We start from the raw sequence: 57,671 nt of genomic DNA, 5'->3' as shown, positions 1-57,671 counted from the left end.
AGCTGACTTTGTCAGGCCTTTTTGTCACCCGGATCCGAAGGGTGTAATACTCCTGTTCTTCCTGTTCTTCCAGAACTGTTACTTCAATCCTTATTTCCAGAGGGATTCCAAAAGGATTTATAACGTGATCTGGCAGAATTACTGTTCCTTCTACGGTAAAGGTTTGTTCATCCCTGATATTTGGATCATAGGAACTGGAATCCAAATCCCAGATCACATCTGCATAAACGTTTCCGGCATTGGTCCCCAGCATGACTCTGGCTGGAATCCCCAGTGCAGTGACTGTTTTGGCTGTTCCGTTTGCAATCATTTTTACAGGAGACATCGGGGAGATTTTTTCCAGAGTTTTATCCGTCAGTGACTCCGCATCAACGGTTACTTCAACTGTTATATCCAGGGATATTCCGTTGGGGTTAATCACTCCGGACGGAATACTCACGGTTCCTTTTATCTCGAAGGTCTGCTCTGTTTTCTGACCCGGATCATAGGAGCTTCCTGCCACGTCCCAGGTTACATGGGCCGATACGATTCCATGATCAGTCTGAAGACTGACATTTGCAGGCAGTCCCAGTGCCGGGGCTGTTTTCACTGAGCCGTTTAAGATTCCTGTTACAGGGGACAGAGGAGAGATCCTCTCCAGAACCTTGTTCACCAGTTCTTCTGCTTTTACGGTTACATTGATAGTTACGTTCAGAGATATCCCGTCAGGATTATATACCTCCTCAGGGAGATTCACGGTTCCTTCCACTTCAAAGGTCTGCTCTGCCTTCTCATCCGGGTCATAGGAGCTGGCTCCTACGTTCCAGCTTACATCGGCCGTTTTCAACCCCATGTCAGTATTAATATTTACGTTTGCAGGCAGCCCCAGTGAAGAAGCTGTTTTTGCTGAACCGTTTGTAATTCCTGTTACAGGACCCGGTGCTGCAATCGATCTGACAGGAACTTTTGTTGCTGTAACGTATAGCGTATAAGTTTCGGTTGAATCTGCAAATCCGTCATTTGCTTTAAATATCAAGGTATGGGTACCTACTGTAGATACCAGATAGTGAAAGAGTTTATTTACCTCCACTTCAGGCTGGTCGTCTATTTTAACCTTGTAAGTCAGCGGATCACCGTCTGCATCCTCGAAAAAGGACTCTAAGCTTATGGATAATTGTAAATTGACCGGGGCTATGATTGTATCCATATCGATTACACCGTTTTTTCGGACTGGTGCTCGGTTGGGTTCTTTCGCATTCAGGGTTACCGTATAAATATCTGCAGAGTCAGAATGCCCGTCATTTGCCTTGAATACCAGTGTATACGTTCCGGCAGCGGTTGGGGTAAAGGAATAATCCTTTCCAACGGTCTCTTCCGTTCCGCCGTTTACTTTCACTTTATAGGTCAGAGGATCTTTGTTCTCATCTTCAAATATCTGGCTTAAATCAACAGAATATATGGTATTGGATGTCACATTCCCAGATACGGATTCCCCTACTCCGCTTTTTCTTGCCGGGAGGGTGTTAACTGCCATAAGTGTTACCGTAAAAGTATCTGTAGAATCTATATTTCCATCATTAGCCCGGAATACCAGTGTGTCTGTTCCAACAGCAGTTGGAGTATAGGAATAGCTCTCATCAGCAATTACTTCCGCACCTCCGTTTATAGCTACCTTATAGGTTAAAGTATCATGATCGGCATCTTCAAAAATGGTATTCAGGATAATTGGGTATGCCTTTTTAACTGCCACACTGTCTGTCACCGTTTCATTGACACCGGATTTTCTTACAGGAGGCGTATTGGCTGCTTTGACATTCAGTGTTACGGTGTAGGTATCTACCGAATCTACCGTCCCGTCATTGGCTTTATATACCATTTTATACGTTCCAACAACATCTGGAGTAAAAGCAGTGTTCTTACCTATAGAACATTCTGGTTCATCATTTACTCTTACCTTATAAGTTAAGGGATCGTCATCTGCGTCCTGAAAAATTGTACTTAAATCAATGGAATATTCAGTATTGACGGTCATGTTTATTGATGTGGAAGCTTCCACCCCGCTTTTTCTGACTGGAGCTGTATTGACTGCCGTAAGCGTCACCGTATAGGTATCTATGGAGTCCACAGATCCGTCATTGGCGGTAAAAACAATGGTATATGTGCCTGCGGTAGCAGGCGTAAAAGTATAATTCCTTGTTGTTGTCTGTTCATTGCCGTTGTTTACCTTTATCTTGTAGGACAGGGGATCTATGTCTGGGTCTTCAAATATGGTACTTAAGTCCAGGGAATATGAGGTTTTTACTGGTAAGCTGGCTGATACAGATTCTCCCACCCCGCTTTTTCTGACTGGAGCATAGTTCACACTTTGTACATGAACCGTTGTATGGACCGGTTCTGATGCATTGGTGCTGTCTGATGCAGATATCATTACTGTTCTCGGGTTTGTGTTGGGTTTTAATGTGTTGGTGTTTTTGTAGGTGATTGCTTTTATTAATGCTGCGGCACTGGTATCATTGGCATTTGAATTCAATAAAATGGTTAGAGCTGTTCCTGAAGTTCCTCCTGAATACGCGCCGATTGACGTTCCGCTATAGAAAACAGTGCCTCCAGACAGTGTAATTCCCCCTGTTTGAGCAAGTTCCAGCACATCTTCAGCTGCTACACCGTTATTTGTTATGGATGCAGTAATGGAACCGCCGGCATAGGTTCTGCCGAAATCAGTATCCACCTTTGCAGTAACGTTGCTGTCTTTATCAAGTGGTACCGCAAAACTGCCTTCTGTAAATGTTACGGTATCTCCATCAAGATGACTGATAATCGGAGGGGCGGCAACCTGGGTAAATAAAACACTAAGTCCGTCAAAATCAATATAATTGTTTTCATCAATCGGATCCGCTGATGCCTCTAAAACTATCCGAATCATTTTCACCCGTGACGTCATGTGGAAATTTTTAATTGAAACAGTATCCCATTCTCCTGATTTGAATATAGCTGAAGCCGATGAACTGCTATTAACCGGCTCACCAGTCCCTGTGGTATTATCATACGCTTCAATATTCAACTTTCCTATATCATTAGGTGATTGCAGTGATATATCACAAAAGGCTGACAGGCTATAATAGCCTGGGACATCAAGCGGATAATCTTTATATATTTTACCCTTGCTGTTATCTTTAGTTTTATAATATGGGTTATATTCAATTACATCTGTTACTCCATCAACAGAATCTGTTGGCGAACTACATAACACAAATTCAGCATTATTGTTTTGATACCAATCAGATGATGGCACCACTCCATAAAAATCAAAATCACTTCCACGATCAATCTCACCAACCCAACCCGAAACTGACTTTGCGTCCTGGTCCTCTAAACTTAATTTTTGCCCGGTCTCTGCATATACGCTTACAGGAATTGCAGACATTAGCACCGCCGCAATGAGTATGCCGCTAAAAAAACGTTTCTTTCTTTTTTGAAACATAACATCACTCTCTCCATATTGTTTCTTAAGTCCGTTTTTGATACTCTATCATACCGCATACAGCAGTCTGAGAACCCGAAATTAATTTTGACTTTAAAAAAAAGCTGCAATGACCAGGTCAATGGAGCCCTGCGTATACCTATATAATTAAAAACTCAGCACTTCCCCTATTGAAGTAAACATGATGCCGTCCTTAACCGTCTGGTATCCAAGAAATATTCATTTCATTCAAGATGCGGGAGCACCACAGTTTCGAATATCGGTCCATCTATGCTGATTATTTCATCAATGGGGATCACTTTCCCATCAGTCATAACAACAACCCGTTCATATCCGTCTATCTTTTTCGCCGAGCTGACAGCAGTAACATAGGCACCGCCATTCTTCTTCGCATCCGGCAGAAAGTAGGTGATTGCGATCTCGGGATGCTCATTAAGCCTGTCTGCTATGATTTGCAGCTTATAGCTCAAAGCGTCCTTCATGGATTCGTCCAATTCTATCCTTTCTTCCGTCAGTCTTTCTGTTTCTTTAATGGCGGCATCATAGCCGGTCAGTGCAGCAAAAGGGGAAAACTGGGCTGCCCGGTCAATGGATGCCATATGAGGGTGTGCCGTAGAAACATGGTGCGGCAGATAAATAATATCGTCATATGCCTTTGTCATGCCTTGTGCCCTCCTATCTGCTTATTCCGATCTACCGTGGTAGCTCCTTCCTCCAGATTCATACCCTTAAGAATGGCGTTCTTGCCGTATTTCTTTTTTATCTCCAGCATTGCTTTCTGAATACTTTTTTCTCGTGCAAGCTCCGCTTCTTCCGCCTCTTTTTCCGCCTGCACAGCCGCATAGTCAGTAAAGAGATCGAGCTGTTCAAAGCTATCCTCCTTTTGAACGGCTGCCTCATCAACAACATGATTCGCTGTGATATTGACTCTCCTGATCAGAAGATTTTTATCAACAATGCGTTCAAACAGCTCTGTGACAGCATTCAGAATTAATTTTGCAGAAGAAGTCTGTCTGTCAAGATTTGCCGTACCATGGGCAGATTTCGGAACGGCCCGTCCGTAGTGGTCAGTGGTAATTGCCCCATGATATAATTTCTTTATCTTCGGGTTTGTCAGATTTTCAATATCATATCCGACCGTTAAAACAAGCTGGTTGGTCACAAGCTTTTTATCCACCAAATCAAGTACCAGCAGATCCGTCATTTCCCATACGATCAGCTTTGCTTTATCAAAGGTATAGGCACTTTGCAGTACCTGCCCCGATCCAATGCTGTTTGAGCTCGGCTTATACGCTTTAATATGGGCAATCGTGCATGGCTCCCACCCCCACGCATGGTCTATCAACAGCTCCGCATGGATACCAAACAGCTTGTACAGCAGATCTTCGTTGTAATAATCGGTGGGCTTACCGAGAGAGCATCTTGCAATATCTCCCATCGTGAAGAGACCTTGTTCTTCCAGCTTCCTGGCATATCCTTTGCCAACGCGCCAAAAGTCTGTTAGAGGCCGGTGTGACCAAAGCAAGTGACGATAGCTCATTTCGTCCAATTCAGCAATCTGTACGCCGTTTTGATCCGACGGAATACGTTTCGCCTGAATATCCAAAGCGATCTTGCAAAGATACAGGTTTGTGCCAATCCCCGCGGTTGCAGTAACGCCTGTCATTGCCAGAACATCCAGTATTATTCTCGTGGCAAGCTCACGGGCGGAAAGATTATAGGTATTCAGATAATCGGTGGCATCCATGAATACCTCGTCAATGGAGTAGACATGAATATCTTCGGGCGCAATGTACTTCAAATAGATATTGTAAATCCGTGTGCTGTACTCGATATAATACGCCATTCTCGGCGGTGCAATGATATAGTCCAGCGAGATACCCGGTGCGGATTTCAATTCAGTATCGCTGAAAGAGGCACCGGAAAAGGTCCGTCCTGGTGCTTTGCGTAATCGCGCTGCATTTACTTCCCTAACCTTCTGTACAACCTCAAACAGCCTGGCTCTGCCGGGAATGCCGTATGCTTTAAGGGAGGGCGAGACGGCGAGACAAATGGTTTTTTCGGTACGGCTTGCATCAGCGACTACTAGATTGGTGGTAAGCGGATCGAGCCCCCGTTCCACACACTCGACCGAAGCATAGAAGGATTTTAAATCAATAGCGATATAGGTCCTGTTCTTCATTCTTATTCTCCGTTTGCCTCCTTAAAAATATCTGCCCGGCAACTTCCGTTGTTATTAATTATAGCAAATATTTCAATAAAATATAGCATGGAATATTTCATTTATTGATTCAATGCTATATCTAAAAGGTGGCTTTGTCACTGTATACAAGATTTGTACACATAAACTTTCACTGGCCGACTGGAACCCAGTGGAAAAGCAATCCAATTTTATTGTCTTCCAAAAAACTGTTTTCATACTTTCCTTCCTTTCATGCAAAGCACTCAACAAATCATTGATTATGAAATGTAAATATTTATTTTAGAAAACTATAAGAATTGAATATCGTCTTCATTAAGGATATGGATTTAAGATATAGTCCTCTGATATTTTACCCATAGTTTCCGTTGATTTTAAACGGTTTGCCTGGACTGGCTTTGTTACCGGACGGCAGACGATTTTCCATCTTATCAGAAAGGAAAACTCATTTATGAAAATATTAATTACAACAGACTGGTATGAGCCAACCATCAACGGAGTGGTGACTTCCGTGTTAAATTTACGAAAAGAGCTTATGCAGCGCGGACACGATGTCCGTGTGCTTACCTTGTCACAGACCGTTCATTCCTTTGAAGCGGATGGTGTGACATACATTGGCTCCGCAGGGGCAGGAGTTATCTATCCCGGTGCCCGTATAAAGACAGCTTTATTCAGCAGCTTCGTGCAAGATCTTATTAATTGGCAGCCAAATATTATCCACTCTCACTGTGAATTCTCCACCTTCCTTATTGCCCGGCGGATTTCTAAAAGCTTGAATATACCGATTATCCACTCATACCACACCATTTATGAGGACTACACCCATTATTGCCTGCCAAATAAAAAATGGGGACATCTCATGGTTGCCTCGTTGTCGCGCTGGGTCATCCGGCAAACGGCAGGCGTGATTGCTCCCACGGAAAAAGTGCAGTCTTTATTAAACGGATATGGTATTAACCAAAACATCTATGTGGCTCCGACGGGAATTGATATAGCACAATTCTCAAAATCCCCCTCTCCCCAAAGATGCCTGGATATCAAAAAACAACTCGGCATTCCTTGTGAAAACCGGATTTTGCTCTATGTCGGACGCCTTGCAAAAGAAAAGAACCTTGAGGAACTTCTTCAATATTACGCCAAATGCAATATCCCGCAGGTGACCTTTTTAATCGTCGGCGACGGCCCTTATCGTGATAACTTGGAACACTTATCATTGGAACTTGGTATTCGGAATTCTGTTCAGTTTACGGGTATGATTCCCCCGGAGCAGGTCAACGATTACTATCATCTTGGGGATCTGTTTCTCAGCGCTTCTTCCAGCGAGAGCCAAGGGCTTACGTACATTGAAGCCTTGGCTTCCGGTCTGCCGGCGCTTTGCCGGAAAGACAAATGTCTGGACGGTGTCATATTAAATGGATCCAATGGCTGGCAATATGAGAATGAAAATGAATTTTTCGATAAACTGAATTTTTTCTTTGCTGACACCAAAGTACAAAAAAACATGAAAATAAATGCTGCCGGATTGGCTCATCAGATGTTTTCCTCCGTAACATTTGCCGAAAAAGTCGAGCATATCTACTTTGATGTGATACGGGATTATTCCGAAAGTTGGAAAATCACCCGTCAGAAGGCATTGTCATGAAAATGAGATCCGTCAAAAAATCCATGGGCATTATTTCTGCCATCAGCCTTTTGATCTGCATCGTTTTTTCAGTATACGCCATTCATAATAACCTCTTTACTTCCATTGAGGCTCTCCAGGAATACCTTGCCGGCTTTGGCGCCTTAAGCGCATTGGTTTTTATTGCCTTCCAAGCCGTTCAGGTCGTCATTCCCATTCTTCCTGGCGGACTTGGCTGTCTTGCAGGTGTCTTGTTTTTTGGACCTTGGTTTGGCTTTCTGTACAATTACCTCGGCATATGCATTGGTTCTCTTGCGGCGTTCGCCATTGCCCGAACTCTGGGAAAGCCTGTTATACATGCCCTTTTTAATGAGAAGTTAATTACGAAATATGAGTCATGGACAAACAAAGAAAGCCAATTTGCAAAATGGTTTGCCATTGCAATCTTTTTTCCGGTAGCTCCCGATGACTTTTTGTGTTACTTGGCCGGGACCACGACGTTGAGCTGGAACAAATTCACGGCTATTATTCTGCTTGGCAAACCGTTCTCAATTACCCTTTATAGTTTGGGGCTCAATGTAATTTTACAGACTATCGCATCGAGCGTGCTTTAAGAAAGGAGTTCTTAATGCTTATCACCTTATATTCCGGTTGCTTTTCGCTGGTACAAAAAAGCGGTATCGGCCGGGCAATCTTACACCAAAGGGCCATGCTGGAGCGCATCGGCTTTCAGACAACAACTAAACTCACAAAATCCGCTTCGGTTGTGCATATCAATACCGTATTTCCCGATTCTTTCGCTGCGGCATGGCTGGCCCGTAAGCGGCACATGAAAATTATTTATTACGGGCATTCCACCATGGAAGATTTTAGAAATTCATTTAAAGGCTCTAATATTTTCGCCCCCTTGTTTAAACGGTGGATCATCCACTGTTATGAAATGGGGGATGTTATTATAACTCCCACGGCCTACTCAAAAATGCTGCTTAAAAGTTATGGAATCAAAACCCCGATATATAGCCTGTCCAATGGAATTGACACGGACTATTTTGCGTCCAGTCCGGTAAGGCGTACCGCTTTTCGGGCAAAATACCATCTCTTTCCTTCCGATAAAGCGGTTATCTCCGTTGGCCATTATATTGAGCGCAAGGGCCTTCTAGATTTTATAGAGCTTGCCCGAAGCATGCCAAAGGTACGCTTCTTTTGGTTTGGATATACAAACCTGAATCTTGTGCCAGAGCACATCCAATCCGCGATGAAAAACGCTCCTGAAAATTTGAGTTTCCCCGGATATATCGGGCGGGCTGAACTCCGGGATGCCTATTGCGGCTGTGACCTGTTCACCTTTTTCTCCTATGAAGAGACCGAAGGAATTGTTGTGCTGGAAGCTCTCGCCTGCGGCATACCTGTTCTTGTCCGGGATATTCCTGTCTATAAAGGATGGTTGGATGATGGAAAAAACATCTACAAAGCGAAAGATTTCAAGCAATTTGCCGAGAAAGCAGCCGGAATATTAGATGGCACTTTGCCTGACCTTACAGCTTGCGGTCTTCGCATTGCACAGGAACGCAATCTGACTGCGGTGGGTGAAAAGCTTATAAAAATATATCAAAAGGAAAAGATTCTGTAATAGAAAATGGCTGTTGCAAATTTAGATTTCACAACAGCCCTTCCATACATTAAATTTACTCTGCCAAAGCCTTAATCTCCTGATACTTCTTATGATCCGTATACAGTTCCCCGGTATACGGATTTCTCTTTGTCTTATGCATTCTGTGAATCATATAGACAAATACTCCGATATTTGCAAGGAGAGCCAGCAAACTTATAACAAATAAAAAAGTAGTATCCGGTGAAACCCCTGTCACCGGCTGGATTCCTGTTCTGGTCAATACCGTATACCCGTCTGGAGAAAGCATACCTTCCCGTATCGCTGCTACTGCAATCGCCTTACTGGACCGGGAATGCACCAGAAAACGGCTGGCATCCTGAAATACCGGAAACGTCTGGGCAAACATACACCACAGTGCCAGCGTCTGGGCACGATGCTGCAGCCATGCCCCCTTGCCCACTGTAAATGCACATATGGTAGGGGCCAGTAAAAGTGCTAATCCGCAATACCATGCATGAGTCGGAAGGCAGTTATAGGTATAAGCAAAATTCCATAAATCATAAGCGATAATCCAGAACCACATCATATCAGGCCAAAGCATATCCTGGCTTTTATCCTTACTGGTCTTCTTTCGGATACAGATTCCAAACCAGCCTGTAATAGTCACAATATTCAAAAGACCAGCAATCCCGTTCATGACATTCCATGAACCGCCGATATAGTACTGAACCTGATTGTTCCTATACTCCATAACCGGTGCCACATACCGGCTTACTTCAAAATCACGGAAACACGCTTCCAGGATATTGACCGCCAGAATTAACGGCGGGAAACACAACGCTATTTTATTATGCTGCAGCTTTTTCATATGACGGATACACCAAAAACCGATACACCCTGCCGTAGAAGAATAAACCTTTGCCAGATGAAACCAGTCCATATAAGAAGTATCCTTTAATGCCGTCACCCATAAAACGGTTAAAACAACCGGAAGTACAACAAAGCAGCCAAACCCCACCCATTTAAAACGGCGGCTCAATTCATTTGCGGCAAACAACGACAGAAACACCCCAAGCCATACCAGTAACACCAATATTGTCGGAACACTTTCTGAAAACACAAACATACCCATTCCTCCTTGTTTCACACGCTTCCATTCTTTCATATTAAATTCATGAGAACATTCTGACATTTTCCTTTGACTTTTAACTGGCGATTCCTTCTTCCAAAGCCTCCGACGCTTCATTGGCGGAATCCTTTAGTAGCACACGATTTCCTTAATAATCATGTCATCGCCCTCCAGGATTTCCATATCCATACTGCCGCAGTCAGGGCAATTTAAATCACTGTAGACGGCATTAAATACCCTGCCGCAGCCTTTGCATTTCACAATACCGGGAATGACAATAAGTTCCAGCTCTGTTTTTTCCATAAAAGTCTTATAGGAGGCAGCAGGCCAGCTTTGCTCTAAGTATCTGGGCACGATACCGGAAAGCTCGCCGACTTCGATGACAAGCTTATGGACCTCTGTTATATTCTGCTCTTTTACGATACGTTCAATGGTGTGGACCATAGAGTTTAATACACCAAGCTCATGCATGGTTGCCTCTCCTTTTCATCTGCCAACGCTTTCTTTGAGGGTGGTTGCAGCAATCTTTCCGGTTCGAACAATGGCGTTGGCGGCAATCTTGACAGGAAGTTTTTCATAGGTATTGGGAACCGTGTTATAGGTGCGCTCTAAATGAATGGCATCAAATTTGCATTTGGTCGTGCACATGCCGCAGCCAATACACATATAACGGTCGATTTCTACCGCACCGCAGCCAAGGCAGCGTTCCGTCTCTTTCTTTAACTGTTCCTCGGTGAAGGTCAACCGTTCATCATAGAAGCTGCCTTTTTTCTCAGGAGAATGACCTGGTCTCTGGCGGGGAGTTGTATCAAAATCCTGTAATCCGATGGCAACATTATTTTTATCAAACGCATGGTATTCCCGGCGGTCACGGCCAAAGACAAGAGACTGTCCCGGCTGTACATAACGGTGAATCGAGATTGCGCCTTCTTTTCCGGCTGCAATGGCATGGATCGCAAATTGAGGTCCGGTAAAACAGTCACCGCCGACAAAAACGTCCGGTTCCGAAGTCTGTAAGGTCAGACTGTCCGCTTTGGCAGTACCGCCGCGTCCAAGCTCCACCTTACTGTCTGAGAGAAGTCCGCCCCACTCAATGGACTGGCCAATGGAAAGCAGTACGGTATCCGCTTCCACGGTGATCGTATCATTTTCATCGTACTTCGGAGCGAAGCGATGGTCTTCATCGAATACACTGATGCATCGCTTAAATTCCACCCCGGTTACCTTTCCGTCTTCTGTCAGGATGCGCTTAGGGCCCCAGCCATTATGAAAGGAAACGTTATCTTCCTCAGCCTCTGCAATCTCCTCCGGTAATGCCGGCATTTCACCGGGACTTTCCAGACAGTAAAGATTGACAGCAGAAGCCCCCTGTCTGACCCCTGTACGGGCTACATCAATGGCTACATTTCCGCCGCCGATCACAACGACATTACCGGAAAGCTCCGCCTTTCTTCCAAGGTTTACATTGCGAAGGAAATCAACGCCGGAGATAACACCTTCAGCGTCCTCGCCTTCAATGCCAAGACTTCTGCCCCCCTGTGCGCCGATTGCCAGATAGAAGGCTTCGTACCCCTCTTTCCGAAGTTCTTGAAGAGTAATATCTTTTCCGACTTCAATTCCGGTCTGAAAGGCAACACCCATTTCACGCAGAACGTCTATTTCCGCATTAAGAACCTCCTTTTCTAAGCGGAAGGAGGGAATCCCAAGGGTAAGCATACCGCCAAGTTTTCCTTCCTTTTCAAATACGGTTACCTGATAACCATCAATAGCAAGGTAATAGGCACAGGAAAGACCGGAAGGACCGGAGCCGACCACTGCGATTTTATTTCCAAGGTGATAACGCATAGGCGGGATATAGCGGATCGAACCATCCAGCTCTTTATCCGCAATAAACTTTTTGATTTCATCGATGGAAACCGGTTCATCAATATCTCCGCGGGTGCACTCGCTTTCACAGCCATGAGGGCAGATCCGTCCGCAGACAGCAGGGAAAGGATTTTCTTTCTTTATCAGCTCCAATGCTTCGTGGTAACGGCCGGAAGCAGCAAGCTTTATGTAGCCCTGCACGGAAATATGAGCCGGACAGGCAGTCTTGCAGGGAGAGGTACCCTCTTCTGCAACATCTTTACGGTTCTCCCGGTAATCCACATTCCAGTTGCTTTCTCTCCAGATATGGTCACGTGCGGTAGGTTCTGGCTTTATGGCAACCGGTGTTTTGGAGCAGAGCTTTTGGCCAAGCGTTAAAGCATTTACCGGACAATTTTCCACACACTGTCCGCAGGCAACACAGTTTTCCTTTTTTACATTGGCAGTGAAGTTGGAACGTATGGAATCCGGTGTATTAAAAAGGGTTGCAAGACGCAGGGAGAAGCAGGAGCATCCACAGCAGTTGCAGATGGCCGCTGATTCACCAAGTCCGTCGGTATGGGGCATTTCATGCATCAGGCCGTTATTCTCTGCAAATTTAATAATTTCTTTCGCTTCTTCCCGTGAAATCTGGCGTCCTCTGCCTGTTTTTATGTAATATTCGGCACCCTCCCCCATCTGGATACAAATATCTTTTTCCAGATGACCGCAGCCCTCATCCAGTACACGGCGTGACTGGCGGCAGGAACAGTCAGATACCGAAAATGTATCATATTTATCCAGATAGTAAGAAAGACGTTCCCAGGGTTTTGTACCGGGGATATCCTTAATGGCCTCTTCTACCGGAATAACACGCATCATTGCCATGCCTTGCGGAAATTTTGCTGCCATAGGCGCAAGACGCAGTCTGGTATATTCTTCAAAGGCTTTGCCGATTTCCGGATGTTCGTTAAGCTGTTCCCGGTTATTCACCATCATTTCTAACATACCGGGGGCAAAGATATTCACAAAAAACCGTTCTTTATGATCTTCCTTATCCTTCCATACTTTGGCGACACCTGTGTAGGCCAGCTGCTCTAAGAGGGCCTTTGTCTCTTTTTCACTCTTTCCGGAGCGTTTGGCGACATACTCGAAGGTACGGGGCTTACGCAGCCCGATAATCATAGCAATATCAGCCATGTCATCTGTTACAACACCGTTTAGAGCGTAGTATTCGGGAGAATTTTCATTAATTTTGTTCATGGCTCCGGCAATACCGCCTACCATCTTTGCCAGTCTTACAATTTTAGGTCTTAATTCACTCATAATTTCCTTTCCCGCACTTGTTTTGCGCATTTGAAGTAATGAATACCTTTATATGATAATGATACCTATGTTATTCACACCAGGATTTTACTGCATTGCTTAACCAGTCGGTCCATTCCTTAATCCCTTCCTCTTTTAAAGCACTGATGGGAATGATTATTGCGTTGGGATTACGAAGACGAATATTAGCTTTGCATTTTTCCATATCAAAATTAAAGTACGGCATTACATCCATCTTATTGATCAGTATCACATCGCAAATAGAAAACATCAGCGGATATTTAAGAGGTTTGTCGTCTCCTTCCGGTATTGAGAGGATCATGGCATTTTTTACTGCTCCGGTGTCAAATTCAGCAGGACAGACCAGGTTGCCCACATTTTCTAATATTACAAGATCAAGCCCGTCTGTACCAAGACCCTCTAGCCCCTGGCGGGTCATTTCCGCATCCAGATGGCACATACCGCCGGTATGTAGCTGGATCGCCTTTGCACCAGTTTGCTGAATGGTGCGGGCATCTACGTCAGAATCAATATCCGCTTCCATAACGCCGATGTTAAGGTCCTTCTTCAGGGCATGAATCGTACGGGTCAGGGTGGTGGTCTTCCCGGCACCGGGACTGGACATCAGATTAAGAAGGAAGACCTTTTTCTCCTTTAATTCTTCACGAAGCTTACCGGCTTGCATGTTGTTGTCAGCAAAGACACTTGTTTTTATCTCAAGAACTTTAAAATCTTCCATGTGTCGCGCTCCTCTCTTTCCATTCTATTTACTGTCTTCGGTTGTCTTAACCATCATTTTTGGCATTTTCCTTTTCTTCAGAGGTCTTTCATCCATCAAGATGCAGGAATACTTCTCCTAAGAGTCCTGGTTCAGCCAGGTGCATGGCTTAGTTTATTTTTTAACAATATAATTATAAAATATTTGATACAAATTAGCAATAATGCAAAAAATAATTGGCATTATTACATATTTATTTGTTGATTTTTAGTTAGAATGTATGATAAAATAGTATTGATTTCTGGTATGACCAGAGCCAGAACGAGGGGGAAATATGGAATTTCAGAAACTTAGTGCTTTGAGTTTAAAAGAAATGTTTATATGTCAGATTCGTGACATGATTTTATCAGGGCATATCCCGGTTGGAAGCAAATTACCTCCTGAAAGGGAGATTGCAAGGCAGATGCAGGTAAGCCGTGCAGTGGTTAACAGTGGGTTTGCAGAACTTGAAAAACAGGGTTTTTTGGAAGTGCACCCAAGGCAGGGGGTATTTGTAGCGGATTTCGGCAAGAACGGAAATATCAATACCTTAAATGCCATTATGGAATATCACGGAGATACACTTGGGCAAGCAGAAATTTACTCCATACTTGAAGTACGCCGGGCATTGGAGCATCTGGCAACGGATTCGATTATAAAGAATGCATCCAATGAGGATATTCTAGGATTGGAAGGATTATTAGAGGAAGTTGCGGATGCCGCTTCGATAGAAGATACGGTCTCAGCCACCTTTTCTTTTCATCACAGACTTTCCGTTATCAGCGGAAACAGTATTATCCCTTTAATTTATATATCTTTTAAGCCGGTTGTAACACAGCTTTGGAAGCGTTTTTGTCTGCGTTACGGGAAAGAGGCACTGTATGACAGCGTACTTTGTCTCTATAAATGCATCAAAGAGCGTGATGCGGAAGCGGCAAGAAGGTGTACCGATAAACAGCTGGATGAAGCCCTGGAAGGAGGGCATCAGATATATTAAGTGAAGATAAATGAGATATTGTCTATTACTTTCTCCTAAAAATAATCCGAGGATAAACCTCGGATTTTTTATACTTCGTATTGATTTTTCTGTTCTTTCTGTCAGTACAATTTTAGAATTTATCTCCTACTTCGAAACATGTTATTGTTATTCAATTACCTCAAATGACTCTTTTTCAAACTTGATGTATGATAAAACAATACGTATAATTGTAATATGGAGGTGAACAGATGTTAAAAATCGGTGATTTTTCAAAACTTACCCATGTTTCTGTGCGGATGCTCCGTTACTACGATAATCAAGGCTTACTAAAGCCCTCAGTGACAGACCCTGTAACGGGATACCGTATGTATTCGGCGGTACAAGTTCCCGAATTGCAGAAAATCGTTTTACTTCGTGATCTTAATTTCGGAGTAGCTGAAACAAAGGAATTACTGCAGAATTGGAATGACCAGTTCTTAATTCAATGCCTGCAAGATAAAATTCAAGAACTAGAAGAACACATTACGGTGGAGAAAAAACGCATCGGTCAGATTCGTTCCTCAATCTCACACATTGAAGCAGATAAATTTGATCAATATTATAATGTAACGATTAAATCCATACCTTCCTATCCCGTGATATCCCTCCGCAGAAAAATGGATAACCACTTTGAGGAAGGAAAGCTCTGGGCTGAGCTTATGGAGTTTGTAGGACAGGAGCATATAGACTATGACCGGAGCAGCCAGAACAATGTGGCAGTCTATCATGATGAGGAACACTTGGATTCCAGCGTGGATATTGAGGTCTGTCTGTTCGTGAAGCGTTTGGGTAATAACAAAGATGCTTTTACTTACCGTACCCTAGACCCGGTTGACAAAATGGCCTGCATGATGGTTTACGGCCCCTATGAGAACATTGCAGCTGCTTACCGTTCCTTTGCGGACTGGCTTGATAAAAACCAGCCCTATGCAATGGACACTACCTCCCGTCAGGTTACTATCATTGATCATCTGGATACGGACAACCCGGAAGAATATTTAACAGAAATTCAAATTCCTTTGATTGAACTATAACTATATTTTTATAAAGCAGCTCCTCTGGACTGTATTACCGGAATTTTTTTCCGGTCAAAAACCCCAGAAGGATCAGGCCAACACCTGGAATGACAAAAGGCAGCAGAATACTGACATTGGCCATAGGGCCAAATACTACCATGCCAATAGGAGCAGCCAGCGTAGAAAACAAGTCTGCATATGAAAACGTCCGCCCCATATAGCGATCCTCCGTATTCTCCTGTATGAGAGTAATCAGCGGCGTGTAGTATAACGGACTTCCTGCACCCATAATCATCATTAACACTGCAAATACCACAATGCCGTGAGCTGGCAGCAATAAAATCATGGTTGCTCCAAAAATAACAGCCGAAATGCCAATAAGCTTAACGTGAGGAATCGGAAGTTCTTTGTACGACATAAACACACTGACTGCCAAAGCCCCGATGGAAAATGCCGTTTCGGTTACACTTAATATCCAGACCTCCTTCCCTATATTTTGGGATGCCAGCAACGGCGTAAGCTGAGAGGCCGGAACAACCAGAAAGGAGAATATGGTATATAGCAAGATGCTGTTTCGCAGTGCTATGGAATTCATAATGTAATGAAATCCATCTACCAGCCCCTCATTTTTATTTTCAGCACTTTGCCGCATCTCACGTACTGGAATTGCTACAGTCGCAAGAAGTAAAACACCCGTGATTGCGGTTCCTATATCAATTAGAAAAACAAATGGAATCGACATCAGGCTCATAACAAGGCCGCCAAGTCCGGGAGATACCAACTGGATGGTACTCCAGATACCGGTATAGATACTGTTTGCTTTCATTAATTGCTCTCCGGGTACGATCTGCGGCAGAATACTTTTGGAAGCGGGAAGCTGGATTCCTGTACCAAAGGATCGCAGTGCATTGAAAAAAAGAACCCAGCGGATACTGTCCTTACCGGTGATAAACAAAATCACAAGAACAAAAGTAGATAGCGCTATCATTGAATCACTTATCATCACAATACGTTTGGGTGAATAGCGGTCAGCCAAAACGCCGCCGTACAGCAGGATGAGTGCCTGAGGCAAAAAGGTGGTAACCGTAACTCCGGCAACCATGATGCCGGAGCCTGTTCCCAATGTAACATACCAGATAATTGCCAAAGATACGATGGATGAGCCCAGCAAAGAGATTCCCTGACTGACCATATATGCCGTCAGTTTATACTGCCATGTGTCTTTTTTTGATGGTTTCATCGGTACTCTCCTTACAAATATCTGCCTGTAATGCTGGCAGTATTTTTTTTGATTTCATCCGGGGGCCCTGATGCAACGATTTTTCCTCCTCCGGTTCCTCCCTCCGGGCCTATATCTATCATCCAGTCCGAAGCACGGATAATGTCCGTATTATGTTCGATGATGTATAAGGTATGCCCCGCATCTGTGAGCTTTCTGAATATCAGCAAAAGCTTCTCAATATCCTGAAAGTGCAGTCCGGTAGTGGGTTCATCCAAAATGTAAACCATGTGTTTTTTCTGCTTTCCTCCAAGCTCTTTCGCTAATTTCAGTCTCTGCGCTTCCCCTCCGCTCAGAGTCGCAATGCTCTGACCCAGCTTCAGATAAGAGAGCCCTACTTCCTCCATCAACTGCAGTTTTGTCCGGACTTCCGGTACATCAGCAAAAAAAGAAACTGCTTGGGCAATATCCATTTGCAGAACCTCTGCAATGTTTTTTCCTTTGTAAAGTACCTCCAGTACGGATTCCTGATAACGGCTGCCTTTGCACTCCGTACAGGTCACATAATGATCCGCCATATATTGAAATACAATCTTAATCTGACCCTGTCCCTCACATGCAGGGCACTGCCCATCTTTGGAATGAAAGCTGAAATGGCTCTCTGACATTCCACATTCCAGAGCCTTGGGCTGCTTTGCATACCGCGCACGGATCATATCAAATATACCGATGTAGGTGGCAGGCGTTGATCGGGAGGATTTTCCGATCGGGCTTTGATCCATCTGGACAAAGGCATTGATTGTTTCATATCCCTCAAATGTTTGGTAGCTTTTCTTGTAATTTCTTTGGTTCTTAATCGCTTCTTCCAATGCTGGAATCAGTGTTCCAAAAACCAATGAGCTTTTCCCGGAACCGCTTACACCAGTAATACAGCACATCACATGAAGCGGAAAATAGGCATCAATATGTTTCAGATTGTTTCCTGTACAGCCCTTTAATATCAACCATTCATGGGGAACCCGATTGTTTGATAAGTTCCATTCATACTCACCTTTCAGATAACGGCCGGTAGCGGAAAGAGAATTCTCTTTTACTTCCTCTACTGTTCCGGCTGATACAACTTCCCCGCCGTGAACGCCTGCTCCGGGGCCGATATCGATGATATAATCCGCTTCCAGCATAGTGTCACGGTCATGCTCCACAACAATCACTGTATTCCCTTTATCCCTTAAATGTTTCATGGTATCAATCATCCGATGATGATCTCTCGGATGTAACCCGATAGACGGTTCATCCAGAATATAGGTCAGCCCGATTAAATCACTGCCGAGGTGACTGGACAGGCGGACACGCTGAAGCTCACCCCCGGAAAGCGTGGGAGCTGTACGGTTTAAAGTTACATAAGGCAGACCAACCTGCAGCAAATTATCGATCCGGATCTGGACCTCCTGCAATACTTCTCCCGCCTTGTTTCTTTGATTATCTGAGAGTAAACCTTGTAAGCTGTATATCCACTCCCTAAGCCGTACAATGGGCATTTTGGCTAGTTCAGGCAGCCGATAGCCCATCATCGTGGTATACCGGGCTTCCGGGCATAACAGCTCTCCGTGACAGACCGGGCATGGGATCTCATACATATACTGTTTCCACGGATTATCCTCCGATTTCGATTCCCTGAACAATCTTTGTATATGGGCAACCGCTCCGGCCGCCGGACGGTTGATTTCCGTATCCCTGCCGCCGGAATTGTATTGAAACCTATAAACCTTATCCCCAGTACCATAAAGCAGCGCATTCTTAAAATCTTCCGGCAACTCTTTCCAAGGAGTATCTAAGTCAATGTTCCTATCCGCTGCTATGGCATATAATTCTCCAACCATCCAGTTTCCGGTGGGCTTTTTACCACGCAGCTTTCCAAAATAAGAAGTTGCTCCCTCCAGTACAGAAAGATTTTCATTGACTACAATCGAAGCAGGATTGACCTTATATTGGAAACCAAGACCGCTGCAGACGTGACATGCTCCCGTATGGGTATTGGCATTAAAGACGGACACGGTAAGGGCTTGAAACAAATTCCCGCATACCGGACACCGGTTTTTGTTTTTACTGTCTTTCTTCACAGGTACACCGCAGTAAGGGCAATAAGGCTTTCCGATAGACACAAAAAGCATTCGCAGCTGATCCATAATCCCCGTCAAAGTTCCTACGGTGGAGCGAGGGTTCTGACTTCCTTTTTTCTGTTCGATGGCAATGGTGGGAGTAAGCCCCTGTATCCCATCAAAATCCGGCTTTTCAATGAATTCCTGCATCTTGGCCGCATTGGACATATGATCAAGATACCGGCGCTTTCCCTCTGCATAAATCGTATCGAACGCTAAGGAGGATTTGCCGCTTCCGCTCACACCGGTGATGACTGTCAGCTTATTTTTCGGAATGGATACATCGATATTTTTTAAATTGTTCTGCCGGCAGCCCGTTAGCATCAATACGTCATTTGGCTGCTTTGCCGGTAAAACAGCATTGCCGGTTTTGGGGACAGACTGTATAAAAAACTTCGGTTCCAGCGTATCCGGATCCGTGATCTCGGTCTGCTCTTGAACACCCAGCATTCTGAGTTTTGATTGGATGGACTCCATATACGCTGCCGGTAACTGGCTTAGAACATTTAAAAGCTCTTTTTCTGACACATCAGGGTTCACGGTAATTTCCGCCATCTCATCCAGCAGGTTTTTTTCACTTTTGTTTAAATCGCTGTATTTTTTTGTGCTAAGCTCTGTCCACAAATCCCATGGAAGAAGCTCCAATCCCAGCAGGCTGTTAAAATCGTGAAGCAGGTTTCCTTTGACGGAATGCCAGCCTTTCCAATTTTTGTTGTAACCAAAATCCTCCGGATGCTGTTCCCCCGACCTGCACAGCATCCACGCCTGACCGCCGAGAAGATAACCTGCATCGGCTGGCATATCTTCTGTATTAAATGCAATTCGGTAATGTGTTTTCTGAATTTCATCCAACTGTGCGTCCATTCGTATCCACCGTTTTTCCTCCATGCTGTAATATTCAATCAGCCAGTGATCTTCATACATCAGCTCGCTCTTGAAGTAATTTGCAAAGCCAACCCGAAGACGGGCAGGTATCCCCTGGTGACGTAAAAAGGATACCAGAAGCAATGCGTAATCCCGGCACATTCCAATCAATCGTAAGTTCGGCAGCCTTATGGTATTTAACGGGCTTTCGTCAATTTGAAATAACCGATCCAGCATTTGCGGCACATTTCGCAGCAGTTCTTCTTCTAATTGGCGTTTACTGAAGGAAACGCCGTACAGTTTGCCCTGATCGCCGTGTATCACCAGACCTTGCACGGTACGCAATAGTTCTGTTGGGGATGACGGCAAGGGTTCATACCGGCTCTTATATTGGTGTGGATTTGTCATAATGCTCTGTTTTATAAAAGATGATAATTTCATTTTATCTCCCTCCTCAAAATTGACCCTAACCCCTGACACCGTGTCAGAGTCAAGAGGGAATTGGAATTTTTCTTTAGGGCGCGGCGGCCTTCCCTACTTGGTTTGTGGCAAAAAGAAAAGAGCGACTACTGCTGTAATCACTCATAATCATTGTTTTATGCGTTTGACAAATGGGACTTAACCGCTTCCTTGGGCTTCCCATGAAAGGGTTTTATAATATGGGATACAACAAAAATACAGGAATAGAATAAAAGCAACGGCCGCCAGAATAATGACAGAAGCAGGAATAAGAATTTTTTTTGATGATATCTTCATCGCATTACCTCTTTATTAAAGTTTTTTCCAACAGGTTGATTCAAGGTCAGCTCTTTCCTCTATATATTTTTCATACATCACGGTATCGGTAAGCGGTTTTCTTTCAGTAATATGACGTTCAGGACTCAAAAACTCTTTTTCCGGATAACCCAGAATCAATAATGCAGTAGGTTCTATGTATTCAGGGACATTCAATTCTTTTCTGATGATTTCAGGGTCAAATAACCCCACCATCACACTTCCTATATTTAGCTCTCTGGCTGCCAGCATCATATGGTCACAAACGATGCCGATATCCAAATCACCTGAACATTTTTGGTCATAAGGTCGTACTAAAGCAGACCTTTTATCCCTGCAAACAATCAGCACACACTCTGAGCCAAAGGTCTTATATGCTTTCTGCACCTTTTTAATATTGTCCGGATGCCTGACCACAATAATCCTTTGCGGCTGCTTATTGCACGCCGTAGGCGCAACGCGCCCCGCAGATAAAATCTGTTCAAGGTCATTATCCGATATTTTCTGTTTTGTAAATCCTCTTGTTGTGCAGCGTTCTTTTGCTAATTCTAAAAAATTCATTATGCTTCCTCCTTGCTAAAAGTGAATAAAGCTTCGCATTCCAATCATACTCCTTCATAATAATCACGTCAATAAAATGCGAAGATAACTTCATATATCGTTGCTAAATTATAAGCAAAGAAGTATAATAATACAATGAGAAGATAGTTTTGCGGAAGGATTATAATACCAATGGCAAATATACGAACCCCCAAACAGAAACGGTCCATAGATAAAAAGAAAAACATTGCAATAACCGGATTTGAGCTATTCTGCGAAAAAGGTTACCACAAAACCAACACCATAGAAATTGCGGAGCGTGCCGGTGTTTCCATAGGGGCGTTATATAGCTATTTCAAGGATAAACGTGATATCTATATTGCTGCATATGAGCAGTATCTTGATTCAAACTCTCAGCTTTTATTTGAAGCGCTGAAGCAATTACCGGAACCATTTCGCCTTTCTGTTTTCATAGATCAATGGATTCAATGCTATATCCAATTCTTTTGTACATCGGGTTCGGTATTGGCTCCATTAAGAATGATGATGCTGGAAGATGAAGAAATCAATCATCATTTCTGTGATTTTGAGCATGAATACATTTCAAAAATTGTAGAAATACTGAATCAAAATGGTTTCGTGTCTCATGACTTGCTTGAAAAAGTTTATGTCTGCAGCATCTTGGTTGACTCCTTGAATCAAGAGAATTCTGTATTTCCCCATAAACGCATAAGTTTTGATGCTCTAAAACGACAAATCATCGAAACCGTTTTTCACATATTGTCTTCATGACCTTTGCCCGTTCAATCATCCAATTATAAGTTCTGCAAAGGCAAGCGGTTCAACAACCATAAGTTTTTTATGCTTTTATCTAAACTGTTATTATAAAAATAAGAATTAAGTGCCTTTGCAAGAAAACTTTCAATAGGCTTTTTTATATCTTTCACTTCCTCCGGCCAATTTTGTATATCTCTACCTGCATCTATCATTGCTTTTAACAAATCAATGTCACCATAGGTAAAATCGTTGACCATATCCCACCAGAGCTTTGCTAGATACTGTCCTTCTTTCCCCTCTGGATCAACACCTTTTTCATAAAGTTCTTTTAGTTTATCAAACGCTTTTTTTGCATTCAAACCATAAGACATGCCAAACAATCGAATTGCAAAGCTTTTCAGTTGTTCATTGTTAAAATATCTAACTAAAAATCCATAGGAATTCCCCCGTTTCATCGACTCAATAATCGCAATAATACAATTCATATTAATTTCCTGGCTATTTTTTGTCTCCGCAATAGCCGCATCAAGCATATCCACCATATTATTTAAGTGTTCCATCTTACCAATCAGAACTTTTCGCTGTTGTCCGAATACTTCCTCTAAGTCAGCCTTATCATTATATTTCAGTATCTTTTTATCAATTTCATCTAAAGAAAAGCCCAATGATTTAAGAAATAAAATCTGTTCAAGACGTAAAACATCATCACTCGTATATTTTCTTCTTCCACCCTCTGTAATAACTGGCTTCAGTAAATTCTTCTCATCATAATACTGAAGTGTACGTATTGTTACTCCAGCCATTTGTGCTAACTCTCCAATTGTTAACAAATCTTTTTTATTCTCCATATCATTCACTTTCGCGTGCTTTGACCTGTTTTTAATATAACAGAATCTACCGTTCTTCCTCACCTGTTTTTTTAATTAGAATCTCGCATACGGGTATTTCCTTATGACAATATGGACATTCCCCAATCTGCCTGTTATAGTCTTTGCTTTCTTCATTTAGTCTGCCGTCTTTTTTCTTCTCAACTGCCTCCATGCCCGAATAGGTTTCGACACTATTTTCATTTTCTTTTTTAAATACAATGGAGTTCAAAGGAATGCACTTATGACAATAAGGGCAAAACCCCGTCCTCTGGTTACAGGGCCATGAAATTACAAAGTCTCCTTGCTTTGTCTTTATAACAAATTTTTGTGTGTCGTTTATGTCGCTATTATTATCTTTCATATAGATTCACCTTCCTTTTCCTGTTACTATCATATTAATACATTACGCTACGTAACATGCAAGAAGTTTTGTACAAAAATATTAATTTACTGTTTTTTTTCTTGATATAATGTCTCATATTTGTACTACATCTGCTTTTTTACCCTATCAGAATACATGTCTCCGTAATTTTGGTGCAAAAACTATGCGGTACTTTTATTCCTATTTCGTATGGCTAAACTATTTTCCATTATGGATCTCCTGTGCTTTTATTTGTGGTTTTTATATTTAATTCTATTGCGGTTGCATAAGCTCCGGGCATCTATTGGGTTCACTTTTCATATATGGCAAATTCTCCTTGTTTAAATAATTTTTATTTAGTAAAATATCATTAAAATTAAATACTTTTATATAGCATAATAAGGATTGTAGAGTGCTTATATTTTGTGTACATTTCACTTGAATCACAAATGGTAAAGGGGAGGTGGCCGTGCTTTGCTTACAAAAGATTCAATTCAGAACTATAGGAATTATAGCCGCGTACTAATACGAGGTGATGATTTTATATATATTCAACCACATTCAGAGCTTAGAAATTTTATATCCAATTACACGATCACTTTTCCGAGTAAAGGTATGATGTCAGATAATTACGCTGTTGTGCCCCACGGGAGCGCTACACTTGTGCAATCATGTACTGATTGCTACATCCACAGCAACTTGTTTGGTCCCATCACGAAGCCTTCCTATGTTGGCAAGTCAGCCAATCATTTTAGCCTCTTGTTTATTGTAGAGTTTCAACCGGCGGGTTATTATGCTTTTAGCGGAATGCCGCAAAAAGAAATGACAGATTGTGTAATAGACTTTGAAGATGTTAATCCCTCAATGAACCGCCTGATGGCAAATGAACTGGAAACGTCGTTTAGTATCCATAACCTAATTACTAAAATGGACAGGCTCTTTCTGGCGCACTTGAAAGGTGCATTTTATCGCCAGGAATTTTCACAAGCAAGTAATTTGATTATAAATAGCGGAGGGACTCTTTCCGTGAAAGAGCTTTCACACAATGTTTTTTATAGCGAACGTCATTTGGTACGACTTTTTGACGAATATATGGGCGTGGGTATAAAATCGTTCTCTCGCCTTGTACGTGTAAACAAGTCTATACGCCTTTTACAGCGGCACAACTATGGCTTAACACAGGTTTTTATGGAAACTGGTTTTTATGATATGCCTCACTTCATCAATGATTTTAAGGCCATTTGCGGTATCACTCCGCAGGAGTATCGGGATAATATGTCCGATTTTTACAGCGAGATAGCCAAATTCTAACATATAATCAAGAAAAACTAATAAGGAGTGATAATATGCAATATCAAGGTACTTTGATTGCCGTATCTGATATGGAGAAGGCAAAGCATTTTTATGAAACTGTGATGGAACAAAAGATTATGATGGATTTGGGGGTACATGTGTCTTTTGAAAGCGGGCTTTCCCTGCAATCCAATTACGCCGAACTTGTTGGTGCAGATTTGCCCAGCAAGGGGAAGCCGAACAACTTTCAGCTTTACTTTGAAGTGGAAGATTTGGAATATTGGCAAGATAAAATCAGCAGCACGGAAGGAATTGAATTTATTCACAAGGCGAAAGAATATCCTTGGGGACAGAGTGTTATAAGATTTTATGACTATGATAAATTTATAGTAGAAGTGGCCGAAAGCATGACAAGTGTAGCAAAACGTTTTTTAGCACAAGGACTAAGCATTGAGGAAACTGCGGAGAGAACCATGTTCCCTGTAGCATTTGTTAAAAGCCTTATGTAAAGATTCACTAGTTGGAAGCCATTTCTTTATCGCCGAGGCAGATGGATGGCGTACCGAGGCATGGGCTTTTGTCAGAGGCTATTACAAAGTCCGTGTAAACGCGAAAAACTGATATAAAATTTTAGTAGTAATTTATGGGCAAGGCTATTTTTCATAGGTTCTTGCCCATGTTTGTATTATAAATACTGGGAAATTATTTGACCCCAGTCCTGCCGGTGACCGGTCCATTTTTTGTGATATCCATAACTGTCAGATATAGCTTTTTCACAGGCTGTTCTCTATTGGAAATATCGTCTTGCTTTTAGTGACCTTCCGGAGCTGACGATAATGCCCTCTATGGCATTTGTGGTGTAAATAATTCTACGGACATGAGAGCATTGACATCTGTTCCATTCTTAACTGGGTTTTCTTTCTGAAAGCAAAGTTTCGATTTCTTTTAAGGTTTATGATTAAACCTTAATTACTCTTAATGCTTTTCCTGCTTCTGCTATTTCGTCCAAAGATGTTCCAAACATTTTATGATAACCAAAAGCAATTAGGTCCATCGCTAGAAACTCTTCATCTTCTCCGGTTACCATAGCATATATTCTTGGCAGTCTTTCACGGAAAACTCGGTTTGCCTCCTTATTGCTAAGGAGATCAAGTACTATCGAGGATTCACTGAATGGATGATGATAATCTATGACCGGCATATAACAATAATGATATTCTCCTGAAGTTAACTCATCTATCCTTTTGTCCTTATGGTTAGGCAGAATGACCTTGGCTGTTGCTCCATAAGGTATCATGACATCCATTTGGAAGACTCCGTCTTCTTGAATGAACCATTCAATTTGATACGTACCTAATGGAGATTCAAAGGCTAACTTCATGTGCTTTAGCCTATAATTCAGCTTTGGAGCGATGAGGGCGCACTTACATCCGGCCTTCGTAAACTTTAGACCAGCTATATATTTATAGATTGCTTCACATACGGAACCATATGCATAATGATTGAAAGAATTCATGTTTATTCCATTCACCCTTCCATCCGGCAGCATGGAATTCCACCTCTCCCATATCGTCGTTGCGCCAAGATTCACAGCATAGAGCCAGCCCGGAAATTCTTCATTAAAAAGTATCCGGTAGGCTTCCTCATCCATACCATTTTCAAACAGCACCGGCAGCATCAGAGGGGTTCCGGTAAAACCACTCTTAATTCTGTAGAGATCTTTCTTCAATCTGGCCTTCAAGCCTTCAATTACCTTGTTTTTATCAATAAAAACCTGATAATAAAGTGAGAGAACATATGCTGTCTGTGTATCAACAGCCAGTTTGCCAACCGGTGTAAAGTATTCTCTGAGAATTGCCTTTCTTACTTGATTTGAAAGTGATGAGTAGTATCTCTCATCTTCCTTTTTACGTAATACTTTGGCTGCCTTAGCCGTTAAATCCAGACTGTTTTTATAGTAGATACTTTTAATAAAATTTTCATCGGTTCCTCCTAACAAAGCCTGGGGACATACTCCATCCTGTGCCAGCCAGTCCCCGTAGGTAAATCCTGATGTTATAATATGATGGTTTCCGTCTTTTTTATCTACCGTAATTACCGTATCCGTATATTCCTTCATCATACTATAATTTTCATCAAGCAGCCTTTTATCTCCATAGGCCTGATATAAATTCCACGGAATTATGGTTCCCGCATCTGCCCATACTGCCCCGCCACTGCCAGCCGCTTTTTTTAAGGAGGGAGAATACATTGGGATATCACCTTCGTAATGAACCTTTTGATCATAGCGCAAGTCATTCAGATATTTCTTATAAAAGCTGTAACAGTCCATATGATAGCAGGCAGTATTCACAAAAACCTGGGCATCTGCCGTCCAGCCAAGTCGCTCATCCCGTTGGGGACAGTCCGTTGGTATATCAATAAAATTTCCCCTCTGTCCCCATAAGGAATTTTGCATCAACCGGTTTAATTTTACATGATCCGTACTTACCTGCAAGGTTTGTTGAAGGTCAGAATACAAAACCACTCCGGTAAAATCCTTTGGGTCAATCTTGCTTATACCAGAAACCTTTACATAACGAAAACCATAGAATGTAAAGAATGGCTCCACTTCTTTTATACACCCATCTGATGTATAGTTATATTCCGCCTTTGCCGACCTGTAATTGCCATTATAAAAGCATTCCTGCTGCAGTACTTCCCCATATTGAAGATGTATTTGCCCGCCTCTTTCTTCACGGCAGATGAATTTACAAAAACCCACCATATTCTGCCCAAAATCAAGAATCTGCTCTCCTTTGGGAGAGACAAAAATTGACGGATGTATTTTCAGGAACCAACCTGTATGTTACCTCCTGTTTTATACAAGATGTCCGAACCGATGGATTTTTGCTATCGTCCCTGGTTTCCCCATTATAGATCGAAGCATCCAAAATAACTGAATCTGACGCTTTCCAAGTCTCATCTGTTTGAATAACACATCTGCTTCCGTTTCACGTACATGATCCGGCATAATATGGCCTTCTAAGATTTGGACCCCCTTATAATTACATAGTTGCTTCAAGACTTCTCTCAAATCTTCCTTGTATTGATTATAAATTACTTTTCGTCTATACTTAGGTGTGAAGACGATATGATATTTGCACATCCATTTCGTGTGTGCCAGTTCATTGGCTTTCTTCGCCATTGAAATCACCTTTCCTTTCTCTAATAGTGGCTTGGACACCTCTATTATAATCGGAAAGGTGATTTTTTGTATAACTTACTGACTCGCACCCGCATAGCGGGTGGTTTATTATTTCACATGGATTCATTTCTCTTAAAGAGAAACTCACCCATGTTCAACAGGCTAAAGCCCATAAGCAAAAAAATCAGCACGTGTACGTACTCGGCTGTCTTTATCTCCACCTCAAAAAACAGATGTTGGAATGAAGCATACAGATAACCTCTTATCTAAGTAATATGCAAAAACTGGTATCTTCCTTGTTTGAAAGACGTTACAAAACACAAAAACCTGCCTTCAAATGAGGACAAACGCCTAATAAATTATTCTGACAACTGGGCAAACATAGTACAAGAAACGCCTTAGACCTTCGGCTTTGCGTCCCTTTTTTAACAGGTTTTCCTTTGACTTATTTTTAATAGTAACTATTTATTTATAATGGCTACTTCTGTTCTAAATGGATCAGGTAATAATAATACGCATTGAACTCTGTAAAACTTGTTTAAAATTACATGCATTTGTTTCATTCTTAAATAAATGCATTTATAGCAAAAGGATACTTTTGTTAATTTCTGTAACTGCGCAAATTATAACAAGTACAATAGATAACAACAATTAGTAATATCATTTAATGTGCAAAATACACATAATTTACAATACTGGGGAATATTATAGAGGAAACAAAACTGCCTTGATATATCTGTTATATTAACAATATATTTTAATTGTTTTTTTCTGCAATTTTCTTTGAGTAAGCATTTCTCTTTCACGTCACATCACTAAACCTGAAACAGGCTTAAAAAAAGCAGACCACTCTCCTGGTGGAGTGAACTGCTTTTAAGTACTGTGAACCTAACTTTTAAAATATAGCATCTATAAGACAAAAATTGCTTCCATGTTCATATAGCTGTACTTGGTTGTATTAAAATTAACCATTCGTTAACTATCTAATAAATAGTTTAAAATTAATAGATACAATCGTTAAGAGGGCGATAATAACCTTGAGGAAATCCGCAGACAGGACAAATCTCAGGAGCACAAAGACCTGACATAATGTTTCCACATTGTATACAGGTCCACAAAATTTCGTTTGGTTTACAGTAAACCTGATTTAATATAATGTTATTATACATCTGTTGAAATACTAATTCATGATTAAAATTTATGTTTGCAATTCCAGCCATTAATGAGACAATTTCATTGTAACCTTCTTGCCGAGCTACCTGAATAGCATTTTGATACTCAATACTAGCCAAATTGTTTTCAGCTTTCGCTGATTCAATCAAAGTTTCTGCCGTTCCAGGTAAATTTCCCTGACTTAAGTTTCTCAACCATATGCGAGCATGTTCACGATCTTGCCTTGCGAAAGAATCGTAAATGTTTGCATATTCAATAAAACCATCACTTCTTGCAATCAGGCTATATAATTCATATCGTGCACTAAACATTAACTCTTTTTCATATAACATAACTAAATTCTTATATGTATCACTTTCTATAAAGCTCATCATATCACCTTTCTCGACTAATCTTCCAAATTACGCCCGTATTTGATAATAAACAATGGGAGTTATTTAAGTTATTTATGCCGGAATCTATTACATATAAATCACCTTCTGTATCGAAGGCCAAATCAGAGGGTCTTCCGAATCCGCCTGTAGTTGAATATAAAGAATTGCCAGACTTATTCATGGCAAACGTTGTTGTTTCTCCTGATATGGTATTAATTTTTGAGATTTTCCGTCCATAGTATTGTTGCTTAATCGTGGTACCACCATATTCGGTAATAAAAATATCTCCTATATTTCCAAACTCACGATATTCGTTTACTAAAAAACCTTTTAAATTTGTTCCGTTTGGAAACGTTGTAATTGGTCTGGGAGGGATGTTAGGAGGATTTGAGATTAAAAGCTCTATTTTTTGATTATATATCGTATCAAATTTTGGTGAAGTAACTGGCATTCCTGCTGAAAAGTCAGGCCAGCCATACCATACCCCAGGCTCGACATGATAGAAATCATCAGAAGCATTAGCAATTGGCCGGCTGCCTCGTTCATCATAGCCATTATTGCAAGCAAAAAGTCTATCATAATAACCAAAATTTAATGAAGATATATTACGGAATCCCCATGCATATAATTGAATATCCGTGCCATCAGGATTACAGCTAAGAATGCTTCCTGACGCTAATAAAGTTCCTTTTTTTTGTTCGTATGGAAAATTCATTTCACCGAAGGAACTAAAAGCTCCTGTTAAAACAGGTTCTTTTGAATGATTAATATAATTATATGATTCAAAGTTTTGACCAAATACAATGATATTATCGCCTGGTTTATCATGAAAATATGGATGGTTTATTACCCATTTATTATCCAGGCCAACTACCCCTGAGTTTGTAGCAGTTCCAATTCCAAAAAAAAGACGATTATCGGATCGAAAAGTAACATTACTATTAGGAAAATCTCCTTGACATGGCAAACCTTGAACAATGTTTTTTTGGGTTCCATTTTCATCTACAATTGTTATAGAGCCTCTATGTGAGACAAATATTTTTCCAAATCTGTATGTAATGCCGGTTATAGGAGTATTAAAGCCTTCTGCTATAGACTCGAATTTACCATTTTCATATAATAATAATTTGGGTTCACCTGTCAATTCGCCAGTATCAGTTATATACATTTTATTATTATCAGTAATCAGAATACTTCCAGGACTGTTTAGCTCCGATGCGAATACACTTATGGAAAAATCTGGCTCAACATAAATGTCAAAAGGATTGAGATATCTTTTCATAACTTATAAGAACTTTCATTTTTATAAATATATATATTATAAGAATGATTAAAATACCATTTAACATATTTTTTTTTAATTTTACATATGAATGAAATAAATGTAAATCTGGTGAAAATCTAATGGCTCCCTTAAAAATAAGTGAAATGACAAATAATGACTTTTTTGACTTACTTGTTGAATATAGTGGTAATATGTCATTTTTTAATAAATACTCCGTGTACTCAAGAACAATTATCAATAATATTTATGCAGTTGTACATATTCCTTCGAATCTCATAACAATTGATTTTATAGCTGATTTTGGATATTCAGCTTTACCAAACTGTTTTGGTATTATCAGTGAAGCAAGTCTGGAAGCTACAGGTATTTCCAGGATTAGAAGTGTTCCAAATTTTAATCTGAGGGGACAAGGCGTACTAATAGGAATTGTAGATACAGGAATCGATTATATAAATCCAATTTTTAAAAATGCGGATGGAACATCAAGAATTAATCAACTTTGGGATCAGACTATAAATCAGGAACAAACTTTTGATACGATTCCGTATGGGACCGTTTATGCAAAAGAAGACATCAATCGTGCTCTGGCATCAGATATTCCTCTAGATATAGTACCTAGTAAAGATGAAAATGGTCATGGCACAATGATTGCTGGAATTGCTGCTGGTAATGTTGTACCTGAAAGTAACTTTTATGGAATTGCAACAGATTCAGAATTAGTGATTGTAAAGTTACGGCAAGCAAAACAAAATTTAAGAAATTTTTATAATATTCCAGAGGAGGCTGTTTGTTATTCAGAAACTGATATTCTATTTGGTATTGAGTTTTTAGTTGAAACAGCATTTGAATTGGAAAGGCCTATGGTAATTCTTCTAGCTTTAGGCACATCCCAGGGGGGGCATGACGGTAGAGGGATCTTAAGTAACACTTTATCCCTGATTGGTTCTAGTCCTGGGATTGCAGTAGTTATTGCAGCAGGGAATGAAGGGAATGAACGCAGACATTTTTTTGGAATCATAGAAGATCATAAGGAATTTTCTACAGTGGAACTTATGGTTGGAGAAAATGAAACAGGATTCGTATTAGAATTGTGGGGGAAATCCCCCAATATATATTCTGTTGCTATAACTTCTCCATCTGGTGAGTTTATTCCTAATATGACTACATCAATCAGTAACAGTACACGGGTTTCATTCATTTTCGAGAGAACTACTATTGATATTATCAATAATCTGATAGAAAGACAGACGGGTGATCAGGTGATCTTTTTTCGTATGAATGAACCTGCACCGGGAATCTGGAGATTTCATATATATAAACGTGGAGATTTGGAAACTGGATTTCATATATGGCTACCAATGAATGAATTTATATCAGAAAATACATTTTTTGTTAATCCGGATATAAATACAACAGTATTATCTCCTGGAAATGCAAATATTCCTTTAACTGTTACCGCTTATAATTATGTTAATAACAGTATATTTCTTTATGCAAGTCGAGGATATACCAGAACACTCGTTGTTAAGCCGGAAATTGCAGCGCCAGGTGTCAATGTAATTGGACCAACATTAAAACAAACATTTACAGAGTTTTCAGGAACAAGTGTAGCTGCTGCACATACAGCAGGAGTAGCTGCGATGTTGTTAGAATGGGCTAATAAATCGGATATTGTTTTTAATACAATTGATTTGAAAAAATTTTTACTAAGAGGTGCAAAAAGAGATGAAACAATAAAATATCCAAATCCTGAATGGGGATATGGAATTTTAGATATATATAATGCAATAAATAGTTTACGATTAAGAATCAATTATTAAAAGGAGATTTGTGAATGAACCATATAATGAATGAAAATTATAAAATTTATCTAATAACCATGGATAAAAGAGATCAATTTTGGATGGTTATGGATAAAGGTGCCAGAGAAATGGCATCTATGTTAGGTGTTACTTATGAATGGGATGCCCCTCTAGAAAGAGATGTAAATAAACAGATTCAAATATTTAATAATGCCGTTGCAGCAGGAGCAGATGCAATCATGTTAGCGGCGAGTGATCCTTTAAAGATTTCGGGAGCAGTTGAAGAAGCGAAAGCAAAGGGTGTAAAAATTATTTATGTTGATGCACCAGCGTTTGAAGAAGCTATCATAACCTTAGCTACAGATAATTATACAGCTGGTAAGATAGCTGGAGAAAATATGTATTACGAATTAGAGGCAATTGGTGTCACAAATGGCTCAATAGGAATCATTGGGGTAACACCTGAAAACAGAACGACTGTAAATCGTGAAATAGGGTTTCGAGATTATTTTGAATCGTTTGACAGATACCAAATTTTAGAAACAATATATACGAATGGTGACCCAGAGTTAGCAAAACAAGCAACAGAAAAATATATAGAAGACAATTCCAATCTTGTTGGTATTTTTTCAACGAATGAAGGATCTACGCTAGGGATGGGATACGCTTTTAGAGATTATGATACAAATATTATCGGCATTGGATTTGATATTACTGAAACGATTCAGGAAATGATAAGAGATAATACTATACAAGCAACATTAGTACAAAATCCATATACAATGGGTTATTTGGGTATGGCTGAGTCAGTTGCTGCATTAAGGGGATTTGATACAGGTCCGAAATTTATTAATACTGGAGTGACTGTTGTTAATATATATACACCAAGTCGAATATTATCTTAATTATTAAATTAAAATAGGGGAAGAAAATGACACCAGTAGAGAGAACTCGTATTATTAATGATGATTATTTAGATTTTATAATTGATTACCGAAACAATAGAGCTATTCTTGATACTTTTGAAGATGCTGTTGTTAATATAATTAATGAATACTATGCGGTTGTACATGTCCCTTTCAACACTGAATTAAAAAACTTATTAAATAACTATAGTTACTCCTTTATTCCAAAGATATATGGATTAACTAGCAGAATCAGCGTAGAATCTTCCGGTGTAACGGATTTAACAAATCTTCCTGGTTTTGATTTAACAGGAAATGGTGTATTAATTGGAATCATCGATACAGGTATAGATTATTTAAATCCTATATTTATTAAAGAAAATGGGCAGACTAAAATTTTATCCATATGGGACCAGACGATTCAAAGTGAATCAACATATCCAATTATTACAAATTACGGAACGGAATATACCTCTGAAATGATCAATGCTGCGCTCATATCCAACGAACCCTTAAATATCGTTCCCAGTATTGACACGAATGGTCATGGTACAATGATGGCTGGGGTAGCTGTTGGAAATGAAAATCAGGAAATTAATTTTAGAGGCGTTGCTCCAGATGCTGAATTAGTCGTTGTCAGATTAAAACAAGCAAAAAGATATATAAGAGAGCTTTTTTTAATTCAAGAGGATGTTATTGCTTTTCAAGAAAATGATATCATGTGGGGAGTTTATTATTGTATACAAATGGCAAGACGATTAGACAGACCAATCGTAATTTGCTTAGGACTTGGAACATCTCAAACGTCTCATGCCGGACAGTCTAATTTAGGTAATTACCTATCCATCGTTGCGGATTATACGAACGTATGTGTTGTTGTAGCAGTCGGGAATGAAGGCAATTCTGGACGGCATTTTTTCTCCAGAATCAGTACTCAGACAGGTAGTACTTCTGTAGAATTAAATGTTGGTGAAAATGATAAGAATTTCTGTATGGAGCTTTGGGGTGATTTTCCCGGATTATTTTCAGTGGATATTCAATCTCCAGGCGGGGAATATATTTCTCGAATTGTTTCGGGAATTCGATTAAGCCGGGAAATTAATTTTCTGTTTGATATTACTATCATTAATTTACAATTTCAGATATCAGAAACACTGACTGGAGATCAATTAATCTTCTTCCGCTTTCAAAATGCAACATCAGGAATATGGAAATTCAATGTATACTCCCAAGGAGATTTAGAAGCAGGTTTTAATATATGGCTGCCTATGGGAGAATTTATATCAAATAATACATTTTTTATTCAGCCTGTTATTTATACTACCGTCTTATCACCAAGTACAGCATATGTTCCCTTATCAATTACAGCATATAATCCTTATAACCGGAATCTTTACCCAAATTCCAGCAGAGGATATACAAGTGATGATGTTGTAAAACCAGAACTAGCTGCTCCCGGTGTGAACTATATTGCACCTTCCTTAAATAACTTATTCATAAATTATACAGGTACTGGAGTAGCTGCTGCACATGCAGCCGGGGTGGCAGCCTTATTTATGGAATGGGCTGTATTTAAACAAAATATTGAAGGAGTCGATACAATAGTAATTAAAAGTTATTTAATACGTGGAGCTATAAGACGTCAGAATCTAGTGTATCCAAATCGGGACTGGGGGTATGGAGTGATAAATATATATAATGTATTCGAAGAACTCCGTACCTAGTAAGTGAGTTGCTTCTCTTTGACAAAAAATTTATTTTCACCAAAAAGAAGCATTTTTTAATTGTCTTTATGATAAAGGTTGAAGACCGAAATAAGCTAATATACCCAAATAAATTGAATACGCAATTTGCCACTGGTTATCACGTAATATCATTGCGTCATATGTGTTAGTTACATACCCCATTTCAACTAAGACAGCAGGCATATTTGTTCTTCTTAATACATATAAGGATGGATTTATAAAGATTCCATTGTTAGTTAAAGGGGTAATGTTTGTAATAGATTCCATAATCTGTTCAGCCAGCCAATAAGCTTGTGTATAATACTCCTGTACATAAATTTCTGCTCCGTTAATCGCTGGATTTACATTCGCATTCGCATGTATGCTAATAAAATAATCTGCAGGCCATTCATTTGCCAAACGTACCCGTTCTGCAAGGCTGGTAGTATTCGTTGTCCCCAATACCGTTGTAGGCAACGGCCTTGATAAACGAACGTCAAATCTCGGATCATTTTCTAATAGATTTGCTAGATAAACACCGACCTGATAGGTGATGTTTTCTTCAATTAAACCCATTCCTCTGGCTCCTGTATTATGATAGCCCGTTGGATTATGACCTTGATCTATAAATATTTTTATTGCCATAAATCAATCTCTTTTTATTCTTTTTATTCTATTTTATTATTATATTTATATAATGTTACAAAAAAGATTAGAAAAATTATGATTATACATGTAGTTACGCCGGGCGAGACTCTTCAATCCATTGCAAATCAATATGGAATATCCCCAAGTTTAATTATAAGTGAAAATGAGTTACCAAACCCTGAGAATCTGGTAGTTGGACAGAGTCTTGCTATCAGGATACCAGAACTAATACATATAGTTAAAGAAGGAGAGACTCTAAATAGTATTGCGGCAAATTATGGTGTTACAGTTACACAATTATGGCAGAACAACCCAACAACAGCGATTCTTCGGTACCTTATACCAGGAGAAGTAATCATTATACGTTTTCAAGGTGAGAAAAAGATTGATGACGTAATTATGAATGGATATGCGTATACTTTTATCGACAGAACAGTGCTCAGAAAAACATTACCATTTTTAACTAACTTATTAATCTTTAATTATGGCTTTACACCAGAGGGTATTTTAATACCAACTGAAGATGAGGAGTTAATTCAGATAGCAAATGAATATGGAGTATCGCCGATTATGGTGTTAGCTCCAATGAATGAAGCTGGAGTATTCAACAGCCAACTGGCGTCAGAAATGTTTGAAAACGAAGCTGGTGAAAACGAATTAATTGAAAATCTAGTTGCTGCTTTAAGAGCAAAAGGGTATCGAGGTGTGGATATCGATTTTGAATTTATTCTGCCTGAGGATAAAGAAGCATTTTTAAGTTTTATCAAAAAGGTTCATACACGATTATCTCAGGAAGGATTTCTTACTACTGTTGCTTTGGCTCCAAAAACCTCCGGAACAATGACAGGTTTATTATATGAGGCTCATAATTACGCTACGCTAGGTGCAGTTGCTGATGAAGTGTTATTAATGACCTATGAATGGGGATATACTTTCGGTCCTCCCATGGCTACTGCTCCAATTAATAATGTAAGGAGAGTTTTGAAATATGGGATTTCAGTAATTGATCCAGATAAGATATTATTGGGTATACCAAACTATGCTTATGACTGGCCGCTTCCTTTTGTCAGAGGTACAACAGAAGCAGAATCCATCAGTAATCAGCAGGCAATCGAGCGTGCTGCTTTATTTAATGTTTCAATATTGTTTGATGAACTTGCTCAATCCCCATACTATTATTATACTGATTATAATGATATAGAACACGTTGTCTGGTTTGATGATGTTAGAAGTATGAATCAAAAATTACGGTTAATTCCACAATATGGATTAATTGGGGGAGGGGTATGGCAGATTATGAAATTTTTCCCAGGCTTGTGGAATGTTGTTGGTTCAATATTTCGGGTTAAAAAGACAGAGTAAAACCACCGGCTTAGCCGGTGGTTTACCCTCCCCCTATTAGGAATACTACCAAAGTAAATTTAAGTGACAATAATATTATTAAAGGTATTTTGCAGACATAAAGCTCCATAACCAAGTGTTCGGTTAGGATAAATATTTTCAATTCGTAAAGGACGGCAACCATCAATCAAATATGCCTTTAATTTCTCCCCGTATAAATATGGATCATTATTCCTTACAATTCCCCACTCCATAAGTAAAGCTGCACTTCCGGCTACAAAGGGGGTTGCCATAGAGGTTCCGGTACGCGCTGTATAACCTCCTCCAGGAGAACATGACATAATATTAACACCCGGAGCAACCAAATCTGGTTTTATATCAAGATTCCGGGTATATCCTCTGCCTGAAAATGGGGCATAGCTGTCTGTGTATCCATCATAGGCACCAACCGTAATTGCCCGGTAAGCTGTTGAGGGTATGGTTAAAGTAGTAAATACAGAGGGAGCAAGAAATCTTGTATCAGCGCCAAGTGTGCCACCTGTAGGTAACCACATGTCATAATCTCCCGTTACTATTTTTTGAGGTGTTAATTCTAACTTCCAAAAACCTGAATTAACATATAAATTTAAAGGAACAAATTCAACATAGATTTCCTGTTGCGCATTAAATGGAGTTGGGTCACCATAATAAAGTAGAATTTTTGTCTGATTCATAATAAATTGCTGAGTACCAAGTCTCCTGGGAATCGGACCTACTCTTAATCCGCTTGGTGAAATAAATGTAATATCAAACTTGTCATAATAGTTTTTCCAAATTTGTAAGCTGAAGGTTGGGTTAGCTTCACTAACTGATATCTCTATGATAGAGGTTTCCCCATTTTTTAATATTCCCTGTGTATGATTTCCTGATACGCCTTCATTACCTGTTCCAATTACTACATTGATTTTGCCTTGATTTGAAACATCATTAATATAAGTTTCTAATAAAGTACGACCAGTATGAGAACCATAATTATTTCCGAAACTAAGATTTATTGCCAGAGGCTTATTAAGCGAAATAGCAGTACGAATGGCAAAATCAATTCCAGTCATCAGTTGGGTTGTTCTAGGAAAAGAGTCTCCAATGGAAGTCCCCAGTTTTACTACAATCAATTCACTTAACGGTGCTACCCCACGATACAGGCCATTACTTGCTCTGCCGTTACCTGCTGCAATTCCTGCCACATGAGTACCATGACCTGACAAATCAACGCTTGGAACAAGTGACATTCTTACCGGCATAGGAAGTGCTAAAGCTTCGTTGATCATTTCTCTTGTATATATAGTACCTTGATCATAATTTAATGGTGGATTTCCTGGTCTGGTTTGGTCCCAAAGTGCTACAATTCTTGTTGTGCCATCTAAGTTACGGAAATCAATATGTGAATAATCAATTCCTGAATCAATGATGGCAACAAGTGTACCATTACCTAACAAATTAAAACTATTTTCAAGCTGAACCGGGTTAATACAAGAAACTGCTCTACCCTGATTTACTTCAAAATATACTCGTTTTGGTTTTTCAATAAATTCAATCTGTTCAATTTCTGATAACTGATCAATTTTTTCTTCAGGTGCTGTAATAATTGCGTAACCATTTAACAATTCCACGACAGAAATCCCATAATCATCTTCAATGAAACTAATATCTCCACTATATTTTACAATTAATTCCCATGTGTTTGTAATTGCTGAGTACCCTACATCTAAATTATAGGTTTTTATCCGTTCTTGTTCGGGAATGTCTAAAGCTAAATTTAATTCATTTTCGATTTTTCCACTATTCATAGATGATTCTACTTTTTTTACAGTATATTCATGATTTTCAATAAATAATCATTTGATTAATAGTCTATCATGGAGACATGTTTAAATAAATTCTGCTATTCTTGATTTAATTTTAATGATTTCATTGTTTCTGAAACGGGTATTAACAATTCTTCCTGACTAAAGAATGTACCATTGATTGATATACCACCTTTGAAGTTTTTACTTACTTTTTATACTTGAGTACTTTCTTTATTTTATGTCAAATTGTAAAGTAATTCAAACAAATTGTGGTAATTTATTATACGTTATCTACATCTCAAACATAATAAATCGCCATTTTACATAACCTTAATATAGCTACCCTGTCATCTACAATCAGGGCAAAAAAGGCACATTTTCAAAACGAAAATGCACCTTTTTTGCCCTTGATTTATCAAGTGTCCCGTCCCTATAAGTTATAATTTAAGCCACAAGCAATCATGCCTGCGGCTTACCGTTTAATGGAGATAGTGGGATTCGAACCCATGAACAATCATTAATGCAAAAGCCTGTAAGTACCGGAATTCCTTTTAAATACGAGGTTTTCCGGTACTTTAATCTTGTAAATAAGGGCAACTAAATGCCCTAAAAACAACAAATTTACACCACGATGCAACACGAAATACAACACAGAATAGCTATCTCATGGCGATGTGCGCTGCTATCTCTTTACGCTTTTCATCAGCCTTATGTATTATTTCTTCTGCTAGACCCGGTATAAGTTCTTTTTCCATCATATAATCGCATACCATTTTATACTCTTCTTCTGGAAGTATTATAATATCATTGAAAATTCCCCATACAATTTCATCATCAGTCTTTATCACGTCCCCATTATGCCTCCTTTGTAAGTCACTACTAAACCTCCTAATCTGCATTATTCTATTTTATCCACGGTAGTTAATTCCTCCCCTAATTATACGAACGCACGTTCGATTTGTCAAGGTTGTCTACATTCTCTTTTTTTTCATCTCTTCCCCCTCCTTTACGTTATTATATTATTTAAAACGCAAATAGGAAAGAAATGAAACGCCTTGAACGGTAAACCGTTCACTTTTTCAAATAAGGAGTATCAACCAAATCATTTATCATTATATGTAAGCCTTTTGCCAGCAGCTCCATTGTATCCATTCGCGGCATAGCCCCTTTTTTTATCCCATGCACTGTTGACTGTGGAATGCCTGTCATAATGCTTACCTGACGTTCGGTTAATTTCTTTTTACGCATATAATCGTCAAGCAGTATTTTCATGATGTAATAATACTATCACGCGGTAATCTATTAACACAGTGGTAGAGATTTCCAGAAATTTCCTATTTACACTACTACCAGACCAACCACTATATCAAACAATTCTTTGAACGAATCAGCATAATACATAGGCTGTACCTCGCGCTGGCACTGTGGGCTTACAGCATTCTCACCATATTTTAAGCCTTTATCGGTAAGGGCCTTGTATTTCTTCTCTTTTCCGGGTGCAGAGGTCGATTTACGGCTTCTCTCTTCAAGATAGCCATATTCGAGAAGCAAAAGATTAAAGTTCTTTGCTGACATGCCTAAACCGTACCGTTTCAGTAGATCAGTTGCAGATTTCATCTCCCGGTTACCATTAAACTCATATTGGGGAAGGAATTCTGCCGGAAGGTCGTAGCTTTTGTATAATTGTCCGATCATCAATAACTTACTGGCCTCATTTACGCGGAGCATGTCGGCTACTACCCCAATACATTCCACCTGTTCCTTGAAAGAAACTTGCTTACTGTACTGTACACCCTTTTCAATAAATTCCTTCATCTTTCCAAAAGCTTCTATGTACCGAGCCGTGAAAATTACACCTTTTTTGCCCTGCAGCTTATTGGCTATCATATCGCAACCTTTCTTTGTGCAGAGAAAACATGGTAATGCTCTCCCTGTTCTATCTATGTATGAACTTTCAATGAAATATTCACTGACGGAGAATTCTCCGTCAGTAAGATATCCTATGTATTGACGTATGTTTTTAATCAAGTCGTAATGTTCTTTATCTACTGCTACTGCTACTTCTCTACTATCCGTCAAAAGCTGTCCATTCTGTTCGAATACTGTTAAATCATACATATTAAAATATCTCCTCTCATTTTTCTTGATTCACCGAAAGGATCATGTTATACTAAATACATATCCTTTCGGGATTTTGTTATCAGGGTAAACACATCGCTCGCCAAAGTTACTGTGTTTGCTCTTTTTTTGTTTCTACACTTCTTTTGACCAGATCAGTAATGTATTGTTTCACTGACTTGTCCTGGCGTAGAGCTTCCATTTTCATTCTCTTATGAAGTTCATTTTCAATTTCAATATTGATTATTCCCACTATCCCTCCTCCTTTCTGTAAAAAAATCTGTTTACAACCACATCTCTTGTATTGTAAAGATTGCTTTAGTATGTTACAATGTCATTATATACTTGTTTCAGTCATATGTCTATATACTTCTACGTATGTCATTTTAAGGAGGTCCACATGGTAATTAACGATGCATTTACTTTTACAAATCAAGTCCGAGAATATTACTTGGAAACAAAAACAACTCAATACGGTGAACCGTGCCCTCCATTTAGTATTATCAAAAGCACAGGTCCAGCGAGAAGTATCGTTTATGATTTTGAAAATCATAATGCTCTCATAGAAATCCTTAGTATTAATAGTTCTGATGAACAAGCTATATTTAATTTTATTTCAAAATTTGGTTGGCTATTTACCGAGGAAGATGAGGTGGATCATGTTTATGAAAGCTTTGAAAGTGCAATTGATATAAATAATGCGGCAGCTATTATTGTATCATTGCAAAGTTTAGTAAATTTAATTTCCGCATTTCAAACAAATAATTTTATTGACATGATTACAAACGTTGTAGTCCTTATGTTATCAGAAGTATGGGTGGATGATTATGACTTGCTATACTCAAGTTTTAACCAATATTTTTATGATCAGTATAGGAATTTGGGATATTACGGATTAGGTAGATTAGATTCTGTAGAACTTAATTTAAGCAAAAAAATCGAATACATTGTTAATTTACCCGATGATGAAAGAAGAGTATCGTGGGATAGAGATCCGAAATTTGAACAGTGCCTTTCTTTACTCAATATAATTAATAAAGTTTTTGATATTGATATACTTGCAGAGCATGGGAGAGATGCATTTCGTAGTAATGTTAGTAATTGCATTAACTCTTTCCCCATTGAGGCCTATAATCTTCTAAATTCTATATGCATCTATACATTAGAAAACGAATTGAATAGTATTCTGAATAATATAAACCCCTGTATTAAAATTACTTTTAGTAGAAAGGTCTCTGGGGATTGGAATATTCCTGATTTGCTTTCCGCATTATACTTAGATATATATTTAAGTTACTCTTCGGACAAAATTTTCAAAAAATGTTCTAATCCTACATGCAATCAATTTTTTGAAGTTGAGCCTGGAAATACCCGTAAAAAGTACTGCACTTCACGTTGCGCTCAACTCATGGCTAAACGTAAGCAACGTGAACGTGACAAAAAGAAAATTAATCCGAATTAAGTAATTAAGAAAAAAGTTTCATGAATTAAAACAAATTGCGGGGCCAGAATGCAAGGTACCCGCTTTTTTTATACCAAATTACAAATTATTTCCTTTGACTTTCAGAACGTGTGTTCGTATAATCATCATGAGAGGTGATTATTATGTTGGGAAATTGTGGACTTGCGGAAGACATTAACAGATGTTCGCATTACATCAGAGATAAAAGGGGCTGTGGAGCCGATCATAAAAAATGTGGATTCTTTGAGCCAACCGGGAAAGTAAAGGAAACAACCAGCCCAAAGGCACCTAAGTGGTTTGAACAGTATTATAAGTAGGTGAGATTATTATGGGTGTATTTGGGATCGGGACAAACGTATGTAAAATTAATAGCGGAATAATTAGAGGCAAGATATATCCTATAGCTTGCATGGCTTGGTATGCTCCCGGTTTACCTCCCCGGCCGCTGCTTTTTAAATTTGAGGGTGAGGACGGCATATTGCAAACCATAACCGATCTAAAAATCAAATGTACAGATAATAAATTCTATAATGGAGAACCGGTAAACGAATATAAATGTGAAGCTTTGATCGGCAGCATTCTATATGTGTTCAGGTTGTTTTTCTATATTATGGACAATAAATGGGTTATGGTTATGTAATATCTTTAATTGCATAAAAAGCACTATATATCAGCACACTACACCAAGGTGGTGATATATATAATGGATATATTCGATATCAAGAAGATAAGCCCTATGCTGATTTCAGAAATGATGGACCCGTTTGATTCTCCAGATTATATCTATGAAATAAAATGGGACGGAATTAGATGTGTTTCGTATTTGGGTACGGATACCGACATAAGGAACAAAAGAAACAAGCTCATGGCTCCACTCTTCCCGGAGCTTAAAAACCTACATGCACAGGTAAAAACAAAGTGTATTCTGGACCATGAACTTCTTGTACTTAAAAATGGTGTGCCAGATTTTTATGAGGTGCAAAAAAGAGCTTTAATGGCAAATTCCTTTAAAATAAAGCTGGCTGCAGACAGATATCCGGCCAGCATTATAGCTTATGATATTCTATATTATAAAGACAAGGATATTACCATGCTACCACTTATGGAGCGCAAGAAATATCTGCAAGACGTTGTGATTGAGAATAACATGATATCCGTATCCCGGTATGTTGAAAATGAGGGGATTATGTTATTTGATCTTGTAAAAGAAAAAGGTCTTGAAGGAGTGGTTGCTAAAAGGAAGAATAGTTTATACTGGCAAGGAAAACGGTCTAAGGACTGGATTAAGTTTAAAGTAATGGCTACAGATGATTGTATTATCTGCGGATACATTGTAAAAGAGAAAAGTATGCCAAGCCTTATCCTGGGGCAATATGATGATGATGTACTTGTATATAAAGGGCATGTTTCGCTTGGTGTGAGCTTAAGGATACTTAATCAGTACAAATACCAAATAATCGATTATTCGCCGTTTGGGTATGTGCCGGCAGGAAACGAAAATGCTGTTTGGTTGGCACCTGATCTGGTTTGCATAGTGGAATCTATGCCTACGGATAAGGACAGCTTCCGACAGCCCGTTTTCAAAGGTATACGAAATGATAAATCAGCAATAGAATGTAAGGTATAACGATTAGTTTTTAATTTATTTTTTATAGCTTGTCTCAAGATTAATATTGCCATATTTTGGATATGTGTTACACTTACAATATATTGAGAATAGTCTATTTTAGAAAGGAGAACAAAATGAAGAAACTAAGATTATTTGTTGCGATCATGGTTGCTACTGCTACGATGAGCATAACTGCTTTTGCCGGTCAATGGAAACAGGATAATGTAGGTTGGTGGTACCAGAATGATGACGGAAGCTATGCAGTTAATTTAATAAAACAAATCGAAGGACCATGGTATTATTTTGATAGTACGGGATATATGAAAACAGGCAGCTATCATCTGACAGATGGTTGGTATAGTTTTAGAGAAGATGGAAGCTGTTCAAATCCTATTAGCGAAACAAATGGTACTCCTGTAGGCGCACCAGGTGAGGGTTGGGTAAAATATAGTGGTAACATTTCTAATACTATGCAGGAGATTTCTGACGGAAGGGTAGTCTATTACAATAATATGTATTGGGCCTCTTCAGACTATGTAAATAATTTAAAAGACCTTGCAGAAAGAGATATAGTAACAAGGGAAACAACTAATGCGCTAACTCCGGGTGCTATAATAGATTTTAATAATTAATAATAGGCGGGCCCGGAATACCGGATACCCGCCTTTATAATTCTTCATGCCAGCCTTAAATATTATTATCCTGATTAATCAACCAAATCTCTTGAGCGCCGTTATCTTTGGTATGCCAGCAAGCTCCCTCAAGTGGCCCGTCTTTCGTATTATCAAGGAAATACCAATCACCTGAACCATCATCAGAATCACAGACTTTTCCGTCCCAGCGGTGCCAGCCGGTGACCATATACCCATCTCTGTTAAACAAGTAGTAATGTTGATTAATAATACACCACTTATTAGCTGGGTAGCTGCCATCTGCTCTGCGATACCAGTATCCATGCTGATCTTTTACCCACCCCGGCCTATCATCTTCATCGTAGTTGATATAACAGAACCCTTTTACGGTAGCGTCATTCCACGGCCTTGTCTTGATCTTAACCTGTCCCCCATTACGATCGGATAGATTCGATGATGTATTACCCTCAAGGCAATCCCACCATTTCTGCCCGTTTTTGGAATATACCTGAATCACTCTGCCAGCGTGGGAAAAGTTAAATATAACTACTGCTCCAAGTTTTGGAGTCATGCCTACTTTACCAGCCTTTTTAAAGGCATTGTAGGTGGAAAAGCAGTTATACCCTACATAGGTGCTAGGAGTCATATTCCAGTGCTGCAAGGCAACATCTTTTCCATACTCATATCCTTCTAATGCAAATTGCATTGTACAGCACCAGGGTTGCCCCTGACACCCCATCAGCCCCCAAGCATTAACGTCTCGTGAGTACTTTGTGTAGTTGTTGCTGCCCTTGTTAGCTGTCTTAGAATCCAACTGAGCATTGGTTGCCTTTTCAATATACCCTTCTTCTTCTACCCCTCTGCTAATTAATCCTTTTAAAGATCCCATGTATACCTCCAATTAAAAAAGGCCCAGGATTATCCCAGGCCAAAAAAGTTACGACAATCGCAACAGAATCATGTGTTATCTGGCAGCTCGTCCGTGTACTGAGAAAGAAACTTCTTTATAACCTCCCACAGATGCTTAACGGGCAGACCACACAGAGTCATGTTTTTAAGAATGCTTACCAGCTCATAAGCTATGTACAGGAGCCCGAAGAACTCGGCCACACCAATACCGGAAACCGGCAGATATGCCCGGACTGCTTCTGGAATGAAGCCGATCAGGTTCAGATGAACGATCTTATCAAGAATAAGGAGAAACGCCAGAGAGGCCACCATTGATATTTTCCTGATCGCTCCATCAATTCCAAAGCAACTGTTAAATTTGTGCTCCTTAATCGCTCTGATGCAGCCGAAACAGGTATCCATCACTACAGCCAAAATTACCAGTTTAATAATAGGGCTTCCCCATGCCAGGGCAAGTAATTCCATAATTTTATCCACTTCCATTTTCCTCACGCTTTCTTAATTTTCATATTCTTTCCCGGTGATAACCAGGTATTCTTTATCTGTGATCCAGCGTCCTACTGCATTCCATACCATTTCCTCTGACCATAAGTTTGCATTATAAAATTCTTTTACTTTTTCATAATTTTTACTCATGAAATTACCTCCTAAATTTCAATACCGGACATCATGGACAGATACGCTACCTGGGCATTTAAACTGACAATCTGTTTACTTTGTCTATTTAATTCGTCCTGAGTTGTTGGGAGCCTGTATTCAACAACCAGTACGGAGCCCAAAACTTCTTCATTGCTATATGTGGGATTTCCTTCTTTATCTACACCTGTCTGCTTCTGCTCAATCCCAACCGGGAAATCCGATTGTGGTCTGATTAATCCAGTATAGATAAGATTATCTTTCTTCCATTCCTCTACGCCGTCCCTATCATATTTTACAATGGTTCCCCCGGAAGCCAGTACTGCATGGATACTGTCGATAGTATTTGACCCGGTTATAATAGCAACGGTAGCTGCATCTCCTGCTCGGTCTAAGCTACAACTACCTGCAGCAATGTCAAGAGTTGTCTCACCTATTTTAATCTTTTCATATTTCATAAATTTCCTCCTTTAAGAATTGGTTAAATAAGTGCAACTAAATCCCATATAGTCTCCGGGGTTTCTAGCTACATTTAAATTAAATGTCATTGTACCAGTATTCCCTAATTGACAGTAACTCACCAAACTTTTCGAATGTACATCAACAGAAACTAAATCCATAACTGCCTTTGGAAACCCAGATATCTGATACGTTGATCCTGATGACAATGCGACGGTAGGGGTAACTTTTATATTAACTATTATTATTCCAGTGCCACCAGTAATTCCATGACGCACAATTCCACCAGTGATTGTACCCCAAGTACAAGATAAACCAGAATTGATCATGCCTGATATCTGTGTTCCGTTTTCGTTAAAAAATACACCCCCCGCGGCACTAACTTCATTACGTGCAAGACCTATTGGTTGAGCACCACTCTTACTTATTATGGAACTTCTATTGGACGACAAACCATAGTCATTATTAACTGATCCAGCCTGATCCCAAATGTCTGAAAACACCTTTGAGGTTACTACTTGTAATGCAACATTACGGTTCGCTATTCTACAACCAGTAACTACACCATTAGACTCGCCGAAGTATATTCCTGCCCTTGACCTAGCAGATACGGTCGATTGACAATATTGTATTGCCGCATAATTACATCCTGACACTACAAATGGTGTATCATCCGCACGTGTACATGTAAATCCATTCACTTGTACATACCCTCTGCAAAATTTTATCTGTATTGATTTTACAAGACATGTTGCAGCAAGTGTATTTTCTGAATCACTAATTAAGTGAACGTACCCACCATAGAATGAACTCACTAAAACATGTTCATCATATGTGCCGGCAGCAACTCGGATTTTTGCACCGTATCCGTTCAGATTCTTTGGCACCATATTAATCGCATATTGTATAGTACGATATGGTTTTTCCTGAGTACCGTCACCAGTTATATCCGAACCGGTAGTAGCCACATTGTAGGTCGCATCAGCTTCAAGAGGTTTTATGTTTTTGAGAAACGTTAGTACTTTCCCCAGAAAACGTTTAATTGTCTCCCCCGCAGATGGAATTGGAAACTTTGTTTCGTTGGGTTCCAGGGTATTAACAACGGTTTCTGAGATATCTCCACCGATAGAAGTTACCTTTTGGCTTACCGCTGTATCAATAGTGTCGGAATTCCCATTCAGATCAGAAATGTTTATGTATTCGCTTTTTTCAGGCTTCTTAAGCCCTAAATTAGGTGTAGTCTGCATTTATATATTCACCGTCCTTATTTGTTCCCATGTGTAAGTTTCTGCCTGTTCCCATGTTAAAGCATTTACGTTTCCCCATGTGTTGTAAACATATTCATACGTTACCGCAAGATGGGCTGGCTTAATTTCTTCAATAGTAAGCTTAAGATCAGTAAGATTTCCAGGTATACCAAGTGTACCAACAAACTTAATCGTAAACCGGCTGTTTGGGTTGTCCTCAATAACTTCTACTTCTCCGTTTGAATAGCTTCTTGCTGTATTAATGATCATCTGTTTTGTGGTTGTGCCAGCACCGGCAATCTTTGCTTTAATTCTTTCCCTTCGGAACATATTAGATTTAGACACATCAACTTCCAGGCCATAAATGCTTTCATATCGTGATAGCATGGCACTTGCTGTACTGACAAAACATTCCGATATGGTTTGGCTAAGTCCCGTATCAAGGCTTTCAGTCTCAGAAGATAAAATTGACTGCAATCTGATCATTGTTTCATTCGCATCGTAAAATCCGGGCAATAACGCCATTAAATCCATATCGTCATACCTCCGTTAATGAAACAACTCCCTTTACGGGAATTTCCTTACTGCCGATTGTAACGTTCCCAGTACCAGAGTTTACCATAAGCCCATTATAATCCTCTACCCCCACAGTATCTAATAAGAGGCCGCCTATTTTGGCATAACTGATACTGTAAGAAGAAAATACGGTATCTGCTAAAAAACTCTCTATTGCCGTATTAAAGGTCGTTTCTACCTCTCCTATGGTTTTACTACCATCAAGAATAACGGAGGCGGTAATATTGATTTGCTTTGCTGTGGGGCTCGTTACAGTAACAGTTGCACCAATGGGTCGCACAGTTTCTATATATTCTGCCACTGTCTCAGGAAGAGTCTCTGATATTGCTTTGTTGTCATCAACAATAATTACGGTTACAGTGCCGGGGCCTGAATCAAGAGGAAATACTTTTGCATCGCCCACCCCGGACACCTCAAGCGCCCATTGTTTGTATTGATAGGCATTCCCGGAAGTCGCAGGCATACGAACTTTGTTGTACAGCCTTGCTCTCAATGCATCATCTGTTTCTATGTCTGTACCTGCTGTCAATACGTCCCCTAACGTTGCTGTAACGCCTGAAACACTTGAAATTGGGCTCATAGAACCGGTATACTGATTTCCTATAGTTCCTGCAGTATTACATTTTGCCTTATATTGATTCGTTGCAATTAGCTCCGTTATGGTATATGCAAGCTCATTAATACCCCATACAGTGCCAATAGATATAGCTGCGCTGGTAGTAACCTGTCTGATGGCTGCCGAGGCCCCTTTCCGCGTTAAACCAAAATCGGATACAGCAGTGTCTAAATACTCACCCACTGCAGTATCCGCAAATACCAATTCTACAAAATTATCAAGCTGAAATTGCTGCTGTGCCAGAAAGTAAGCGCATGGAGCCAAAGCATCATAAATGATACTTCCCTCCCTTTTGTCAACATTGCTTGGTACTTTATCCAACATGCCTTGTAATATTTCTTCATAGGTCTGGCTCATATCTGCACCTCCGTTTCTATCTCAAACATGCCATATTTGCTTGTTACATTAAATGTGCAGGTACAGGTATCACCTTCAAAAATGAAAGCAAATTGATCTACATCAGTAATACGGCTATCGTGGAGTAATGCCTCCTGTATCATTCGCTTTGTTTCGGCCCTTACGTAGGCCCTGTCCTCACCTATCAGCTCTTTCCATGCAATACCATAATCAAAGCTATATATCGGGTGTTCATATTGTTCCGTTAACAGGGCCTTGTATATGGACTGCTTTAACGCTTCCAGATCGTCCACAAAGCCCTCTATCTTTTCATTTGATAGTTTATATGTCTTGCTCTCATAAGTTCGCTCCTGTAGCTTTAAATCCGTTGTTAACTCTGCCATATTACTCTCCCGTTGTGGTCTGGTAAGGCTTTCCAATTATTTCTAGTACGAAGTATTCACGTCCACCGTCATTACGCAGGAGCATCACCTTATCACCATTAATAAGGCAGTTTGCCATATTGCCTTTTATCATGCTCATAGGTACCGGAAGTTGCTCATTAATTACTACCGCCGAACCGTTATAAGTGCCCACCATAGTTGCGGTTATTTTACGATTATTAATGTAATTATCAATGATAATTTTTATCTGGTTGAATAATTCTTTTGCACCATTACTATCAGCCATATATAACACCTCCATCAATTTGCTTCTGCAAGCATAACTTCAACTGACATTTTATGTATTGGGATAAATTCATGAGTTACCTTTCTAATAATCAATCTCCGGTTAAGTTCAATATCTGTAATACTGCCATATATGCTGTTACCTGCCCTCACACGCAAATCGCCCAAGCACTCTAGTTTTAAGGTTTCTTTCTCTTTGTTGTAAAATTTCAAAAGGTTATTCGCCCTTTCTTGCGCTTTAGCAGCATTATCAATACCTGAAGCAGATGTTTCAAAATACTGTAACAGCCCATACTTATTTACTGATTCTTGATCTACAGCCGCACCTACATCAAATTTTCCAGTGCTTTCATTTTTCCAGCCTACTTTTATACGATTATAAAAATCTTCATCGATGGACTTTTCCCAGCTATAGCCAGTGCATAAACTGTCGTCACCAAGTACAAGGGGAAGTTGCAAATTACGCATGTTCCATAAACATACAGATCCATATTCATCACGTAAACAATACTCGTCACGTGCTGGTGATCCTATCAAAGTATCGGATATGGCTTGGTAAACCTCATCAAGCCATGTTTTATCTGTATCTGCAATCGTAGCAAGGATATATCCAGGATCCTCCAATGTTCCAGTTTTTAGCGATAGAAAAGTACACATGTTTTGTACAAGATTTTTTAATGTGCCATTTTCTAGTACTATAATTTCCTTTGCTTTGGCATAGCGTAACTGATCATACGCTTTAACTTTAATTATTCCAGTTTCATCACCAGAAACTTTAAACACTGACCCATAAAATATCCCTTCTACTTGATCATTATCAGTTAAACGTACAAAATCCCCGTTTTGTGCAGTAAAACCATCACCGATATAAGAAAATTCAAGGCTACTTGCTCCATCGTTAAGTGCATCGGACCAAGATATCTCAGTACACGATGCGGAAATATCGTAAATTGCATCTTGAGACTTTATTAACAACTCCATTCCAGACCTCCGTTAAGCCGGTATTACAAGAACTTGACCAATAGAAATAACGTTTGGATTTTTTATGCCGGGATTTGCAGCTGCTATCTTTGTAAAAAGCGCACCATTCCCATAAAATGTTTTAGCAATACCCCATAATGTATCTCCCTTTTTTACTGTATACGTTTTATTCTCCGTAATTGCAGGGTTTGTTTGTGCTGTTGGAGTTTCTTCCTGTTTTATTGTAACGGTCGCAGTTGGAACAGCTATATATCGTTTTCCTGGAGCTTTATATTCCATCAAGGTGAGAGTAATATACTTGTCACCTTCTTCCCCCGCCTTTTCTACAGATTCCACACTTTTAATTAATACTTTGCAACTGATATCATCTGAAATTTCATTTGAAGCTATAAATCGAATCGGTGTCTTTTTTTTCTGTGCTTTCCTAAACATTTTTTCGTAAAAATCTGCATCGTGAAACCTTCCACTTGTTTCAACGTAATGATATTCCTGTCCAGGAAACTCAGCTTCAAAGTTGAATGTTTCAAGCGAGCAATAGGAGGGCACAGAAACCTGCCCTACGCCTATTACTTGATACGTCTCAATGTTTAATTCCCGGCTGCGCTTGATTTCCTCCGGATTTACAGGAAGCTTGTATTTTTTACCGCCGTATTTAAAATAGATTGAATAAGACATCAATACACCCCTTCCGCTGCTGTCGCAATCTGATCTTTGAGAATATTGCCTATATGAGCTGCTACTCCGTCAGTATCGGCTTCTTTCGTGATTGGTCCACTAAATTCAACCTTAATGTTGGGGGCAAGCGTATTACTGGCTATACGTGCTACAAAGTCACGCTCTGCAAGCTTTCTCAACCAATTAATATCTTCTTCATTCTCTACCTTTACAGCTCCGCCCTTTCCAGTACCCTTAATAGTTGCTGGATTCCCGGAAGTAGCAAACTGGCTAAAGTCAGGCTTATATCCAGGTAGATCAGGAGAAAAACTTTCAAGAAGTCCAGATATTCCGCTTTCAATTCCTGAACCGATCTTGTACCCCTTTGCAGCCGACTTTGTTATGTCCATAAGTTCCGGCTGCTTGATATACTCTTTCCAGCCAGTTTCATCTTTGATTTTGCTGGTTTTCTTCTCGATGCCGGCCTTTAGATTATCCAGACCAGATGTAATATCAACCGTCACCCCAGGAATCTTATTGATAATATTTTCAATGGCCTTTGCCATGTTAAGTATGTAAGAAATACAGGTATTGGCCATATCCAGAAATAGCACCTTCACCGCACCCACGGGGTTATTAAACACATTCCCTATAAAGTTTGCTACCAGAGCAAAGCCCACCTGGAACGGATACAAAAAAGTGTTATAGATGATGGCATACAATACGCCAAACGCTGCTCCGATCAATCCGGTTGCGCTTATGCTTGTTCCTGCGAAGTGATTGACTGCGGCTACACCAGCGTAGAATACGGCTATTAATAGTACTATGCCGACAACAATCCATGTAATAGGGCAAGCCAGCAACGCCGCATTAAATCCATGCTGTGCAACTGTTGCCGCAAATGTTTCATTTTTTTGTAGCATTAAAGAAGCTGCATGAATTCCATTGGTCAATGCACCAAAGGCAATAAGGCCATTAGTAATACCAAGAACTATGTTATAGGCTATAAATGCCGCTGCTACACCGCCTATAATCGGTCCAATAAATTGCCAGTTATCACTAATGAAGTTATACACTGCAGCGGCACTGTCCAGTAAATCATTTGCGGCATCGGCAGCCATATAAATTGCAGCAGTAATTCCATTTATCATCTGTTGTCCCGATTCAGAATTAAGCATTGTATTCATTTTTTCAAATACTTCACCAAATGCTTGATTTCCGGTGTTTTTTATCTTAGTCCATACGTCAGCGAAAGTCATGGGCATAGTGGAGAATTTATCATTGATATCATCAGCAGCCGCAAACATTGCTCCTTTGATAATATCTGCTGTGATAGCTCCTTTTGAAGATAATTCTTTCAATTCGCCCTTACTCTTTCCCATATAGCTTGCTATGGCATTCGCAACCATTGGGGCATTCTCCATAACAGACCGGAATTCATCGCCTTGCAGCTTACCTGCCGCCATCGCTTGGGGAAGCTGGAGAAAGGCCGAATCCTGTTCTGATTTCCCGGCACCGGATACTTTCAACGACTTTTGAAGTAATTCCGTAAATCCAATAGCTTCATCATTGCTGCCAAAACTATCACCGGCCAGAAGGTTCATTTTTGCCACAGTCGAAGCCATCTCCGTATAGGATCCCCTGGCCCGGTCAGCCGCTGCGTAAATCTTATTCTGGAGTTCAAGTTGTGTCTGCGATCCATCATTGATCATTTTCAAACGTGCATCCGTGTTGGTGTAAGTATCAGTCAGATCCATTGCCTTTTTTGCAGATGCAAGAGTTATCACAGTCCCGATCAGCTTTGTCAGCCCACTACTGGCGGTGGAAGCAGAAGCCCCTGTGTTTATCAGACTGTCATTGAATTTATCTGTGTTTTTACTGGCTTTTAATACACTGTCTGCCGCTTTGTCTGTACCGCTAACAATTTTATTAACTGTCGAGCTGTATCCATCAAATAATTTGAACATTGCTTTTAATGTAGCCATGGTCTGCCTCCTTACTTCTTAATCCTTGCTATTTCTCTTTTTTCTTCTTCAACTCGTAGCTGTATGCTGGCATACACGAATGCTTTTTCACGATTGCTCATAGCTTGCAATGCTCCAGGCAGAATGTGTAACTTTTGCAGGGCAAAATGAGCCAGATTCATTTCTCCATCGCCCTGCTTTATCAGTTTTTTGCTTCTTCTATATCATCATTGATATCTTCTTCCAAGCCGGATAAACTTCTTACCTCTTCTGCTAATGCAGCAAACTCACCAATTAACAGCATCTTCTTTAATAGCTTTGTACCCCCAAGCACCCCATATGCTTTCTGTAAATCAGCATCGTTAAGGTTAGGAAACACTACGGCTGTTGCTGCAAGCTCATGGCTGTATCCAATCTGATCGAATGTCTCCTGTACGTCCTTACCCTTTTTTGTAGTTTTGCGGAACCTTCTTAGGATCTCTTCGTTTTCTTCCTGAGTGACTGGTCTAATGATGAACGGAACCGGCTTACCATCTTCTACAAATCTATCTGAAATAATAACTTCTTTGTTTTCAACCTTTACAGGGTTTAAGAATGCTTTTAAGCTACTCATGTTTAATATTTCCTTTCTGCAAAAAAGAGAGTGAAATCAATCACTCTCTTACCTCATGTTCTCAGGCAATACATACCTTTCAAGATCGTCCAGATCATCAAAGGTGAAATCTGTATCTGTGGTATTCAAATCCTCGCTGCCGTCCTCTAGGTAAGCCACTGGCACCTTGGAAAGGATACAATTCCTCATAACGACAGTACGCTTTCCAATCGTAGATGACGGGTCATCATTAGCCACCTGAATGCTTATCTGCGGTACTCCGCCGTCTTTAATATACTGCTGATAGACCGCCAAGGCTGCAGGGCTTACATTGTAAATTGTCATACTTCCTTTACCCTCTGCTCCGACAACCTTGTGCTGCTTCATACGGTGTCCTAACAACTTTTTCGCAATGACGGTAAATTCGATATTAGCCTCAATTTTTGACAGCTCAAAGAAATACCGGTTTTGTCCGTCTGTCGTAATAAAAGCGCTTCCCTCACTTCCTGTCACGAGGTCCGTTATTTTTGTATATGCTCCCATGTCTTACCTCCTTATGACAAATTAACAGAGATGTAGATTTTTTCCACACTATCTACTGGCTGAATGTTTGCTGTGACAAGTACTGCGTCAATGGCGGTTCCTGCTTCGATCGTAATATCACCTGTTTCAAAATTCTGGATTGCTCCCAAGTTTTGCAGTGTAGTAAAGTAATCCACAAGAGCCGATTTTAAAAGCAGCCTGCCATCCGCATTGTTATTTACTTTGCCAACATAGGACGCTTCAAAAATAGACGTTATATCATTTCGGATTCCATCAATGGTACGAATAACACGGTTTTTCTTGAACATATCGCCCTTAGTGGCCGTTGTGGTAGTAAGTGAGTTGATATCATAGACAACCGTTACATTCTGAGCAGAGTCCACCTTGAAAATAAACTTCCCGGCGGTTACGGCTGCCTCCATTTCAGACCGGGTCATTCTTGGTGAAACATCAATCACGCCTGCAACGGTCTTTCCTGTGTTAGATGTTGTAATACCGGCCCCTGCCGTTGCTCCGCCTACCCATGCGGTTGCTTCTGCCGCCGTGAGGCTTTCTGTGGCAGATGGCTTTAAACCCTGGGGCACATTGATAATGGCCTCGCTGTCCGCCACGTGGTTGGCAAGAACTGCTGTACACCATACCCCTTCATCGTCCCTCATTGCTTTAATCCATGTAACGATTGCCGTCTTTTCTGCGGTTTTTTCATTATCATATGGATACACCATGGTGTCAAACTTTTCTGTCCCGAGTGTAACCAATGCCGCCGTTATATCGTCAATGTCATGTGTAGCAGGAAGCTTATATAACTTGACCGTCTTGGCGTTCTGCAATGCCAAATTAACCAGTTTCTTATCCGCAGCAGTGGCATTGTTTGGATAAGCCTGTTCTGTGGCTGTAATGGTGTAAATGGAGCCGTCAGTTCCCACGCTTAACTCCTGCAAGATTACCACCGTACCACGATCACCGGGCGTAATCGATAACGGCTCATTAGTAGCCACATTGATATACGCACCGGGTAAAATCTTATTCTGTGATGTCCATGTTCCCGCCATGTCAATCCTCCTTCATATTTGTATTGGTATCCAGCTCCTGCATAGGGGTTTCATCGGCAATAAAGGCTTCTGTGTAGTCTACTGTGAACTGGAAGTGTAAAACATCATCGGTCAACTTAAAGGACCGGTCCTTCACATAAAAAGAACCCTCCAGGACCTGAAAATGTCTGGAAAGTTCCTCCTGCATCTGTATGCATTTCGTTTTATATTCTGTTGGGTTCCCATCAGGGAAGTATTGCAAATCAAATTGGGATGATATCCGTTGCTTGCCGTTTACGGACCTCATAGGGGAGAATTCAATCAATTCTGCAAAAAAGGCCGGCGTTTTAAAGTTCTGCGGTATGTTATCCCTGTAGATCTTGGCGGCAGGATTAACAATCTTGCATTCAACCGATATGCCCTTATAAACATCATTTATCATACTTCTTGTCAATCCTTTCGATTTCTGCCTTGAACAGGGAGACCATACGCTTGTTGACGTAGCTGACGGTTTTTTCCAGTTCATGAGTTCCCTTTACAAAACCCTTTGTTGGCCCGCCTATCTTTGTAACAATCCGGTGTCCATCATTCCAGAAAGAAGCATAGTCCGCAGTGTTTGTTAATTCTGCCTGGGTTCCATCAGTTGCTTTGACTGTTGGGGTTTTACGCCACGATTCACGTAAAAAACCTCCGGTTCGCTGATTACTTACCTTAAAGCTTACAACAGTACCAGCTTCTTTCCCGTTCTTTACTGTGAATGTAACTGGATTCGGGTGTAAGCCTACGGGGGTATTTTTCTTAATTCTGGCTAATCCATCGTTTACCGCACGAGTCATAATTTTTCTGTCAATGTCTTTAATTTCTCCCAACTCTGCCATAAGCTCCTTACGAAACTTGTCAATCATAGCCTTGTTATTACGGTAATTACTGCTGCTCATGCTTTTCCGTCCTTCTCGATCTTGCACTGCCATTGAAAGCGGTACGGGTGGCACTCACCAAGCTTAACGGTAACTGGATCACCTTTTCGCAAAGCGATGACCACCTTATCTCCTAGCTTCATGTCATGTTCAATACCACAAAAAAGCTGTGCTGTGCTTACAATAACCGGGACCCCGTTATCTGCTGTGGTCTGTGAGGAAATGCTATAGCGGCACTTAGCACCTTCTATCACCTTGGATTCCTTGTTTGTCTCAAATCCGTCATCGTCCTCACCAGATATATACCGGTATACGTCCATCTTTGCATCATACATTCGCTCATATGGATTATACATAGCCTCTCAGCCTCCTATACAGCCGCAGGGCTGCCTTGTCACTGTCAGACAGCCAATATATGCCATCTTTGCCATTCGTGCCGCTCGTGGCGTATGTAATGGTTCCATCGCCCTCTTTAATGCTTGCGATATCCTGCACAAAACCGTTACCGCTTACAGCCTCATAATCCATGATACCCTTTACTTTCTTTCGGATAATTTTTTCCATGGGTTCCGGGATCATCTCAGTATTAATATTG

58 protein-coding genes, 2 pseudogenes and 1 riboswitch (2 of these 61 only partly in view) are annotated in these 57,671 nt (G+C 40.1%); of the genes and pseudogenes, 16 read left to right on the top strand and 44 right to left on the bottom strand.

Annotated features, from left to right (window positions below; all coding sequences use genetic code 11):
- The 3 genes from CLOSA_RS21705 to CLOSA_RS07375 all read right to left on the bottom strand — a co-directional run.
- Positions 1-2,902, bottom strand: partial view of a hypothetical protein gene (locus tag CLOSA_RS21705; protein ID WP_157669005.1) — the 5' portion only. Its footprint begins 665 nt before the window's first position; the window shows 2,902 of its 3,567 coding nt (coding positions 1-2,902); its start codon is at positions 2,900-2,902; its stop codon lies off the left edge, out of view.
- Positions 2,903-3,684: 782 nt separating this feature from the next.
- Positions 3,685-4,122 carry a hypothetical protein gene (locus CLOSA_RS07380; protein ID WP_013272144.1) on the bottom strand — a complete coding sequence of 146 codons (438 nt, stop codon included), beginning with the start codon at positions 4,120-4,122 and terminating at the stop codon, positions 3,685-3,687.
- A complete protein-coding gene (locus CLOSA_RS07375; protein ID WP_013272143.1) occupies positions 4,119-5,642 on the bottom strand; it encodes a Y-family DNA polymerase in 1,524 nt (507 codons plus the stop codon). The genes CLOSA_RS07380 and CLOSA_RS07375 overlap by 4 nt, the downstream gene beginning before the upstream one ends.
- Positions 5,643-6,111: 469 nt before the next feature.
- Here CLOSA_RS07375 and CLOSA_RS07370 point away from each other — a divergent pair, with 469 nt between their 5' ends.
- The 3 genes from CLOSA_RS07370 to CLOSA_RS07360 are packed head-to-tail and all read left to right on the top strand — an operon-like array spanning position 6,112 to position 8,911.
- A complete protein-coding gene (locus CLOSA_RS07370) occupies positions 6,112-7,302 on the top strand; it encodes a glycosyltransferase family 4 protein (protein ID WP_013272142.1) in 1,191 nt (396 codons plus the stop codon).
- Complete coding sequence (locus CLOSA_RS07365; RefSeq protein WP_013272141.1) at positions 7,299-7,895, top strand: TVP38/TMEM64 family protein; 597 nt, start codon at positions 7,299-7,301, stop codon at positions 7,893-7,895. The genes CLOSA_RS07370 and CLOSA_RS07365 overlap by 4 nt, the downstream gene beginning before the upstream one ends.
- A 14-nt stretch (positions 7,896-7,909) precedes the next feature.
- A complete protein-coding gene (locus tag CLOSA_RS07360; protein WP_013272140.1) occupies positions 7,910-8,911 on the top strand; it encodes a glycosyltransferase in 1,002 nt (333 codons plus the stop codon).
- 55 nt (positions 8,912-8,966) lie between these two features.
- Here CLOSA_RS07360 and CLOSA_RS07355 read toward each other — a convergent pair whose 3' ends face one another.
- From CLOSA_RS07355 to hypB, 4 genes are all read right to left on the bottom strand, one after another.
- Positions 8,967-10,019: a DUF5692 family protein gene (locus CLOSA_RS07355; protein ID WP_013272139.1), complete on the bottom strand. Its 1,053-nt coding sequence runs from the start codon at positions 10,017-10,019 to the stop codon at positions 8,967-8,969.
- 132 nt (positions 10,020-10,151) lie between these two features.
- On the bottom strand, positions 10,152-10,493 hold the full coding sequence (locus CLOSA_RS07350; protein WP_013272138.1) for a hydrogenase maturation nickel metallochaperone HypA: 342 nt from the start codon (positions 10,491-10,493) through the stop codon (positions 10,152-10,154).
- 15 nt (positions 10,494-10,508) lie between these two features.
- On the bottom strand, positions 10,509-13,193 hold the full coding sequence (locus tag CLOSA_RS07345; protein ID WP_041708551.1) for an FAD-dependent oxidoreductase: 2,685 nt from the start codon (positions 13,191-13,193) through the stop codon (positions 10,509-10,511).
- Between the two features lie 70 nt (positions 13,194-13,263).
- Positions 13,264-13,932: a hydrogenase nickel incorporation protein HypB gene (hypB, locus tag CLOSA_RS07340; protein ID WP_013272136.1), complete on the bottom strand. Its 669-nt coding sequence runs from the start codon at positions 13,930-13,932 to the stop codon at positions 13,264-13,266.
- Between the two features lie 313 nt (positions 13,933-14,245).
- On the opposite strand from hypB, the gene CLOSA_RS07335 reads away from it, so the two are divergent.
- Positions 14,246-14,947 carry a FadR/GntR family transcriptional regulator gene (locus CLOSA_RS07335; RefSeq protein ID WP_013272135.1) on the top strand — a complete coding sequence of 234 codons (702 nt, stop codon included), beginning with the start codon at positions 14,246-14,248 and terminating at the stop codon, positions 14,945-14,947.
- Positions 14,948-15,177: 230 nt separating this feature from the next.
- Positions 15,178-16,002, top strand: a complete 825-nt coding sequence (locus tag CLOSA_RS07330) for a MerR family transcriptional regulator (protein WP_013272134.1) — start codon at positions 15,178-15,180, stop codon at positions 16,000-16,002.
- 34 nt (positions 16,003-16,036) lie between these two features.
- Here the strand turns inward: CLOSA_RS07330 and CLOSA_RS07325 are convergent, their stop codons facing one another.
- The 3 genes from CLOSA_RS07325 to CLOSA_RS07315 form a co-directional block, all read right to left on the bottom strand.
- Entirely contained in the window at positions 16,037-17,224 is a 1,188-nt protein-coding gene (locus CLOSA_RS07325; protein WP_013272133.1) for an MFS transporter, read from the bottom strand.
- Between the two features lie 11 nt (positions 17,225-17,235).
- On the bottom strand, positions 17,236-20,667 hold the full coding sequence (uvrA, locus tag CLOSA_RS07320; protein ID WP_013272132.1) for an excinuclease ABC subunit UvrA: 3,432 nt from the start codon (positions 20,665-20,667) through the stop codon (positions 17,236-17,238).
- A gap of 330 nt (positions 20,668-20,997) precedes the next feature.
- Positions 20,998-21,561 carry a nitroreductase family protein gene (locus tag CLOSA_RS07315; RefSeq protein WP_013272131.1) on the bottom strand — a complete coding sequence of 188 codons (564 nt, stop codon included), beginning with the start codon at positions 21,559-21,561 and terminating at the stop codon, positions 20,998-21,000.
- A gap of 171 nt (positions 21,562-21,732) precedes the next feature.
- On the opposite strand from CLOSA_RS07315, the gene CLOSA_RS07310 reads away from it, so the two are divergent.
- Positions 21,733-22,332, top strand: coding sequence for a TetR/AcrR family transcriptional regulator (locus CLOSA_RS07310; protein ID WP_013272130.1), 600 nt, complete (start codon positions 21,733-21,735; stop codon positions 22,330-22,332).
- A 23-nt stretch (positions 22,333-22,355) separates the two neighbouring features.
- Here CLOSA_RS07310 and CLOSA_RS07305 read toward each other — a convergent pair whose 3' ends face one another.
- A complete protein-coding gene (locus tag CLOSA_RS07305) occupies positions 22,356-23,165 on the bottom strand; it encodes a MerR family transcriptional regulator (RefSeq protein WP_157669004.1) in 810 nt (269 codons plus the stop codon).
- 46 nt (positions 23,166-23,211) lie between these two features.
- Positions 23,212-23,547, bottom strand: coding sequence for a hypothetical protein (locus CLOSA_RS07300; protein ID WP_013272128.1), 336 nt, complete (start codon positions 23,545-23,547; stop codon positions 23,212-23,214).
- 474 nt (positions 23,548-24,021) lie between these two features.
- Here CLOSA_RS07300 and CLOSA_RS07295 point away from each other — a divergent pair, with 474 nt between their 5' ends.
- The gene (locus CLOSA_RS07295) at positions 24,022-24,858 is read left to right on the top strand and encodes a helix-turn-helix transcriptional regulator (RefSeq protein WP_013272127.1); all 837 of its coding nucleotides are present in this window, start codon (positions 24,022-24,024) and stop codon (positions 24,856-24,858) included.
- A 35-nt stretch (positions 24,859-24,893) separates the two neighbouring features.
- The gene (locus CLOSA_RS07290) at positions 24,894-25,349 is read left to right on the top strand and encodes a VOC family protein (RefSeq protein ID WP_013272126.1); all 456 of its coding nucleotides are present in this window, start codon (positions 24,894-24,896) and stop codon (positions 25,347-25,349) included.
- 176 nt (positions 25,350-25,525) lie between these two features.
- On the opposite strand, the pseudogene CLOSA_RS23760 reads toward CLOSA_RS07290, so the two are convergent.
- The 6 genes and pseudogenes from CLOSA_RS23760 to CLOSA_RS07270 all read right to left on the bottom strand — a co-directional run.
- Positions 25,526-25,717: pseudogene (locus CLOSA_RS23760) on the bottom strand (transposase); the annotation flags it as partial.
- An 81-nt stretch (positions 25,718-25,798) separates the two neighbouring features.
- Positions 25,799-27,655, bottom strand: a complete 1,857-nt coding sequence (locus tag CLOSA_RS07285; protein WP_408643007.1) for a family 78 glycoside hydrolase catalytic domain — start codon at positions 27,653-27,655, stop codon at positions 25,799-25,801.
- Positions 27,621-27,815, bottom strand: a complete 195-nt coding sequence (locus tag CLOSA_RS23670) for a hypothetical protein (RefSeq protein WP_157669072.1) — start codon at positions 27,813-27,815, stop codon at positions 27,621-27,623. Before CLOSA_RS23670 ends, CLOSA_RS07285 begins: the two co-directional genes overlap by 35 nt.
- A gap of 23 nt (positions 27,816-27,838) precedes the next feature.
- Positions 27,839-28,027, bottom strand: a pseudogene (gene tnpA, locus CLOSA_RS07280) (IS200/IS605 family transposase); the annotation flags it as partial.
- A gap of 363 nt (positions 28,028-28,390) precedes the next feature.
- Positions 28,391-28,476: riboswitch (cyclic di-GMP riboswitch) on the bottom strand.
- Between the two features lie 552 nt (positions 28,477-29,028).
- Entirely contained in the window at positions 29,029-29,574 is a 546-nt protein-coding gene (locus CLOSA_RS07275) for a rubrerythrin family protein (RefSeq protein ID WP_013272124.1), read from the bottom strand.
- A 1-nt stretch (position 29,575) separates the two neighbouring features.
- Positions 29,576-30,856 carry an NHL repeat containing protein gene (locus CLOSA_RS07270; protein WP_013272123.1) on the bottom strand — a complete coding sequence of 427 codons (1,281 nt, stop codon included), beginning with the start codon at positions 30,854-30,856 and terminating at the stop codon, positions 29,576-29,578.
- Between the two features lie 122 nt (positions 30,857-30,978).
- Here CLOSA_RS07270 and CLOSA_RS07265 point away from each other — a divergent pair, with 122 nt between their 5' ends.
- Genes CLOSA_RS07265 through CLOSA_RS07255 form a run of 3 tightly spaced genes read left to right on the top strand, consistent with a single transcriptional unit; the run spans position 30,979 to position 35,290 of the window.
- The gene (locus CLOSA_RS07265) at positions 30,979-32,679 is read left to right on the top strand and encodes a S8 family peptidase (protein ID WP_013272122.1); all 1,701 of its coding nucleotides are present in this window, start codon (positions 30,979-30,981) and stop codon (positions 32,677-32,679) included.
- A 14-nt stretch (positions 32,680-32,693) separates the two neighbouring features.
- Positions 32,694-33,566: a substrate-binding domain-containing protein gene (locus tag CLOSA_RS07260; protein WP_013272121.1), complete on the top strand. Its 873-nt coding sequence runs from the start codon at positions 32,694-32,696 to the stop codon at positions 33,564-33,566.
- Between the two features lie 26 nt (positions 33,567-33,592).
- On the top strand, positions 33,593-35,290 hold the full coding sequence (locus tag CLOSA_RS07255) for a S8 family peptidase (RefSeq protein WP_013272120.1): 1,698 nt from the start codon (positions 33,593-33,595) through the stop codon (positions 35,288-35,290).
- 66 nt (positions 35,291-35,356) lie between these two features.
- On the opposite strand, the gene CLOSA_RS07250 is transcribed toward CLOSA_RS07255, so the two are convergent.
- A complete protein-coding gene (locus tag CLOSA_RS07250; protein WP_013272119.1) occupies positions 35,357-35,935 on the bottom strand; it encodes an N-acetylmuramoyl-L-alanine amidase family protein in 579 nt (192 codons plus the stop codon).
- Between CLOSA_RS07250 and CLOSA_RS07245 the strand changes: the two genes are divergently transcribed.
- Positions 35,909-37,300, top strand: coding sequence for a glycoside hydrolase family 18 protein (locus tag CLOSA_RS07245; protein ID WP_166431298.1), 1,392 nt, complete (start codon positions 35,909-35,911; stop codon positions 37,298-37,300). The two genes, CLOSA_RS07250 and CLOSA_RS07245, sit on opposite strands and share 27 nt — an antisense overlap.
- Before the next feature lie 59 nt (positions 37,301-37,359).
- Here CLOSA_RS07245 and CLOSA_RS07240 read toward each other — a convergent pair whose 3' ends face one another.
- From CLOSA_RS07240 to CLOSA_RS22460, 5 genes are all read right to left on the bottom strand, one after another.
- Positions 37,360-39,105, bottom strand: coding sequence for a S8 family peptidase (locus CLOSA_RS07240; RefSeq protein WP_013272117.1), 1,746 nt, complete (start codon positions 39,103-39,105; stop codon positions 37,360-37,362).
- Between the two features lie 659 nt (positions 39,106-39,764).
- Entirely contained in the window at positions 39,765-39,953 is a 189-nt protein-coding gene (locus tag CLOSA_RS07235; RefSeq protein ID WP_013272116.1) for a hypothetical protein, read from the bottom strand.
- 223 nt (positions 39,954-40,176) lie between these two features.
- The gene (locus CLOSA_RS07230; RefSeq protein ID WP_242647785.1) at positions 40,177-40,353 is read right to left on the bottom strand and encodes a helix-turn-helix domain-containing protein; all 177 of its coding nucleotides are present in this window, start codon (positions 40,351-40,353) and stop codon (positions 40,177-40,179) included.
- Between the two features lie 90 nt (positions 40,354-40,443).
- On the bottom strand, positions 40,444-41,223 hold the full coding sequence (locus CLOSA_RS21700) for a Rha family transcriptional regulator (RefSeq protein WP_013272114.1): 780 nt from the start codon (positions 41,221-41,223) through the stop codon (positions 40,444-40,446).
- Positions 41,224-41,332: 109 nt separating this feature from the next.
- Positions 41,333-41,476, bottom strand: a complete 144-nt coding sequence (locus tag CLOSA_RS22460; RefSeq protein WP_013272113.1) for a toxin-antitoxin system HicB family antitoxin — start codon at positions 41,474-41,476, stop codon at positions 41,333-41,335.
- Between the two features lie 147 nt (positions 41,477-41,623).
- Between CLOSA_RS22460 and CLOSA_RS07220 the strand changes: the two genes are divergently transcribed.
- The 4 genes from CLOSA_RS07220 (at position 41,624) to CLOSA_RS07205 (ending at position 44,926) form a co-directional block, all read left to right on the top strand.
- On the top strand, positions 41,624-42,685 hold the full coding sequence (locus CLOSA_RS07220; RefSeq protein WP_013272112.1) for a hypothetical protein: 1,062 nt from the start codon (positions 41,624-41,626) through the stop codon (positions 42,683-42,685).
- A 328-nt stretch (positions 42,686-43,013) separates the two neighbouring features.
- Entirely contained in the window at positions 43,014-43,325 is a 312-nt protein-coding gene (locus CLOSA_RS07215) for a hypothetical protein (RefSeq protein WP_013272110.1), read from the top strand.
- A 63-nt stretch (positions 43,326-43,388) separates the two neighbouring features.
- Complete coding sequence (locus CLOSA_RS07210) at positions 43,389-44,312, top strand: ATP-dependent DNA ligase (RefSeq protein WP_013272109.1); 924 nt, start codon at positions 43,389-43,391, stop codon at positions 44,310-44,312.
- A 116-nt stretch (positions 44,313-44,428) separates the two neighbouring features.
- Entirely contained in the window at positions 44,429-44,926 is a 498-nt protein-coding gene (locus tag CLOSA_RS07205; protein ID WP_041708976.1) for a hypothetical protein, read from the top strand.
- 55 nt (positions 44,927-44,981) lie between these two features.
- On the opposite strand, the gene CLOSA_RS21695 is transcribed toward CLOSA_RS07205, so the two are convergent.
- The 20 genes from CLOSA_RS21695 to CLOSA_RS07110 all read right to left on the bottom strand — a co-directional run.
- Positions 44,982-45,815 (bottom strand): hypothetical protein, encoded by an 834-nt coding sequence (locus tag CLOSA_RS21695; RefSeq protein WP_013272107.1) that lies wholly within the window; start codon positions 45,813-45,815, stop codon positions 44,982-44,984.
- Between the two features lie 68 nt (positions 45,816-45,883).
- Positions 45,884-46,318: a phage holin family protein gene (locus CLOSA_RS07195; RefSeq protein ID WP_041708545.1), complete on the bottom strand. Its 435-nt coding sequence runs from the start codon at positions 46,316-46,318 to the stop codon at positions 45,884-45,886.
- A 15-nt stretch (positions 46,319-46,333) separates the two neighbouring features.
- Positions 46,334-46,471: an XkdX family protein gene (locus CLOSA_RS07190; protein ID WP_013272105.1), complete on the bottom strand. Its 138-nt coding sequence runs from the start codon at positions 46,469-46,471 to the stop codon at positions 46,334-46,336.
- Between the two features lie 11 nt (positions 46,472-46,482).
- Positions 46,483-46,929: a hypothetical protein gene (locus CLOSA_RS07185; RefSeq protein ID WP_013272104.1), complete on the bottom strand. Its 447-nt coding sequence runs from the start codon at positions 46,927-46,929 to the stop codon at positions 46,483-46,485.
- A gap of 12 nt (positions 46,930-46,941) precedes the next feature.
- Positions 46,942-48,177, bottom strand: a complete 1,236-nt coding sequence (locus tag CLOSA_RS21690; protein ID WP_013272103.1) for a DUF1565 domain-containing protein — start codon at positions 48,175-48,177, stop codon at positions 46,942-46,944.
- Positions 48,178-48,711: a putative phage tail protein gene (locus CLOSA_RS07175; RefSeq protein ID WP_013272102.1), complete on the bottom strand. Its 534-nt coding sequence runs from the start codon at positions 48,709-48,711 to the stop codon at positions 48,178-48,180.
- Between the two features lie 4 nt (positions 48,712-48,715).
- Positions 48,716-49,726, bottom strand: a complete 1,011-nt coding sequence (locus CLOSA_RS07170) for a baseplate J/gp47 family protein (protein ID WP_013272101.1) — start codon at positions 49,724-49,726, stop codon at positions 48,716-48,718.
- Entirely contained in the window at positions 49,723-50,109 is a 387-nt protein-coding gene (locus CLOSA_RS07165; protein ID WP_013272100.1) for a DUF2634 domain-containing protein, read from the bottom strand. The genes CLOSA_RS07170 and CLOSA_RS07165 overlap by 4 nt, the downstream gene beginning before the upstream one ends.
- Before the next feature lies 1 nt (position 50,110).
- Entirely contained in the window at positions 50,111-50,395 is a 285-nt protein-coding gene (locus CLOSA_RS07160) for a DNA helicase (RefSeq protein ID WP_013272099.1), read from the bottom strand.
- 14 nt (positions 50,396-50,409) lie between these two features.
- Complete coding sequence (locus CLOSA_RS07155) at positions 50,410-51,375, bottom strand: XkdQ/YqbQ family protein (RefSeq protein ID WP_013272098.1); 966 nt, start codon at positions 51,373-51,375, stop codon at positions 50,410-50,412.
- 12 nt (positions 51,376-51,387) lie between these two features.
- Complete coding sequence (locus CLOSA_RS07150) at positions 51,388-52,050, bottom strand: LysM peptidoglycan-binding domain-containing protein (RefSeq protein ID WP_013272097.1); 663 nt, start codon at positions 52,048-52,050, stop codon at positions 51,388-51,390.
- A complete protein-coding gene (locus tag CLOSA_RS07145) occupies positions 52,050-54,014 on the bottom strand; it encodes a tape measure protein (protein WP_013272096.1) in 1,965 nt (654 codons plus the stop codon). Before CLOSA_RS07145 ends, CLOSA_RS07150 begins: the two co-directional genes overlap by 1 nt.
- An 11-nt stretch (positions 54,015-54,025) precedes the next feature.
- On the bottom strand, positions 54,026-54,175 hold the full coding sequence (locus CLOSA_RS22860; protein WP_013272095.1) for a hypothetical protein: 150 nt from the start codon (positions 54,173-54,175) through the stop codon (positions 54,026-54,028).
- 20 nt (positions 54,176-54,195) lie between these two features.
- Positions 54,196-54,606, bottom strand: coding sequence for a phage tail assembly chaperone (locus CLOSA_RS07140; RefSeq protein WP_013272094.1), 411 nt, complete (start codon positions 54,604-54,606; stop codon positions 54,196-54,198).
- A 48-nt stretch (positions 54,607-54,654) separates the two neighbouring features.
- The gene (locus CLOSA_RS07135; protein WP_013272093.1) at positions 54,655-55,128 is read right to left on the bottom strand and encodes a phage tail tube protein; all 474 of its coding nucleotides are present in this window, start codon (positions 55,126-55,128) and stop codon (positions 54,655-54,657) included.
- 11 nt (positions 55,129-55,139) lie between these two features.
- Positions 55,140-56,180, bottom strand: a complete 1,041-nt coding sequence (locus CLOSA_RS07130) for a phage tail sheath C-terminal domain-containing protein (protein ID WP_013272092.1) — start codon at positions 56,178-56,180, stop codon at positions 55,140-55,142.
- Between the two features lies 1 nt (position 56,181).
- Positions 56,182-56,601, bottom strand: coding sequence for a phage tail terminator family protein (locus CLOSA_RS07125; protein ID WP_013272091.1), 420 nt, complete (start codon positions 56,599-56,601; stop codon positions 56,182-56,184).
- Positions 56,591-57,097 (bottom strand): HK97 gp10 family phage protein, encoded by a 507-nt coding sequence (locus CLOSA_RS07120; RefSeq protein WP_013272090.1) that lies wholly within the window; start codon positions 57,095-57,097, stop codon positions 56,591-56,593. The genes CLOSA_RS07125 and CLOSA_RS07120 overlap by 11 nt, the downstream gene beginning before the upstream one ends.
- Positions 57,094-57,432, bottom strand: a complete 339-nt coding sequence (locus CLOSA_RS07115; RefSeq protein WP_013272089.1) for a hypothetical protein — start codon at positions 57,430-57,432, stop codon at positions 57,094-57,096. Before CLOSA_RS07115 ends, CLOSA_RS07120 begins: the two co-directional genes overlap by 4 nt.
- Positions 57,425-57,671, bottom strand: the 3' portion of a protein-coding gene (locus tag CLOSA_RS07110) for a head-tail connector protein (RefSeq protein ID WP_013272088.1). It continues 107 nt past the right edge of the window; 247 of the gene's 354 nt are visible here — the last part of the coding sequence; its start codon lies beyond the right edge, outside the window — the gene reads right to left on this strand; it ends in the stop codon at positions 57,425-57,427. The genes CLOSA_RS07115 and CLOSA_RS07110 overlap by 8 nt, the downstream gene beginning before the upstream one ends.

It is taken from the genome of [Clostridium] saccharolyticum WM1 (assembly GCF_000144625.1).
GTDB lineage: Bacteria > Bacillota > Clostridia > Lachnospirales > Lachnospiraceae > Lacrimispora > Lacrimispora saccharolytica.
This window is presented reverse-complemented; position numbering and strand designations above follow the sequence as displayed.

Coding starts and splice junctions, on each gene's coding strand:
- CLOSA_RS07380 (WP_013272144.1), bottom strand. CDS start 4,122: ATGACAAAGGCATATGACGATATTATTTATCTGCCGCACCATGTTTCT.
- CLOSA_RS07375 (WP_013272143.1), bottom strand. CDS start 5,642: ATGAAGAACAGGACCTATATCGCTATTGATTTAAAATCCTTCTATGCT.
- CLOSA_RS07370 (WP_013272142.1), top strand. CDS start 6,112: ATGAAAATATTAATTACAACAGACTGGTATGAGCCAACCATCAACGGA.
- CLOSA_RS07365 (WP_013272141.1), top strand. CDS start 7,299: ATGAAAATGAGATCCGTCAAAAAATCCATGGGCATTATTTCTGCCATC.
- CLOSA_RS07360 (WP_013272140.1), top strand. CDS start 7,910: ATGCTTATCACCTTATATTCCGGTTGCTTTTCGCTGGTACAAAAAAGC.
- CLOSA_RS07355 (WP_013272139.1), bottom strand. CDS start 10,019: ATGTTTGTGTTTTCAGAAAGTGTTCCGACAATATTGGTGTTACTGGTA.
- CLOSA_RS07350 (WP_013272138.1), bottom strand. CDS start 10,493: ATGCATGAGCTTGGTGTATTAAACTCTATGGTCCACACCATTGAACGT.
- CLOSA_RS07345 (WP_041708551.1), bottom strand. CDS start 13,193: ATGAGTGAATTAAGACCTAAAATTGTAAGACTGGCAAAGATGGTAGGC.
- hypB (WP_013272136.1), bottom strand. CDS start 13,932: ATGGAAGATTTTAAAGTTCTTGAGATAAAAACAAGTGTCTTTGCTGAC.
- CLOSA_RS07335 (WP_013272135.1), top strand. CDS start 14,246: ATGGAATTTCAGAAACTTAGTGCTTTGAGTTTAAAAGAAATGTTTATA.
- CLOSA_RS07330 (WP_013272134.1), top strand. CDS start 15,178: ATGTTAAAAATCGGTGATTTTTCAAAACTTACCCATGTTTCTGTGCGG.
- CLOSA_RS07325 (WP_013272133.1), bottom strand. CDS start 17,224: ATGAAACCATCAAAAAAAGACACATGGCAGTATAAACTGACGGCATAT.
- uvrA (WP_013272132.1), bottom strand. CDS start 20,667: ATGAAATTATCATCTTTTATAAAACAGAGCATTATGACAAATCCACAC.
- CLOSA_RS07315 (WP_013272131.1), bottom strand. CDS start 21,561: ATGAATTTTTTAGAATTAGCAAAAGAACGCTGCACAACAAGAGGATTT.
- CLOSA_RS07310 (WP_013272130.1), top strand. CDS start 21,733: ATGGCAAATATACGAACCCCCAAACAGAAACGGTCCATAGATAAAAAG.
- CLOSA_RS07305 (WP_157669004.1), bottom strand. CDS start 23,165: ATGGAGAATAAAAAAGATTTGTTAACAATTGGAGAGTTAGCACAAATG.
- CLOSA_RS07300 (WP_013272128.1), bottom strand. CDS start 23,547: ATGAAAGATAATAATAGCGACATAAACGACACACAAAAATTTGTTATA.
- CLOSA_RS07290 (WP_013272126.1), top strand. CDS start 24,894: ATGCAATATCAAGGTACTTTGATTGCCGTATCTGATATGGAGAAGGCA.
- CLOSA_RS07275 (WP_013272124.1), bottom strand. CDS start 29,574: ATGATGAGCTTTATAGAAAGTGATACATATAAGAATTTAGTTATGTTA.
- CLOSA_RS07270 (WP_013272123.1), bottom strand. CDS start 30,856: ATGAAAAGATATCTCAATCCTTTTGACATTTATGTTGAGCCAGATTTT.
- CLOSA_RS07265 (WP_013272122.1), top strand. CDS start 30,979: ATGGCTCCCTTAAAAATAAGTGAAATGACAAATAATGACTTTTTTGAC.
- CLOSA_RS07260 (WP_013272121.1), top strand. CDS start 32,694: ATGAACCATATAATGAATGAAAATTATAAAATTTATCTAATAACCATG.
- CLOSA_RS07255 (WP_013272120.1), top strand. CDS start 33,593: ATGACACCAGTAGAGAGAACTCGTATTATTAATGATGATTATTTAGAT.
- CLOSA_RS07250 (WP_013272119.1), bottom strand. CDS start 35,935: ATGGCAATAAAAATATTTATAGATCAAGGTCATAATCCAACGGGCTAT.
- CLOSA_RS07240 (WP_013272117.1), bottom strand. CDS start 39,105: ATGAATAGTGGAAAAATCGAAAATGAATTAAATTTAGCTTTAGACATT.
- CLOSA_RS07230 (WP_242647785.1), bottom strand. CDS start 40,353: ATGCGTAAAAAGAAATTAACCGAACGTCAGGTAAGCATTATGACAGGC.
- CLOSA_RS21700 (WP_013272114.1), bottom strand. CDS start 41,223: ATGTATGATTTAACAGTATTCGAACAGAATGGACAGCTTTTGACGGAT.
- CLOSA_RS07220 (WP_013272112.1), top strand. CDS start 41,624: ATGGTAATTAACGATGCATTTACTTTTACAAATCAAGTCCGAGAATAT.
- CLOSA_RS07215 (WP_013272110.1), top strand. CDS start 43,014: ATGGGTGTATTTGGGATCGGGACAAACGTATGTAAAATTAATAGCGGA.
- CLOSA_RS07210 (WP_013272109.1), top strand. CDS start 43,389: ATGGATATATTCGATATCAAGAAGATAAGCCCTATGCTGATTTCAGAA.
- CLOSA_RS07205 (WP_041708976.1), top strand. CDS start 44,429: ATGAAGAAACTAAGATTATTTGTTGCGATCATGGTTGCTACTGCTACG.
- CLOSA_RS21695 (WP_013272107.1), bottom strand. CDS start 45,815: ATGGGATCTTTAAAAGGATTAATTAGCAGAGGGGTAGAAGAAGAAGGG.
- CLOSA_RS07195 (WP_041708545.1), bottom strand. CDS start 46,318: ATGGAAGTGGATAAAATTATGGAATTACTTGCCCTGGCATGGGGAAGC.
- CLOSA_RS07190 (WP_013272105.1), bottom strand. CDS start 46,471: ATGAGTAAAAATTATGAAAAAGTAAAAGAATTTTATAATGCAAACTTA.
- CLOSA_RS07185 (WP_013272104.1), bottom strand. CDS start 46,929: ATGAAATATGAAAAGATTAAAATAGGTGAGACAACTCTTGACATTGCT.
- CLOSA_RS21690 (WP_013272103.1), bottom strand. CDS start 48,177: ATGCAGACTACACCTAATTTAGGGCTTAAGAAGCCTGAAAAAAGCGAA.
- CLOSA_RS07175 (WP_013272102.1), bottom strand. CDS start 48,711: ATGGATTTAATGGCGTTATTGCCCGGATTTTACGATGCGAATGAAACA.
- CLOSA_RS07170 (WP_013272101.1), bottom strand. CDS start 49,726: ATGAGCCAGACCTATGAAGAAATATTACAAGGCATGTTGGATAAAGTA.
- CLOSA_RS07165 (WP_013272100.1), bottom strand. CDS start 50,109: ATGGCAGAGTTAACAACGGATTTAAAGCTACAGGAGCGAACTTATGAG.
- CLOSA_RS07160 (WP_013272099.1), bottom strand. CDS start 50,395: ATGGCTGATAGTAATGGTGCAAAAGAATTATTCAACCAGATAAAAATT.
- CLOSA_RS07155 (WP_013272098.1), bottom strand. CDS start 51,375: ATGGAGTTGTTAATAAAGTCTCAAGATGCAATTTACGATATTTCCGCA.
- CLOSA_RS07150 (WP_013272097.1), bottom strand. CDS start 52,050: ATGTCTTATTCAATCTATTTTAAATACGGCGGTAAAAAATACAAGCTT.
- CLOSA_RS07145 (WP_013272096.1), bottom strand. CDS start 54,014: ATGGCTACATTAAAAGCAATGTTCAAATTATTTGATGGATACAGCTCG.
- CLOSA_RS22860 (WP_013272095.1), bottom strand. CDS start 54,175: ATGAATCTGGCTCATTTTGCCCTGCAAAAGTTACACATTCTGCCTGGA.
- CLOSA_RS07140 (WP_013272094.1), bottom strand. CDS start 54,606: ATGAGTAGCTTAAAAGCATTCTTAAACCCTGTAAAGGTTGAAAACAAA.
- CLOSA_RS07135 (WP_013272093.1), bottom strand. CDS start 55,128: ATGGGAGCATATACAAAAATAACGGACCTCGTGACAGGAAGTGAGGGA.
- CLOSA_RS07130 (WP_013272092.1), bottom strand. CDS start 56,180: ATGGCGGGAACATGGACATCACAGAATAAGATTTTACCCGGTGCGTAT.
- CLOSA_RS07125 (WP_013272091.1), bottom strand. CDS start 56,601: ATGATAAATGATGTTTATAAGGGCATATCGGTTGAATGCAAGATTGTT.
- CLOSA_RS07120 (WP_013272090.1), bottom strand. CDS start 57,097: ATGAGCAGCAGTAATTACCGTAATAACAAGGCTATGATTGACAAGTTT.
- CLOSA_RS07115 (WP_013272089.1), bottom strand. CDS start 57,432: ATGTATAATCCATATGAGCGAATGTATGATGCAAAGATGGACGTATAC.